This is a genomic window from Serratia sp. JSRIV006 (assembly GCF_019968685.1).
GTDB lineage: Bacteria > Pseudomonadota > Gammaproteobacteria > Enterobacterales > Enterobacteriaceae > Chania > Chania fonticola_B.
This window is the reverse complement of record NZ_CP074137.1, coordinates 4,364,027-4,421,697: the sequence shown is the minus strand read 5'-3', so window position 1 is coordinate 4,421,697 and position 57,671 is coordinate 4,364,027. Positions and strand designations below refer to the sequence as shown.

The 57,671-nt window shown below is 54.6% G+C and carries 50 protein-coding genes, 2 tRNA genes and 3 rRNA genes (2 of these 55 running past the window's edge); 28 read left to right on the top strand and 27 right to left on the bottom strand.

Annotated features, from left to right (window positions below):
* The 5 genes from cadB to KGP16_RS20510 form a co-directional block, all read left to right on the top strand.
* Positions 1-329 carry the end of a cadaverine/lysine antiporter gene (gene cadB, locus KGP16_RS20530; protein WP_223500263.1) on the top strand. The gene continues 1,018 nt to the left of window position 1, outside the view, so 329 of the gene's 1,347 nt are visible here — the last part of the coding sequence; its start codon lies beyond the left edge, outside the window; it ends in the stop codon at positions 327-329.
* Positions 330-425: 96 nt separating this feature from the next.
* Positions 426-2,564, top strand: a complete 2,139-nt coding sequence (cadA, locus tag KGP16_RS20525; protein WP_024485570.1) for a lysine decarboxylase CadA — start codon at positions 426-428, stop codon at positions 2,562-2,564.
* Between the two features lie 59 nt (positions 2,565-2,623).
* Entirely contained in the window at positions 2,624-4,084 is a 1,461-nt protein-coding gene (gene dtpD / locus KGP16_RS20520) for a dipeptide permease DtpD (protein ID WP_021806098.1), read from the top strand.
* A gap of 56 nt (positions 4,085-4,140) precedes the next feature.
* Positions 4,141-5,466 (top strand): tRNA lysidine(34) synthetase TilS, encoded by a 1,326-nt coding sequence (gene tilS / locus KGP16_RS20515; protein WP_094983121.1) that lies wholly within the window; start codon positions 4,141-4,143, stop codon positions 5,464-5,466.
* Positions 5,467-5,476: 10 nt separating this feature from the next.
* A complete protein-coding gene (locus KGP16_RS20510) occupies positions 5,477-5,791 on the top strand; it encodes a cytochrome c (RefSeq protein ID WP_223500262.1) in 315 nt (104 codons plus the stop codon).
* Positions 5,792-5,842: 51 nt separating this feature from the next.
* On the opposite strand, the gene rof is transcribed toward KGP16_RS20510, so the two are convergent.
* Both rof and KGP16_RS20500 read right to left on the bottom strand, forming a co-directional pair.
* The gene (gene rof, locus KGP16_RS20505) at positions 5,843-6,100 is read right to left on the bottom strand and encodes a Rho-binding antiterminator (protein WP_223499701.1); all 258 of its coding nucleotides are present in this window, start codon (positions 6,098-6,100) and stop codon (positions 5,843-5,845) included.
* Positions 6,093-6,293, bottom strand: a complete 201-nt coding sequence (locus KGP16_RS20500) for a YaeP family protein (RefSeq protein ID WP_024529521.1) — start codon at positions 6,291-6,293, stop codon at positions 6,093-6,095. Before KGP16_RS20500 ends, rof begins: the two co-directional genes overlap by 8 nt.
* Positions 6,294-6,507: 214 nt before the next feature.
* Here KGP16_RS20500 and KGP16_RS20495 point away from each other — a divergent pair, with 214 nt between their 5' ends.
* The 3 genes from KGP16_RS20495 to nlpE are packed head-to-tail and all read left to right on the top strand — an operon-like array spanning position 6,508 to position 8,200.
* Positions 6,508-7,056 carry a YaeQ family protein gene (locus KGP16_RS20495; protein WP_021806096.1) on the top strand — a complete coding sequence of 183 codons (549 nt, stop codon included), beginning with the start codon at positions 6,508-6,510 and terminating at the stop codon, positions 7,054-7,056.
* 3 nt (positions 7,057-7,059) lie between these two features.
* The gene (gene arfB, locus KGP16_RS20490) at positions 7,060-7,473 is read left to right on the top strand and encodes an alternative ribosome rescue aminoacyl-tRNA hydrolase ArfB (RefSeq protein WP_021179935.1); all 414 of its coding nucleotides are present in this window, start codon (positions 7,060-7,062) and stop codon (positions 7,471-7,473) included.
* Between the two features lie 40 nt (positions 7,474-7,513).
* Complete coding sequence (gene nlpE, locus KGP16_RS20485) at positions 7,514-8,200, top strand: envelope stress response activation lipoprotein NlpE (protein ID WP_021806095.1); 687 nt, start codon at positions 7,514-7,516, stop codon at positions 8,198-8,200.
* Between the two features lie 19 nt (positions 8,201-8,219).
* Here the strand turns inward: nlpE and KGP16_RS20480 are convergent, their stop codons facing one another.
* From KGP16_RS20480 to metN, 7 genes are all read right to left on the bottom strand, one after another.
* Positions 8,220-9,077 (bottom strand): YaeF family permuted papain-like enzyme, encoded by an 858-nt coding sequence (locus KGP16_RS20480; RefSeq protein WP_223500260.1) that lies wholly within the window; start codon positions 9,075-9,077, stop codon positions 8,220-8,222.
* A gap of 65 nt (positions 9,078-9,142) precedes the next feature.
* Positions 9,143-10,861 (bottom strand): proline--tRNA ligase, encoded by a 1,719-nt coding sequence (gene proS / locus KGP16_RS20475; protein WP_223500258.1) that lies wholly within the window; start codon positions 10,859-10,861, stop codon positions 9,143-9,145.
* A gap of 121 nt (positions 10,862-10,982) precedes the next feature.
* A complete protein-coding gene (gene tsaA, locus KGP16_RS20470) occupies positions 10,983-11,690 on the bottom strand; it encodes a tRNA (N6-threonylcarbamoyladenosine(37)-N6)-methyltransferase TrmO (RefSeq protein ID WP_021179939.1) in 708 nt (235 codons plus the stop codon).
* Entirely contained in the window at positions 11,687-12,091 is a 405-nt protein-coding gene (rcsF, locus tag KGP16_RS20465; RefSeq protein WP_024485562.1) for an Rcs stress response system protein RcsF, read from the bottom strand. The genes tsaA and rcsF overlap by 4 nt, the downstream gene beginning before the upstream one ends.
* 117 nt (positions 12,092-12,208) lie before the next feature.
* Positions 12,209-13,024: a MetQ/NlpA family lipoprotein gene (locus KGP16_RS20460; RefSeq protein WP_021806093.1), complete on the bottom strand. Its 816-nt coding sequence runs from the start codon at positions 13,022-13,024 to the stop codon at positions 12,209-12,211.
* A 98-nt stretch (positions 13,025-13,122) separates the two neighbouring features.
* Entirely contained in the window at positions 13,123-13,776 is a 654-nt protein-coding gene (locus KGP16_RS20455) for a methionine ABC transporter permease MetI (RefSeq protein WP_021179942.1), read from the bottom strand.
* Positions 13,769-14,800 carry a methionine ABC transporter ATP-binding protein MetN gene (gene metN / locus KGP16_RS20450; RefSeq protein WP_021806092.1) on the bottom strand — a complete coding sequence of 344 codons (1,032 nt, stop codon included), beginning with the start codon at positions 14,798-14,800 and terminating at the stop codon, positions 13,769-13,771. Before metN ends, KGP16_RS20455 begins: the two co-directional genes overlap by 8 nt.
* 186 nt (positions 14,801-14,986) lie before the next feature.
* On the opposite strand from metN, the gene gmhB reads away from it, so the two are divergent.
* From gmhB to rrf, 6 genes are all read left to right on the top strand, one after another.
* The gene (gmhB, locus tag KGP16_RS20445) at positions 14,987-15,550 is read left to right on the top strand and encodes a D-glycero-beta-D-manno-heptose 1,7-bisphosphate 7-phosphatase (protein WP_021179944.1); all 564 of its coding nucleotides are present in this window, start codon (positions 14,987-14,989) and stop codon (positions 15,548-15,550) included.
* 417 nt (positions 15,551-15,967) lie between these two features.
* A 16S ribosomal RNA gene (locus KGP16_RS20440) occupies positions 15,968-17,508 on the top strand.
* Between the two features lie 75 nt (positions 17,509-17,583).
* Positions 17,584-17,660, top strand: a tRNA-Ile gene (locus KGP16_RS20435).
* A gap of 108 nt (positions 17,661-17,768) precedes the next feature.
* A tRNA-Ala gene (locus tag KGP16_RS20430) sits at positions 17,769-17,844 on the top strand.
* A 219-nt stretch (positions 17,845-18,063) separates the two neighbouring features.
* Positions 18,064-20,971, top strand: a 23S ribosomal RNA gene (locus KGP16_RS20425).
* Between the two features lie 104 nt (positions 20,972-21,075).
* Positions 21,076-21,191: ribosomal RNA gene (gene rrf / locus KGP16_RS20420) — 5S ribosomal RNA — on the top strand.
* The 16S, 23S and 5S rRNA genes sit together here with 2 tRNA genes alongside, the layout of an rRNA operon.
* Before the next feature lie 300 nt (positions 21,192-21,491).
* Here the strand turns inward: rrf and KGP16_RS20415 are convergent.
* The 6 genes from KGP16_RS20415 to trxC form a co-directional block, all read right to left on the bottom strand.
* Positions 21,492-22,451 carry an IS110 family transposase gene (locus KGP16_RS20415; RefSeq protein WP_059199085.1) on the bottom strand — a complete coding sequence of 320 codons (960 nt, stop codon included), beginning with the start codon at positions 22,449-22,451 and terminating at the stop codon, positions 21,492-21,494.
* Between the two features lie 257 nt (positions 22,452-22,708).
* Positions 22,709-23,041, bottom strand: a complete 333-nt coding sequence (locus KGP16_RS20410) for a YfiM family lipoprotein (protein WP_094981238.1) — start codon at positions 23,039-23,041, stop codon at positions 22,709-22,711.
* 76 nt (positions 23,042-23,117) lie between these two features.
* Positions 23,118-24,473 (bottom strand): CDP-diacylglycerol--serine O-phosphatidyltransferase, encoded by a 1,356-nt coding sequence (gene pssA / locus KGP16_RS20405; RefSeq protein ID WP_021807594.1) that lies wholly within the window; start codon positions 24,471-24,473, stop codon positions 23,118-23,120.
* Positions 24,474-24,626: 153 nt separating this feature from the next.
* Positions 24,627-27,278, bottom strand: coding sequence for a bifunctional acetate--CoA ligase family protein/GNAT family N-acetyltransferase (locus KGP16_RS20400; protein ID WP_223500257.1), 2,652 nt, complete (start codon positions 27,276-27,278; stop codon positions 24,627-24,629).
* A gap of 55 nt (positions 27,279-27,333) precedes the next feature.
* Positions 27,334-28,038: a tRNA-uridine aminocarboxypropyltransferase gene (locus KGP16_RS20395; RefSeq protein WP_021807596.1), complete on the bottom strand. Its 705-nt coding sequence runs from the start codon at positions 28,036-28,038 to the stop codon at positions 27,334-27,336.
* 116 nt (positions 28,039-28,154) lie between these two features.
* Complete coding sequence (gene trxC, locus KGP16_RS20390; protein WP_094981235.1) at positions 28,155-28,574, bottom strand: thioredoxin TrxC; 420 nt, start codon at positions 28,572-28,574, stop codon at positions 28,155-28,157.
* 196 nt (positions 28,575-28,770) lie between these two features.
* Here trxC and KGP16_RS20385 point away from each other — a divergent pair, with 196 nt between their 5' ends.
* The 5 genes from KGP16_RS20385 (at position 28,771) to KGP16_RS20365 (ending at position 32,975) form a co-directional block, all read left to right on the top strand.
* Positions 28,771-29,862, top strand: a complete 1,092-nt coding sequence (locus KGP16_RS20385) for a tRNA/rRNA methyltransferase (protein ID WP_223500256.1) — start codon at positions 28,771-28,773, stop codon at positions 29,860-29,862.
* 247 nt (positions 29,863-30,109) lie between these two features.
* A complete protein-coding gene (gene vapB, locus KGP16_RS20380) occupies positions 30,110-30,340 on the top strand; it encodes a type II toxin-antitoxin system VapB family antitoxin (RefSeq protein WP_223498272.1) in 231 nt (76 codons plus the stop codon).
* Positions 30,337-30,753, top strand: a complete 417-nt coding sequence (locus KGP16_RS20375; RefSeq protein WP_223498271.1) for a PIN domain-containing protein — start codon at positions 30,337-30,339, stop codon at positions 30,751-30,753. Before vapB ends, KGP16_RS20375 begins: the two co-directional genes overlap by 4 nt.
* A 212-nt stretch (positions 30,754-30,965) precedes the next feature.
* Positions 30,966-32,408: an IS1182 family transposase gene (locus tag KGP16_RS20370; RefSeq protein ID WP_223500066.1), complete on the top strand. Its 1,443-nt coding sequence runs from the start codon at positions 30,966-30,968 to the stop codon at positions 32,406-32,408.
* A 321-nt stretch (positions 32,409-32,729) separates the two neighbouring features.
* The gene (locus tag KGP16_RS20365) at positions 32,730-32,975 is read left to right on the top strand and encodes a hypothetical protein (protein ID WP_223500255.1); all 246 of its coding nucleotides are present in this window, start codon (positions 32,730-32,732) and stop codon (positions 32,973-32,975) included.
* Between the two features lie 279 nt (positions 32,976-33,254).
* On the opposite strand, the gene emrB is transcribed toward KGP16_RS20365, so the two are convergent.
* The 5 genes from emrB to KGP16_RS20340 all read right to left on the bottom strand — a co-directional run bounded on the left by emrB (position 33,255) and on the right by KGP16_RS20340 (position 39,590).
* Positions 33,255-34,751: a multidrug efflux MFS transporter permease subunit EmrB gene (gene emrB / locus KGP16_RS20360; RefSeq protein WP_235050830.1), complete on the bottom strand. Its 1,497-nt coding sequence runs from the start codon at positions 34,749-34,751 to the stop codon at positions 33,255-33,257.
* Positions 34,752-34,807: 56 nt separating this feature from the next.
* Positions 34,808-35,980 carry a multidrug efflux MFS transporter periplasmic adaptor subunit EmrA gene (gene emrA, locus KGP16_RS20355; RefSeq protein ID WP_024484847.1) on the bottom strand — a complete coding sequence of 391 codons (1,173 nt, stop codon included), beginning with the start codon at positions 35,978-35,980 and terminating at the stop codon, positions 34,808-34,810.
* 21 nt (positions 35,981-36,001) lie between these two features.
* Positions 36,002-37,453: an efflux transporter outer membrane subunit gene (locus KGP16_RS20350; RefSeq protein WP_179250839.1), complete on the bottom strand. Its 1,452-nt coding sequence runs from the start codon at positions 37,451-37,453 to the stop codon at positions 36,002-36,004.
* A 22-nt stretch (positions 37,454-37,475) separates the two neighbouring features.
* Positions 37,476-37,997, bottom strand: a complete 522-nt coding sequence (gene mprA / locus KGP16_RS20345; RefSeq protein ID WP_021807601.1) for a transcriptional repressor MprA — start codon at positions 37,995-37,997, stop codon at positions 37,476-37,478.
* Positions 37,998-38,390: 393 nt separating this feature from the next.
* Positions 38,391-39,590: an MFS transporter gene (locus KGP16_RS20340; protein ID WP_174334735.1), complete on the bottom strand. Its 1,200-nt coding sequence runs from the start codon at positions 39,588-39,590 to the stop codon at positions 38,391-38,393.
* Positions 39,591-39,693: 103 nt separating this feature from the next.
* Between KGP16_RS20340 and KGP16_RS20335 the strand changes: the two genes are divergently transcribed.
* The gene (locus KGP16_RS20335; RefSeq protein WP_094981231.1) at positions 39,694-40,572 is read left to right on the top strand and encodes a LysR family transcriptional regulator; all 879 of its coding nucleotides are present in this window, start codon (positions 39,694-39,696) and stop codon (positions 40,570-40,572) included.
* 33 nt (positions 40,573-40,605) lie between these two features.
* Here KGP16_RS20335 and proX read toward each other — a convergent pair whose 3' ends face one another.
* The 5 genes from proX to KGP16_RS20310 all read right to left on the bottom strand — a co-directional run bounded on the left by proX (position 40,606) and on the right by KGP16_RS20310 (position 46,061).
* Positions 40,606-41,607 (bottom strand): glycine betaine/L-proline ABC transporter substrate-binding protein ProX, encoded by a 1,002-nt coding sequence (gene proX, locus KGP16_RS20330; protein WP_021807604.1) that lies wholly within the window; start codon positions 41,605-41,607, stop codon positions 40,606-40,608.
* Between the two features lie 72 nt (positions 41,608-41,679).
* Positions 41,680-42,789, bottom strand: coding sequence for a glycine betaine/L-proline ABC transporter permease ProW (gene proW / locus KGP16_RS20325; RefSeq protein WP_021807605.1), 1,110 nt, complete (start codon positions 42,787-42,789; stop codon positions 41,680-41,682).
* The gene (gene proV / locus KGP16_RS20320; RefSeq protein WP_021807606.1) at positions 42,782-43,984 is read right to left on the bottom strand and encodes a glycine betaine/L-proline ABC transporter ATP-binding protein ProV; all 1,203 of its coding nucleotides are present in this window, start codon (positions 43,982-43,984) and stop codon (positions 42,782-42,784) included. The genes proW and proV overlap by 8 nt, the downstream gene beginning before the upstream one ends.
* Before the next feature lie 343 nt (positions 43,985-44,327).
* Positions 44,328-45,128, bottom strand: coding sequence for a DeoR/GlpR family DNA-binding transcription regulator (locus KGP16_RS20315; protein ID WP_024530699.1), 801 nt, complete (start codon positions 45,126-45,128; stop codon positions 44,328-44,330).
* A 36-nt stretch (positions 45,129-45,164) separates the two neighbouring features.
* Entirely contained in the window at positions 45,165-46,061 is an 897-nt protein-coding gene (locus KGP16_RS20310; RefSeq protein ID WP_223500254.1) for a sugar kinase, read from the bottom strand.
* A 224-nt stretch (positions 46,062-46,285) separates the two neighbouring features.
* Here KGP16_RS20310 and yihU point away from each other — a divergent pair, with 224 nt between their 5' ends.
* The 8 genes from yihU (at position 46,286) to ompL (ending at position 56,456) form a co-directional block, all read left to right on the top strand.
* Positions 46,286-47,176 carry a sulfolactaldehyde 3-reductase gene (gene yihU, locus KGP16_RS20305; protein ID WP_021807610.1) on the top strand — a complete coding sequence of 297 codons (891 nt, stop codon included), beginning with the start codon at positions 46,286-46,288 and terminating at the stop codon, positions 47,174-47,176.
* A 48-nt stretch (positions 47,177-47,224) separates the two neighbouring features.
* Positions 47,225-48,088: a class II fructose-bisphosphate aldolase gene (locus KGP16_RS20300; protein WP_021807611.1), complete on the top strand. Its 864-nt coding sequence runs from the start codon at positions 47,225-47,227 to the stop codon at positions 48,086-48,088.
* A gap of 47 nt (positions 48,089-48,135) precedes the next feature.
* Positions 48,136-49,179, top strand: coding sequence for an aldose epimerase family protein (locus KGP16_RS20295; RefSeq protein WP_021807612.1), 1,044 nt, complete (start codon positions 48,136-48,138; stop codon positions 49,177-49,179).
* Between the two features lie 27 nt (positions 49,180-49,206).
* Positions 49,207-50,550 carry an L-fucose/L-arabinose isomerase family protein gene (locus KGP16_RS20290; protein WP_223500253.1) on the top strand — a complete coding sequence of 448 codons (1,344 nt, stop codon included), beginning with the start codon at positions 49,207-49,209 and terminating at the stop codon, positions 50,548-50,550.
* A 54-nt stretch (positions 50,551-50,604) separates the two neighbouring features.
* Positions 50,605-52,632 carry an alpha-glucosidase gene (locus KGP16_RS20285; RefSeq protein ID WP_094981225.1) on the top strand — a complete coding sequence of 676 codons (2,028 nt, stop codon included), beginning with the start codon at positions 50,605-50,607 and terminating at the stop codon, positions 52,630-52,632.
* Positions 52,633-52,712: 80 nt separating this feature from the next.
* Entirely contained in the window at positions 52,713-54,110 is a 1,398-nt protein-coding gene (locus KGP16_RS20280) for an MFS transporter (RefSeq protein WP_223500252.1), read from the top strand.
* Positions 54,111-54,195: 85 nt separating this feature from the next.
* Positions 54,196-55,632, top strand: coding sequence for an MFS transporter (locus KGP16_RS20275; RefSeq protein WP_021807616.1), 1,437 nt, complete (start codon positions 54,196-54,198; stop codon positions 55,630-55,632).
* A 104-nt stretch (positions 55,633-55,736) separates the two neighbouring features.
* Positions 55,737-56,456 (top strand): porin OmpL, encoded by a 720-nt coding sequence (ompL, locus tag KGP16_RS20270; RefSeq protein ID WP_094981222.1) that lies wholly within the window; start codon positions 55,737-55,739, stop codon positions 56,454-56,456.
* A gap of 128 nt (positions 56,457-56,584) precedes the next feature.
* On the opposite strand, the gene KGP16_RS20265 is transcribed toward ompL, so the two are convergent.
* Positions 56,585-57,271: a response regulator gene (locus KGP16_RS20265; protein ID WP_094981221.1), complete on the bottom strand. Its 687-nt coding sequence runs from the start codon at positions 57,269-57,271 to the stop codon at positions 56,585-56,587.
* Between the two features lie 17 nt (positions 57,272-57,288).
* Positions 57,289-57,671: the 3' portion of a sensor histidine kinase gene (locus KGP16_RS20260; RefSeq protein WP_021807619.1), read on the bottom strand. It continues 1,210 nt past the right edge of the window; 383 of the gene's 1,593 nt are visible here — the last part of the coding sequence; its start codon lies beyond the right edge, outside the window — the gene reads right to left on this strand; the stop codon is at positions 57,289-57,291.

Here is a 57,671-nt window from a genome sequence, read left to right as displayed (position 1 = left end):
TGAACTCCAGCGGTGGCAAGGCTTCCGACCTGTTCGGCGAACTGACCGGTATCGCGGTGCTGCTGACCATGCTGCCTTACTTCTACTCCTGCGTTGACCTGATCCGCTTTGAAGGCGTCAACGTGCGTAACCTGCTGAGCCTGGTGGCGTCGGTACTGGGCTGTGGATTCTGCTTTATCGCCCTGATGGGCGCCAACTCCTTCGAGCTGTCCGGCACCTTTATCGTCAGCCTGATCATCCTGATGTTCTATGCCCGCAAAATGAATACCCGCCAGGTTGCCAAAGCAGCCGCAGCGGTCAACGACAGCACCACGGCCAAAGCGCACTGAGATTGCGTGCTCTGACCCACTGAATTTACCCAGCCCCTTTCTTTCCGACCTGTCAGCCGCGACGGGAAGGGGCCCGCTTTGCCTGGAGAAATGATTATGAACGTTATTGCCATCATGAATCACATGGGTGTCTACTTCAAAGAAGAGCCGATCCGCGAACTGCATCAGGCGCTGGAAAGCCTGGACTTCCGCATCGTCTACCCTAATGACCGTGAAGATTTATTAAAGCTGATCGAAAATAATGCCCGCCTGTGCGGCGTGATTTTCGACTGGGACAAATACAATCTTGAGCTGTGTGAAGAGATCAGCCAGCTCAATGAATACATGCCGCTGTACGCCTTCGCCAACACCTATTCGACGCTCGATGTCAGCCTCAACGATCTGCGCATGCAGGTGCGCTTCTTCGAATACGCGCTGGGCGCGGCAAAAGATATCGCCGCCAAGATCAAACAGAACACCGACGAGTATATCGATGCCATCCTGCCACCGCTGACCAAGGCGCTGTTCAAATACGTGCGTGAAGGCAAATATACCTTCTGTACTCCAGGCCATATGGGCGGCACCGCCTTCCAGAAAAGCCCGGTAGGCAGCCTGTTCTATGACTTCTTTGGCCCGAATACCATGAAGTCTGACATCTCCATTTCGGTTTCCGAACTGGGTTCGCTGTTGGATCACTCCGGCCCGCACAAAGAGGCCGAAGAGTATATTTCCCGCGTGTTCAATGCCGAACGCAGCTACATGGTGACCAACGGCACCTCTACCGCCAACAAGATTGTTGGTATGTATGCCGCTCCGGCAGGCAGCACCGTGCTGATCGACCGTAACTGCCACAAATCATTGACCCATCTGATGATGATGAGTGACATCACGCCGATCTACTTCCGGCCAACCCGTAATGCCTACGGTATTCTCGGCGGCATCCCGCAGAGCGAATTCAGCCGTGCCACCATCGCCAAGCGGGTGAAAGAAACGCCGAACGCCAGCTGGCCAGCGCACGCGGTGATCACCAACTCCACTTACGACGGCCTGCTGTATAACACCGATTTCATCAAAGAAACTCTGGACGTTAAATCGATCCACTTTGATTCTGCCTGGGTGCCTTACACCAACTTCCATCCGATCTACAAAGGCAAATGCGGTATGAGCGGGGGCCGGGTTGAAGGCAAGGTGATCTATGAAACCCAGTCGACCCACAAACTGCTGGCGGCGTTCTCGCAGGCTTCGATGATCCACGTTAAAGGGGACATCAACGAAGAGACCTTTAACGAAGCCTATATGATGCACACCACTACCTCGCCTCATTACGGCATCGTGGCGTCCACCGAAACCGCCGCTGCGATGATGAAGGGCAACGCCGGTAAGCGCATGATTAACGGTTCCATCGAGCGTGCCATCAAGTTCCGCAAGGAAATCAAACGGCTGAAAGTGGAGTCCGAAGGCTGGTTCTTTGACGTCTGGCAGCCTGAGCATATCGATGAGCCAGAATGCTGGCCGCTGCGTTCCGACAGCGCCTGGCACGGCTTCAAAAACATCGATAACGAACACATGTATCTCGACCCGATCAAGGTGACCATCCTCACCCCCGGGATGAGCAAAGAAGGTGAGATGCAGCCGTTCGGTATCCCAGCCAGCCTGGTAGCCAAATACCTGGATGAGCGCGGCATCATCGTGGAGAAAACCGGCCCGTACAACCTGCTGTTCCTGTTCAGCATTGGTATCGATAAAACCAAAGCGTTGAGCCTACTGCGCGCGATGACCGATTTCAAACGCTCGTTCGATTTGAACCTGCGGGTGAAAAACATGCTGCCATCCCTGTATCAGGAAGCGCCTGAGTTCTATGAAAACATGCGCATCCAGGATCTGGCGCAGAACATCCATCGCCTGGTCGAGCATCACAACCTGCCGGACCTGATGTACCGTGCGTTTGAAGTGCTGCCAACCATGGTGATGAACCCTTACCACGCCTTCCAGAAAGAGCTGCACGGCGAAGTGGAGGAAGTCTATCTGGAGGATATGGTCGGCAAGGTCAATGCCAATATGATCCTGCCTTATCCTCCAGGCGTGCCGTTGGTGATGCCGGGGGAAATGCTGACCGAAGAAAGCCGCCCGGTGCTGGAGTTCCTGCAAATGCTGTGTGAAATCGGCGCGCATTATCCGGGCTTTGAGACCGATATTCACGGGGCGTACCGCCAGCCGGATGGCCGCTACACGGTGAAAGTGTTGAAAGCGGAATAATGGCATCACAGGGGAAAGCACAGACGCTTTCCCCTTGCTTATCCTGATGGGAGTACACCATGAAAACACCCTCACAGCCGCGCGCTATCTACTATGTCGTTGCAATCCAAATCTGGGAGTATTTTAGTTTTTACGGCATGCGCGCGTTACTGATCCTCTATCTGACCCACCAGTTAGGCTACTCCGATAGCCACGCCATCACCCTTTTCAGCGCTTATGCCTCTTTGGTTTATGTCACCCCCATTCTGGGCGGCCTGCTGGCCGATCGCCTGTTGGGTAACCGCGTCTCGGTGATTGCCGGGGCGGCCTTGATGACCGTGGGCCATATCGTATTGGGGCTGGGTTCGGTCTCTGCCAACTCTCTTTACCTGGCGCTGGGCATAATCATCTGCGGCTACGGCCTGTTTAAATCCAATATCAGCTGCCTGCTGGGAGAGCTGTATCAGGCGCAGGATCCACGGCGGGAAGGCGGGTTTTCTCTGCTGTATGCGGCGGGGAACGTTGGCTCTATCCTGGCTCCGATCGCCTGTGGGTTGGCCGCTGAACGTTATGGCTGGCACGTCGGCTTTGCGCTGGCGGGAATAGGGATGTTTGCCGGGCTGATGATCTTCCTGTCGGGAAGTAAACATTTTCGGCATACGCGCGGGGTGAATATCCCGCTGATACAGGCCACCACGCTACGCTTGCCGCATTGGTTCTGGCTGGTGGCTGGGGTGCTGTGTGCTCCGCTGTTTTTCGCGCTGTTGTTTATTCACAACTGGGCCGGCTATCTGCTTGGCGTAGTGTGCGCCGCTGCGGTGGTGATCGTCATGCGTATCCTCTGGCGGGTGAGCGGTGAACAACGGCGGGCGTTATGGCAAATCATCATCTTGATGCTGCTGGGGACGCTGTTTTGGGCCTTTGCCCAACAGGGCGGCAGTTCGATCAGCCTGTTTATCGATCACTTTGTTGACCGGCAATGGTTCTCCTGGTCGGTACCTACGGCGCTGTTCCAGTCGGTAAACGCCTTTGCGGTCATGCTGGGCGGCGTACTGCTGGCCTGGCTGATGCATAGCAGCCAGGGAAACGCTCAGACGGTGCGCATTTGGTGCAAGTTTGCCTTTGGCCTGCTGTTGATTGCGGTGGGCTTTATGCTGATGGCGCTAAATGCGCGCTGGGGGGAACTGCATGGCCAGGCCTCGATGGGGATGATGGTGGCCGGGCTGGCGGTGATGGGATTTGCCGAACTGTTTATCGATCCGGTGGCGATGGCCCAAATCACCCGGTTGGATATTCCTGGCGTCACCGGCGTGTTGACCGGTATTTATATGCTGGCGACCGGCTCGGTGGCTAATTATCTCGCGGGCCTGATTGCCAATCAGACCACCGAAAGCCAACTGGGTAATGCGATGATCGAAGCTTATGGCAAGGTTTTCACCCAGATAGGCTGGGGAGCCGCAGGCTGCGCCGCCTTGGTGCTGGCGGCTCTGGGGCTGTGGTGGGGAATGACCCGGCGCAATGATAGCGCGGTTAATGCTTGATTGATGGCGGTGGGCTGGTTAACGTGCAGCTATGTAGATGTCACTAAGCTCAATTGATGAAGACCCACCACCTCCTGACACAGATTGCCGACCATCTAGGGGCTGAGCGCCAACTACTGCTGGCGTTCAGCGGCGGCCTGGATTCCAGCGTGCTGTTGCATCTGCTGATGCTGTTGCGCCAGCAGCAACCGGACATTGCCCTGCGCGCGGTGCATGTCCACCATGGCCTGAGCCGTTTTGCCGATGATTGGGTGGCACATTGCCAGCAGCAATGCGAACGCTGGCAGGTACCGCTGGTGATAAAACATGTTCAGCTAGAGGGGCGGCCTGGAGGTATCGAGGCCGCGGCCCGTTCGGCCCGCTACGCTGCTTTCGCAGAAACGTTGGCCGTAGACGAGGCTTTGCTGACGGCGCAGCATCTTGACGATCAATGTGAAACCTTCTTGCTGGCCTTAAAACGGGGCAGCGGCCCTGCGGGGTTGTCTGCCATGGCGGCACAAACCCGTTTGGGTAACAATCCCTTATTGCGCCCGCTGTTGGGAATATCTCGTCAGCAGTTGGAAACCTACGCACACCAGCATCAACTGCAGTGGATCGAGGATGACAGCAATCAGGATCCCCGCTTCGATCGCAACTTCTTACGTCTGAACGTTCTGCCGATAGTGAATCAACGTTGGCCGCATTTTGCTGCCGCCACCGCCCGCAGCGCTGAATTATGTGCCGAGCAGGAGCAACTGCTTGATGAGCTGCTGGCCGAGCAATTGACCCAACTGCTGGATGGCGAAAACTCGCTCGCTATCGCCGAATTGGCTACCTGTTCTGCGGCCAGGCGCTATGCTTTGCTACGGCGCTGGATTGGGCTGTTTGGCGTCACCATGCCTGCGCGAGATGGCTTGCATCGGCTATGGCAGGAAGTGGCGTTAAGCCGGGAAGATGCCGAACCACAGTTGCAACTCGGGAACTACCAGATCCGCCGTTTTCGCCAGCGCTTGTATCTGCTACCGCTGATGTCTGATCTGAGCGGCGCACAATTGCCCTGGCCTAATGAGGCCCCACTGGCGTTACCAGACGGACTGGGTACTCTGTACGTGGGCGAAGGTGAATGCCAGATACGCGCCCCTTTAGAGCATGAGTCGGTCAGCGTGCGTTTTACCGCCAAGGGCAGGGTGCGGATTGTTGGCCGTGCCGGTTCACGTCCGATCAAAAAACTGTGGCAAGAGTTGGCTATTCCACCGTGGCAGCGTGAACGTATCCCATTGGTCTATTATGATGAGCAGTTAATCGCTGCCGTGGGCGTATTTATTACTGAGGAAGGGCAAGCGTCTGCGGGGCAACCGGCTTGGCGGCTTGGCTGGAAAAAAAATAATAACAATCTGCTGTGAGGAGTGGGCAATGAAATTGGTGAGCGTAATGGTAGTGATGGCAAGCGTGCTGAGTTTTTCCGCCATGGCGGCGGGCGATGCGGCGGCAGGGAAGAATAAATCGGCCAACTGCATGGCTTGCCACGGCGCGGAAGGCAAGGTTTCGGTACCTATGTACCCGAACCTGGCCGGGCAGAATCAAATGTATCTGGAGCACGCTTTGCAGGCTTACAAGAAAGGGGAGCGCTCTGGCGGGCAGGCGGAAGTAATGAAGGCCTATGTCTCGGGGTTGTCGGATGAGGATATTGCCGACCTGGCGGCCTATTACGCCAGCCTGAAGCCTTAAATGACGAGGGCAGCCCTTGGGCTGCCCTGTGGAGATGGCGTTACCGCTATATCAGTCTGACAGGCTGACAACCACGGTACCGATTTCCGGATGACTGAAACTGAGGATGTGATCCAGACGCAAGCTGAGAGCACTACCGGCTTGATCGACAATCAGGTACTCAACGCCCTTGGTAAATTTCAACTCGGTGGCAATGCCTTCGAATTTCTCTCCGTCGCGTAACTCTAGCTTCAGAATGTAGTTATGCTGACAGGCGAGTTCCAGGCTTTCATAGTCATCGCAATTGATGGATTGGTACTCATCATTCATCAACATGGTCGCTCACCAATAAGTTAGCGGCGGCAAATGCCGCCTGTTCCCTAACGGAGGACGGTAGCTCGCTATTCGCGGCAACCTCGTCCAATGCCTTTAACACACATGCTAGTGCATCCGGCACGTAGCCTAGATCTCCACTGCCGATCTGAGCGTAAAAACGTCGTACTAACTCACAGTATTGTTGCACAATGGCCTCCCTTTAGGATCTCTGCATTATTGCCACGCAGGCTGCAATAAGGCACAGACACTCGGGGTTAAATCCTATCTAAAGGACTATAGCACAGGTGTTAGTGAGTTATTAGTTCCTCTTTTTGGGCATTAGTCCACTCCTGACGTTCCCCGTGCTGGCTGCGGGCTGCCCTGATCAAGTACAATGTGGCCTGTTAATAAAGAGGTTACCCATGGCGCTGAAAGCAACAATTTACAAAGCCACGCTCAATATCGCTGATATGGACCGTCACTTTTACTTTGATACCACACTCACCCTGGCCCAGCATCCTTCAGAAACCGAACAGCGCATGATGCTGCGCCTGCTGGCCTGGATCTGCCATGCCGATGAACGCCTGGTGTTTACCAAAGGCCTGAGTGCGGAAGACGAGCCGGAAATCTGGCGGCGCAACGACCATAACGGGCTGGAGATGTGGATAGAGCTGGGGCTGCCGGACGAGAAACGCATCAAGAAAGCCTGCAATCAGTCACCTCGGGTGGTGCTTTACGCCTATGGCGATCGCGCCGGGCATGTCTGGTGGCAGTCTATGCAGAGCAAAGTTGCCAACCACAAGAACTTGAGCATTCGCTTTCTCGATGATGAACAACTGTCCCGCTTGACCGCGTTAGCCAGCCGCAATATGACGCTACAGGCCACGCTGCAGGAAGGCACTATCTGGCTGTCAGACCTTCAGAATAGTCTGGAAATTCAATTTGCCGAATGGCAGCAGGCGCAGGTATAACCGGTGCTGGAACTGTCAAGAAACGTAGCCATACCTGACAACGAAATAGAATTAACGGCGATCCGCGCGCAGGGGGCGGGTGGCCAGCATGTGAATAAAACCTCAACGGCGATCCATTTGCGCTTTGACATCCGGGCGTCCAGCCTGCCAGAGTACTATAAAGAACGGCTGCTGGCGCTTAATCATCATTTAGTGACCGGTGATGGGGTGGTAATTATCAAAGCGCAGGAATATCGCAGCCAGGAAATGAATCGTGAAGCGGCACTGGCCCGGCTGGTGGCACTGATCCAACAGGCGATGGTGGTCGAAAAGACGCGCAGGGCCACCAAACCAAGTAAAGGCGCCAAATTACGCCGTCTCGAAGGCAAAGTGCGTAAAGGCGCGACCAAGGCGCTGCGCGGCAAGGTTTTACCTTAGGCGGCGTCTTGGCATCAACGGATGACAACAGGAGAATAACTTGAAGCAAATAACCATTGCCCTGTTTTTAGCGGCAGGAGCCCTTTCATTGCTGGGATGTAATAATCAATACCAGCCAAAAGAACAGCCGCTTCAGCCGATGCAGCAGAGCTATCAGGGCTTATTGCCCTGTGCCGATTGCAGCGGACTGGACACCACACTGTTCCTCGATCAAGACGGCACCTTTATCTTGCAGGAAACCTATCGCGGTTCAAGAGATGGCGATAGCACCTTTGCCAGCTACGGTAAATGGGCGCGCACGGCAGATAAATTGGTGCTGACCGAGAGCAATGGTGAAAAACGTTATTTCCATCCGGAAGGCAAGCAATTGAGAATGCTGGACCGCAGTGGAGCACCGATTGTCTCTCAGCTTAATTATGTGCTGTCGCCGGTGACCAAAGCCTTGCCGAAAACGCCGATGCCGTTGACCGGGTTGTATACCTATATGGCCGACGCGGCGGTATTCCAGGATTGTGCCACTGGCAAAACCTTCCCGGTAGCGAATAATATCGCGCTGGAGCAGGGCTATCTGAAGGCTCAGCGGGCACCGGGCGAACCGGTATTCCTGATGTTGAACGGGCATTTCAGCGTGCAGCCTTCCATGGAGGAAGGGCAGATGCAAAAAGCGCTGATCCCGGAGCCGGGTGGCAAAATCACTTTCGACAACAGCAAGAGCTGTGCTAATTAATCAACGAATTATGGCCTCATCATTTGATGATGGGGTCGTTATTGTTGTCCGTTGCAGATATCAGTGTGGGTTGGTTTTTAGCTAACGCCCGCGAACGTAAATAGATCCCCGGTTTGATATGGCCCACGTAAACCAGCGCTTTGCTAGGTGCCAGCGTGGCAATATCCCCTTCGCGCATATGCAGTAAATCGCCTGGGCTGACCCAGCCTGGGGCGGCTAACGTCAACGGATGTCCGGCGTTTTCAAACGCGGCAATCACAAACTCCGAACAGAAATAGGACGACTCTGCGCCGGTCGGCGTCTTGAGCTGGGCGGCGGCCAAGCCTTGTACACATTGCTGGCGGAAATCGGCAGAGAAGGGGTTCAGCGAACACAGCTGCTTGGTCATCATAAAGGGCACCATCTCGGCAATGCCCAGATAGTTATACCGGCTGCCGGCCTTTTGGCTGGCGAATTGACGGATCTGGCTAGCCTGCTCCGGTGTCAGATCGGGGATGCGCAAAGCAAACATCTTGTCGCTATGGGTCAGCGCATCTTTCAGGCTGATAATCTGCACGCCTTCCCCTACCGCTTCGGCAACCTGGCCCTCACCAATATACACGGCAACATGGCTGACTGACGAAGTACTCAAGATACGGATCCCGAGTGATTTCAAACCAATCGTTGAGGAGAACAGCAGGTCACCCTCTTGCAGGTCGGTCTGATTGATTTCGCGCAGCGTTTTTCCTGGGGCGGAGCTTAACGATTGGAACTGAACGTTGACGGGATTGATGGAGTGTTTTTCACGGTCGGATAAGCCTACGTTCATCGTGCAACCGGTCAAAAACACCGAAAGCAAAGCATACAGGCAGGTAGCCGAGGGGCTGCGTAATGGCATAAGTTAATCCTTTAACAACAATATCCATTAATAAAGCCCCCCATCTGGGGGGCTTGGTCTATCAATTAACGTTGGATCTGGCCCAGCAGGAAATCAACGATTTCGCCGGTTTTAATCATCTGCTTCTCGCCAACACGGCGATTTTTATACTCAATCTCTTCGCTGTCGAGGTTACGATCGCCAATCACGATGGAGTGAGGCACGCCGATCAGTTCCATATCGGCAAACATCACGCCTGGGCGCTCTTTACGATCGTCGAGGATCACGTCGATGCCATGTGAACGCAGGGTATCGTACAGTTCCTCAGCCAGAGCCTGCACGCGGAATGATTTGTGCATGTTCATTGGCAGAATAGCTACCTGGAACGGGGCAATCGCGTCTGGCCAGATAATGCCACGGTCATCGTGATTCTGTTCGATCGCAGCAGCCACCACGCGCGTCACGCCGATGCCGTAGCAACCCATGGTCAGCACCTGATTACGGCCATCTTCACCCTGAACGGTGGCTTTCATCGCTTCTGAATACTTGGTACCCAGTTGGAAGATGTGGCCCACTTCGATACCGCGCTTGATCAGCAGCGTACCTTTCCCATCTGGGCTGGCATCGCCTTCCACCACGTTACGGATATCGGCGCTCTGTGGCAGCGGCAGATCACGCTCCCAGTTGATGCCAAAGTAGTGTTTGCCATCGATGTTGGCACCGGCGCCAAAGTCACTCATGGCCGCTACGCTGCGATCGACAACCACTGGGATCGGCAAATTGACTGGACCAAGGGATCCTGGGCCTGCGCCGACGATTGCACGGATTTCTTCTTCGGTGGCGAAAGTCAGTGGAACCGCGACCTGTGGCAGTTTCTCGGCCTTGATTTCATTCAGCTCGTGATCGCCGCGCACCAGCAGGGCAACCAGCTTGTGGCCACTCTCTTCACTGGCGTGCACCATCAAGGTTTTCACCGTTTTCTCTACTGGCAGTTGGAATTGCTCTACCAGCTCGGCGATGGTTTTGGCATTCGGCGTATCGATGATGCGCAGTTCTTCGGTTGCCGCAGCACGTGGCTGAGCAGGGGCAACCGCTTCGGCCAGCTCGATGTTGGCAGCATAGTCGGAACCGGTTGAGAACACGATGTCGTCTTCACCGCTGTCTGCCAGCACCTGGAACTCATGTGAAGCGCTGCCACCGATAGAACCGGTATCGGCCAGCACCGGACGGAAATCCAGACCCATGCGGTTGAAGATCTTGCTGTAGGCCTCGTACATCGCGTCGTAGGTGACCTGCAAGGATTCCTGGGTGGTGTGGAAGGAATAGGCGTCCTTCATCAGGAATTCACGCGAACGCATTACGCCAAAACGTGGGCGAACCTCGTCACGGAACTTGGTCTGGATCTGGAAGAAGTTCAGCGGCAGCTGCTTGTAGGAGCTGATTTCGTTGCGGATCAGATCGGTGATCACTTCTTCATGGGTTGGACCAAGCACAAAGGGACGCTCGCCGCGATCGACAAAGCGCAGCAATTCCGGGCCATACTGCTCCCAGCGGCCGCTTTCCAGCCAGAGGTCTGCGGGCTGAACTACCGGCATGGAAACTTCGATCGCGTTAGCATTGTTCATTTCTTCGCGAACGATGTTTTCAACCTTCTTCAGAACGCGCAGGCCGGTCGGCAACCAGGTGTAAAGACCTGAGGCCAGCTTGCGGATCATCCCGGCGCGTAGCATCAGCTGGTGGCTGATCACTTCGGCGTCGGCAGGTGTCTCCTTCAGTGTGGAGAGCAGATATTGGCTTGTACGCATGGTGTTTTGGTTCCGTTAGAACTGCAAATTGCATCGGGCTGCCAGGGTTGGCCGCCAAAATTTTCAAAAGTGGCTTAGTTTACCAGCGCAAGCCGGTTGTCAAAAGAGAGCGGGCGGAATTTTAACGGGCGTCGAGCGACAACACTTCGCTTTGACTATCAACGATCCGCCAGCGCACGTTGAACTCCAACAACCATACCGCATATTCGCGCCCGCTGGCTTCTTCTTTTCGATAGGCGGGGCGAGGATCTTGCGCCAGAACCTGAGTGATAAAACGGCGCAGGTTGGGGTAGCGCCGCACATGTTGCTGCAGCTGTTGTTCCGCTTCGGGCGAGAAATACACCGGCATATCACCGGCCGGAGCCGCCTGAGCAAACCCGGCCCGCGCTTGCGGATGGCTTTCGGCAAACGGCAAATAAGGTTTGATATCGACCACCGGCGTACCGTCAACCAAATCCAGGCTGCCCAGCTCCAGTACCACCTCGCCCCCTTGAGTCCGTATGCCTTTCAGTTCGATCAAGGACATACCCAACGGGTTTGGGCGAAAGGTCGAACGGGTGGCGAACACGCCCATACGCGCATTGCCGCCCAGACGAGGAGGCCGCACGGTAGGACGCCAGCCTCCTTCCATGGTTTGATGAAACACAAACATCACCCACAGATGGCTGAACTCGCTGAGGCCACGTACCGCTTCGGGCTGATTGTAAGGCGGCAACAGCACCAGTTCACCGCCGCCGTCTTCAACTAGCCCAGGCTGACGGGGAACCGCGAATTTCTCTTTATACGGAGAACGGATGGTGCCGATCTGCTCAAAAACAAATTCGGTCATTTGGCTGAGACGTTAAGCGCAGAGCCTTGGCAGATGGCCTGCTGGTAACAACCGGCGACGCCGCTGACAATCTGACAGTCATGCAGTAGCACCGCATTGGCCTTCATGTAGGAGGCTCGGGTCTGCATGCGCTTACGTGCGGTATTCAGATTTGGCGGAGAGTCCTGAACCGTGGTCTGACAAGATTCGCCAGAAACCTCACCTAAATCGCGGAAAGGTTTACCGACCAGTTCTTCTGCACTCTTGTACAGTTTTACCGGGGCCGGGCGGGCTGCTGGGGTGGCTTTTACCGGAGCGGGAGCGGCCGTAGTTGTTGTGCTGTTTGTTGTGGATGGAGCCGTGTGCTGCGTTGAGCATCCAGTCAGCGCGAGCGCTAACAAACAGAGAGGTAAAACACGCATTGAGAGTCCCTGCCATTTTATAATCAAAGTGGCGCTATTGAAGCAATCTCTGGCACAAATAACAAGACGGGCCGTAGCCCGTCTTGCAATTATCGGAATAAAATGGCTAAGGAATGATTACCAGCCTTTTACTGCGCCACCGTTAAAGATCTTGTTGGCTGCTTCGTTAACTTCGTCAGACTGGTAAGCCTGAACGAATTTCTTCACGTTTTCCGCGTCTTTGTTATCTTCACGGGCAACCATGATGTTGACGTAAGGTGAGTCTTTATCTTCAACAAACAGACCGTCTTTGGCCGGCGTCAAACCAATCTGGCTGGCGTAAGTGGTGTTGATGATGGCCAGAGCGATTTGCTGATCGTCCAGTGAACGTGGCAGCTGTGGTGCTTCCAGTTCAACCAGCTTCAGGTTTTTCGGGTTCTCGGTCACATCCAGCACGGTTGGCAGCAGGCCAACACCGTCTTTCAGCTTGATCAGACCCTGTTTTTGCAGCAGCAACAGTGAACGGCCCAGGTTGGTGGGATCGTTAGGCAGTGCTACCTGTGAACCATCTTGCAGCTCATCAATGGATTTGATCTTTTTGGAGTAACCGGCGATCGGGTACACGAAGGTGTTACCCACCGTAACCAGCTTATAACCACGATCCTTGATCTGCTGATCCAGGTAAGGCTTGTGCTGGAAGGCGTTGACATCGATATCGCCTTTGCTCAGGGCTTCGTTTGGCAACACGTAGTCGTTGAAGGTGACCAGCTCAACGTCCAGGCCATACTTATCTTTTGCTACTTTTTGTGCCACTTCAGCTACTTGCTGTTCAGCACCAACAATAACACCCACTTTGATATGGTTTGGATCTTTTTCATCCTGGCCACAACCGGCCAGAGCCAGAGTACCGATCAGTGCGCCGATTGTTGCGATGGATTTAAACTTTAACGACATATCCCTTCCTCAATTAGACTCGCATATGAAATACGCCTTACTCTTTATCCTGCCAGATGCAGCAAAGCTATCGAGTAGATGTCAGCGCGTGGTTAAAACTATTTGTGGGTAACGGCCTTCACGATACGGTCGCCACCAAACTGGATCAGATACACCAGCACCACCAGTAATATTAATACCGTATTCATCACGGTAGCGTTATAACCAATATAACCATACTGATAACCAATTTGACCTAAGCCACCGGCACCAACGGCACCGCCCATTGCAGAATAGCCCACCAGGGTGATCAGCGTGATGGTAGCGGCATTCACCAAACCTGGCAGCGCTTCAGGCAGCAGCACTTTGGTGATGATTTGCATTGGGGTCGCACCCATGGCACGAGCAGCTTCAACCAGACCTGACGGAATTTCCAACAGGGCGTTTTCTACCATACGGGCAATAAAGGGAGCGGCGCCCACGGTCAGTGGAACGATAGCTGCCTGCAAACCGATAGAGGTGCCAACGATCATGCGAGTGAACGGGATCATCCAGACCAGCAGGATAATGAACGGGATGGAACGGAAAATGTTCACCAACCCGGACAACACCTTATAGACGGTATTGTTGGCAATGATTTGTCCAGGGCGGGTCACATATAACAGTACGCCAACCGGTAAGCCAAGAACAAAGCCAAAGAAGCCGGAGACAAAGGTCATCGTAACGGTTTCCCACACGCCACGTGCCATTAACCACATCATTGCCTCAGACATAACCCAGAACCTCTACTTTTACCTGATTTTCTTGTAGGAACTTAATCGTTGCCTGTGCATCTTCATCGGAGCCGTGCAGTTCAGCCAGCATCACGCCGAACTTCACGCCGCCAGCGTAATCCATCTGTGCGCTGATAATATTGTTGTTCACGTTAAAGCGACGAGCCGCTTCTGACAGTAACGGGGCATCGACCGAGCGGCCGGTAAACTCCAGGCGTAACAGCGGTTGACGGCCTCCGGTACGCTCAGGTACCAGACGTGCGGCATAATCATCCGGAATATCCAGATGCAGCGTAGCCTGGATAAACTGCTGTGCCAGCGGCGTCTTGGGATGGGAGAACACTTCGCTAACGCTATCTTTCTCAATCAATTGACCTTGGCTGATAACCGCGACCTGATCGCAGATACGTTTCACTACGTCCATTTCATGGGTGATCAGCAGGATGGTCAGCCCCAGACGGCGGTTGATATCTTTCAGCAGTTCAAGAATGGAGCGGGTGGTGGCAGGGTCCAGCGCACTGGTCGCTTCGTCGCACAGCAGCACTTTAGGATTGCTAGCCAGCGCACGGGCGATGGCCACACGCTGCTTTTGGCCGCCTGACAGATTGGCAGGGTAGGCATCGTGCTTATCTGACAGACCAACCAGCTCCAGCAGTTCGACCACGCGTTTTTTGATTTCCGCGCGTGGGGTGTTGTCCAGCTCCAACGGCAGGGCAACGTTACCGAAGACCGTACGTGAAGAAAGCAGGTTAAAGTGTTGGAAGATCATGCCAATCTGGCGGCGTGCGCGCGTCAGCTCACCTTCAGACAGGGAGGTCAGATCCTGGCCATCAACCAGAACGGTACCTGACGTTGGGCGCTCAAGCATGTTGGCGCAGCGGATCAGCGTACTCTTACCGGCGCCTGAGGCACCGATGACGCCATAAATCTGTCCGGCAGGAACGTGAAGAGTCACGTCAGAAAGTGCGCTAATGGAACGCGACCCCTGCTGGAACACTTTGGTGATGTTGGAAAGTTTAATCATATTCTTCTTATTTTTAGCTTGGTTGCCGTGGCCTAATAAAGAGAGACCTTGATCAGTGCCAAGGTCTGGATCAGATGTTAAGGCGTCTAGACGTCCAAGTCAACGTTAACGCTATTCTTCATCATTCTCAGTCTCGGCGAAAACATGCGATACTGTGGCGGTTTTCAGGCTTTCAGGAGCATACCGGTGACACAACGCGTTCCAGCAATTTTCTTAGATCGTGACGGCACGATTAATATCGATCATGGCTACGTCCATGAAATAGATGATTTCCAGTTTATCGATGGCGTGATTGACGCCTGCCGTGAACTGAAAAGCATGGGCTTCGCACTGGTGCTGGTCACCAACCAGTCTGGCATTGCCCGTGGTAAATTCAGCGAAGACCAGTTTATGCGTCTGACAGAATGGATGGACTGGTCGATGGCTGACCGCGACGTCGATCTGGACGGCATCTATTTCTGCCCACATCATCCTGAAGCAGTAATAGAAGAGTATCGCCAGGTTTGTGATTGCCGCAAACCGCAGCCGGGCATGTTGTTGCAGGCGCAGAAAGAACTGAACATCGATTTGGCCGCTTCTTATATGGTTGGCGACAAAATCGAAGACATGCAGGCGGCCGCAGCTGCAGGGGTAGGCACTAAAGTGTTGGTGCGCACCGGCAAGCCAGTGACTGAAGAAGGTGAGAAAGCGGCGGATTGGGTACTAAACAGCCTGCAAGAGCTGCCGGCAGCGATTAAAAAGCGGGTTTAAGCAGCGTTATGCATGAATAGTGAGCGGTCGGAAGAAAAGTGCATATTATCCCTTGTCATTCTGAACCAGCTCCCTATAATGCGCCTCCATCGACACGGAACATGTGAACAACTTCACAGAGTCTCCGGGGGTCGCAGAGAAAAAACCTGAAATTAAGGTTGACTCTGAAAGAGGAAAGCGTAATATACGCCACCTCGAGTTAGCAAGCGAAAGCGCGTAACTCACTGCTCTTTAACAATTTATCAGACAATCTGTGTGGGCACTCACAAGACGATATCCAGCTACTTCGGTAGCAAAAAAATATCAAGTCTTGAAGAGTGACCAAGCAGTCATTCATGCGAATGAATGATTACGAAAGTTAATTTTCGAGCATCGCTGCACCGTTCTTTAATGAACAGTGTCAGCAAATCAAGCTTTTAATTGAAGAGTTTGATCATGGCTCAGATTGAACGCTGGCGGCAGGCCTAACACATGCAAGTCGAGCGGTAGCACAAGGAGCTTGCTCCTGGGTGACGAGCGGCGGACGGGTGAGTAATGTCTGGGAAACTGCCCGATGGAGGGGGATAACTACTGGAAACGGTAGCTAATACCGCATAACGTCTTCGGACCAAAGTGGGGGACCTTCGGGCCTCACACCATCGGATGTGCCCAGATGGGATTAGCTAGTAGGTGAGGTAATGGCTCACCTAGGCGACGATCCCTAGCTGGTCTGAGAGGATGACCAGCCACACTGGAACTGAGACACGGTCCAGACTCCTACGGGAGGCAGCAGTGGGGAATATTGCACAATGGGCGCAAGCCTGATGCAGCCATGCCGCGTGTGTGAAGAAGGCCTTCGGGTTGTAAAGCACTTTCAGCGAGGAGGAAGGGTTCAGTGTTAATAGCACTGTTCATTGACGTTACTCGCAGAAGAAGCACCGGCTAACTCCGTGCCAGCAGCCGCGGTAATACGGAGGGTGCAAGCGTTAATCGGAATTACTGGGCGTAAAGCGCACGCAGGCGGTTTGTTAAGTCAGATGTGAAATCCCCGAGCTTAACTTGGGAACTGCATTTGAAACTGGCAAGCTAGAGTCTTGTAGAGGGGGGTAGAATTCCAGGTGTAGCGGTGAAATGCGTAGAGATCTGGAGGAATACCGGTGGCGAAGGCGGCCCCCTGGACAAAGACTGACGCTCAGGTGCGAAAGCGTGGGGAGCAAACAGGATTAGATACCCTGGTAGTCCACGCTGTAAACGATGTCGACTTGGAGGTTGTGCCCTTGAGGCGTGGCTTCCGGAGCTAACGCGTTAAGTCGACCGCCTGGGGAGTACGGCCGCAAGGTTAAAACTCAAATGAATTGACGGGGGCCCGCACAAGCGGTGGAGCATGTGGTTTAATTCGATGCAACGCGAAGAACCTTACCTACTCTTGACATCCACAGAACTTTCCAGAGATGGATTGGTGCCTTCGGGAACTGTGAGACAGGTGCTGCATGGCTGTCGTCAGCTCGTGTTGTGAAATGTTGGGTTAAGTCCCGCAACGAGCGCAACCCTTATCCTTTGTTGCCAGCGCGTCATGGCGGGAACTCAAAGGAGACTGCCGGTGATAAACCGGAGGAAGGTGGGGATGACGTCAAGTCATCATGGCCCTTACGAGTAGGGCTACACACGTGCTACAATGGCATATACAAAGAGAAGCGAACTCGCGAGAGCAAGCGGACCTCATAAAGTATGTCGTAGTCCGGATCGGAGTCTGCAACTCGACTCCGTGAAGTCGGAATCGCTAGTAATCGTAGATCAGAATGCTACGGTGAATACGTTCCCGGGCCTTGTACACACCGCCCGTCACACCATGGGAGTGGGTTGCAAAAGAAGTAGGTAGCTTAACCTTCGGGAGGGCGCTTACCACTTTGTGATTCATGACTGGGGTGAAGTCGTAACAAGGTAACCGTAGGGGAACCTGCGGTTGGATCACCTCCTTACCTAAAGATATGCAGTTGAGTGCAGTGTCCACACAGATTGTCTGATGAAAAAGTAACGAGCAGAAATACCTTTATAGGCTTGTAGCTCAGGTGGTTAGAGCGCACCCCTGATAAGGGTGAGGTCGGTGGTTCAAGTCCACTCAGGCCTACCAAATTCGCACTTGTGCTGCGTTGCACGCGATACGTTTACACCGTAAACGTCCAGTGAGCATGCCTTGCCTGAGCGAGTGGTAAATAAAGGTTTCTGCAAGTGACTGTATGGGGCTATAGCTCAGCTGGGAGAGCGCCTGCCTTGCACGCAGGAGGTCAGCGGTTCGATCCCGCTTAGCTCCACCATATCCATATGGTCCTTGATAATACTTCAGAGTGTACTGGCAACAGTATGCTGCGAAGTATTTTGCTCTTTAACAATCTGGAACAAGCTGAAAATTGAAACATGACAGCTGAAACTTATCCCTCCGTAGAAGTATTGGGGTAAGGATTAACCTGTCATAGAGTCTCTCAAATAAACAGCACGACAGTGTCTCTGTTTACAGAAACACCTTCGGGTTGTGAGGTTAAGTGACTAAGCGTACACGGTGGATGCCTAGGCAGTCAGAGGCGATGAAGGGCGTGCTAATCTGCGAAAAGTGTCGGTAAGGTGATATGAACCGTTATAACCGGCAATACCCGAATGGGGAAACCCAGTGTGTTTCGACACACTATCGTATGGTGAATACATAGCCATACGAGGCGAACCGGGGGAACTGAAACATCTAAGTACCCCGAGGAAAAGAAATCAACCGAGATTCCCCTAGTAGCGGCGAGCGAACGGGGAACAGCCCAGAACCTGAATCAGTTCTTGTGTTAGTGGAAGCGTCTGGAAAGTCGCGCAGCAAAGGGTGATAGCCCCGTACACTAAAATGCATTAACTGTGAGTTCGATGAGTAGGGCGGGACACGTGACATCCTGTCTGAATATGGGGGGACCATCCTCCAAGGCTAAATACTCCTGACTGACCGATAGTGAACCAGTACCGTGAGGGAAAGGCGAAAAGAACCCCGGCGAGGGGAGTGAAATAGAACCTGAAACCGTGTACGTACAAGCAGTGGGAGCACCTTCGTGGTGTGACTGCGTACCTTTTGTATAATGGGTCAGCGACTTATATTTTGTAGCAAGGTTAACCGTATAGGGGAGCCGTAGGGAAACCGAGTCTTAACTGGGCGAATAGTTGCAAGGTATAGACCCGAAACCCGGTGATCTAGCCATGGGCAGGTTGAAGGTTGGGTAACACTAACTGGAGGACCGAACCGACTAATGTTGAAAAATTAGCGGATGACTTGTGGCTGGGGGTGAAAGGCCAATCAAACCGGGAGATAGCTGGTTCTCCCCGAAAGCTATTTAGGTAGCGCCTCGTGAACTCATCTTCGGGGGTAGAGCACTGTTTCGGCTAGGGGGCCATCCCGGCTTACCAAACCGATGCAAACTCCGAATACCGAAGAATGTTATCACGGGAGACACACGGCGGGTGCTAACGTCCGTCGTGAAGAGGGAAACAACCCAGACCGCCAGCTAAGGTCCCAAAGTCATGGTTAAGTGGGAAACGATGTGGGAAGGCATAGACAGCCAGGATGTTGGCTTAGAAGCAGCCATCATTTAAAGAAAGCGTAATAGCTCACTGGTCGAGTCGGCCTGCGCGGAAGATGTAACGGGGCTAAACCATGCACCGAAGCTGCGGCAGCGACGCTCAGGCGTTGTTGGGTAGGGGAGCGTTCTGTAAGCCGTTGAAGGTGAACTGTGAGGTTTGCTGGAGGTATCAGAAGTGCGAATGCTGACATAAGTAACGATAAAGCGGGTGAAAAACCCGCTCGCCGGAAGACCAAGGGTTCCTGTCCAACGTTAATCGGGGCAGGGTGAGTCGACCCCTAAGGCGAGGCCGAAAGGCGTAGTCGATGGGAAACAGGTTAATATTCCTGTACTCGGTGTTACTGCGAAGGGGGGACGGAGAAGGCTAGGCTAGCCGGGCGACGGTTGTCCCGGTTTAAGCGTGTAGGGGGGTGTTCCTGGTAAATCCGGAACGCTACCAACCCTGAGGCGTGATGACGATGCACTACGGTGCAGAAGTAGTTGATGCCCTGCTTCCAGGAAAAGCCTCTAAGCATCAGGTAACATCAAATCGTACCCCAAACCGACACAGGTGGTCAGGTAGAGAATACCAAGGCGCTTGAGAGAACTCGGGTGAAGGAACTAGGCAAAATGGTGCCGTAACTTCGGGAGAAGGCACGCTGGCGCGTAGGTGAAGAGACTTGCTCTCGGAGCTGAAGCCAGTCGCAGATACCAGCTGGCTGCAACTGTTTAATAAAAACACAGCACTGTGCAAACACGAAAGTGGACGTATACGGTGTGACGCCTGCCCGGTGCTGGAAGGTTAATTGATGGGGTCAGCCGCAAGGCGAAGCTCTTGATCGAAGCCCCAGTAAACGGCGGCCGTAACTATAACGGTCCTAAGGTAGCGAAATTCCTTGTCGGGTAAGTTCCGACCTGCACGAATGGCGTAATGATGGCCAGGCTGTCTCCACCCGAGACTCAGTGAAATTGAACTCGCTGTGAAGATGCAGTGTACCCGCGGCAAGACGGAAAGACCCCGTGAACCTTTACTATAGCTTGACACTGAACATTGAGCCTTGATGTGTAGGATAGGTGGGAGGCTTTGAAGTGTGGACGCCAGTCTGCATGGAGCCAACCTTGAAATACCACCCTTTAATGTTTGATGTTCTAACTCGGCCCCGTAATCCGGGGTGAGGACAGTGTCTGGTGGGTAGTTTGACTGGGGCGGTCTCCTCCCAAAGAGTAACGGAGGAGCACGAAGGTTAGCTAATCACGGTCGGACATCGTGAGGTTAGTGCAAAGGCATAAGCTAGCTTGACTGCGAGAGTGACGGCTCGAGCAGGTACGAAAGTAGGTCTTAGTGATCCGGTGGTTCTGAATGGAAGGGCCATCGCTCAACGGATAAAAGGTACTCCGGGGATAACAGGCTGATACCGCCCAAGAGTTCATATCGACGGCGGTGTTTGGCACCTCGATGTCGGCTCATCACATCCTGGGGCTGAAGTAGGTCCCAAGGGTATGGCTGTTCGCCATTTAAAGTGGTACGCGAGCTGGGTTTAGAACGTCGTGAGACAGTTCGGTCCCTATCTGCCGTGGGCGTTGGAAGATTGAGAGGGGTTGCTCCTAGTACGAGAGGACCGGAGTGAACGCACCACTGGTGTTCGGGTTGTCATGCCAATGGCACTGCCCGGTAGCTAAGTGCGGAAAAGATAAGCGCTGAAAGCATCTAAGCGCGAAACTTGCCTCGAGATGAGTCTTCCCTGGGCCTTTAAGGCCCCTGAAGGAACGTTTAAGACTAAGACGTTGATAGGCTGGGTGTGTAAGTGCAGCGATGCATTGAGCTAACCAGTACTAATGATCCGTGAGGCTTAACCTTACAACACCGAAGGTGTTTTAGAGTAGACGACAATTTTCAGCGAAGTTCCGAGATTGGTTTCGATGGCGACACGAGAGTGAAGCGGTTGGAATGAAACGAATTTGCCTGGCGGCAATAGCGCGGTGGTCCCACCTGACCCCATGCCGAACTCAGAAGTGAAACGCCGTAGCGCCGATGGTAGTGTGGGGTCTCCCCATGCGAGAGTAGGACACTGCCAGGCATCAAATAAGCCAAGAGGCCATCCGCAAGGATGGCCTTTTTGCTATGGGTCGGAAACAGAAATGCCCCTCACCCCCACCCTCTCCCAGAGTACCAGCCGAGAACAACTGAACACCCGTGCGGAGGGAGAGGGAGCCGTCCGGCGTCGTGGATGAGTGAGTGCGGCTACGGCAAGTCGGAACCTTTGATGAACCCATGCCGTTTCGACAGTGATGAGTAATCAGAAAGATAAGAAGTTCAGAGGAATACCAGCGGACTCGATCGGTTCCCTCTCCCTTTGGGAGAGATACCGTCTTGTCGGCTATCCGGCAAGCGGTATTTCCGCATTAAATGTCTTTCCTGATTTCACCACACCATAGGCCAGTTGCAGCAACTTTCGCATCGCCGCACACACTCTTTCTTTGCCCGACTTCCCACGCAACTTCAGCCTTTCTGTTAAGTCTTTAACCACAACATTGTATTGGCCTGCCACTACCGCGGGCATGTATAACGCACTTCGCAGCTCACCGTGCCCCACTTTCGATAACCGGCTTTTCCCTTTAAACATCCCCGACTCACATCGCTGCGGATTCAGTCCTGCGTACGCTACCAGGGCCTTGCTGCTGGTGAACCGACGCAGGTTTCCTGCGAAGGCCAGCAGGCTGGAGCTCAGCATCTCTCCCACTCCAGGGATACTTTTTAGCAACTCGCTGTCCCGTTTCAGGTCAGGGTTATCATCGATGTGCTGACTGATTTTCTTTTTCGTTTCTCGTATCAGTTCATCCAACGTGGCGATGTGCTCATTGAGTGAAGGGACGATGACTGCTTCGGCCACCTCCAGGCGATTTTCTTCCATCTGACGCATCTCTTCCAGGTTCTTAAGATGCCTGACCAACGCGGTCAACTGGCGCTCGCTCAACGGGGCTGGGAACCACGGGGCAGGCTGATGCAGTGCGCAGTAGCGGGCTATCATCGCTGCATCGCTTTTGTCCGTTTTGTTCCGGGCCAGTTCTGTATTGCCGAAGGAATGGATACACGCCGGGTTCATCAGACTGACGTGGTAGTTGTTGTCTGCCAGATAAGTGGCCAGTTCCGTGCTGTAGCTCCCGGTGGCTTCCATACAGACATGACAGTCGCCAAAGCGGCTCAACCAGGCTGCGAACTCGCGGCATCCAGAAGGGGTATTGGCAAACTTTTTGGTTTTATACTTCTGATTGTCCAGCAGTACGGCGACATCAAATTTGTGTTTAGCGATATCAACGCCGACAGGGGTTCTACGCATTATGGCACTCCATAACCATGTCTGAAATTTATCGCCGGACCATCCTTATATGTAGGTGCTCATAGGCACAGGATACCGTTCGGTCTACAAGGCGACAGGGAAATAGACAGCCGGGGCACAATCTCTCCCACGGGCTCATAGGCACTAGGGTTAGGGGGAGCTCACCGGCTATCTCCCGATGATCAGTCGGGGATCTTCTCCGCTAAGGCGGAGAAGATCAAGACATAAGGGTTAGGGTGAGGGGTCATTACCAAGCTTCAACGCGCCAGATGATAAATACTGTACCCTGTCGCAGCCCCTGCCACATCCCAGGCAAAATCCTTCCAGCTCCAGCCCGTACCGCCTTCGCGGCTGTCATACAGCTCTTTTGCCGCGCCCAACCCAACCGAAAATAGCAGGCCAAAACTGCGGCTACGTGCCTCATTCCAATTCTGATGATCGCCATAAGCTGCGCCAGCGGCGGCAAATGCAGCGGAAGCCACAAAGTGCTGAGCCTTGTCTTTACCGGTCCAACTATCATTGGCCATGTGGGTACAGCCACTGGAGAACAACAGTACCGGAAGGAGGATAAACGGGCGGAGTGGGCACATAGTGAAAACATCCTGTCTCAATATGGACAAAAAAGCCCGGCATTGCCGGGCTGTGGTGCAGTTAATTATAGCGAGTTTACAATATACGGCTAATCAAGCGATCGATACGGATCCGACGCAGACGACGGATCAGTTTACGCACCTTGACCGGATATTCCTGAATGCTTTGCAATTCGAGATAGTGGCCAACCACTGTGGTATGGGTACGGATCGTTTCCAACTCTTTATGCCGTTGTTCCTGCATTTCGTGCTTGGGATCGTGGAACAGAATGGCGTTCTCCAGATCCAGCCGCCAGGCGCGCGGGTTGAGGTTGTTACCGGTGATCAACTGCCACTCGTCATCGACCCACATCCCTTTGAGGTGATAGCTGTTATCGCCGTCTTTCCACAGGCGCACAATCAGCTGGCCGGTATCAACATAGCGTTGCAGGCGGCTCAGGAAGCGGCGCAGGTTGATTTCATAGAGATAAGGCAGCGCACCGATAATCTTGAACGGCTGATCTTCAGGAATGTAGAAGTCATTGGCCGTCTTGTCACCCACGATGATCTCCACCTGTTTTCCTTGGCGCAGCAGATAAATGATATTGCGCACCAGCAAGGCTGGCAGGTTGAAGTAAGGCGTGCACAGCGTCAGTTTCTGATCGGTGCTGGACATCAGGTGGTGGATCGTTTTGTTCAGAATGCTCTGTTTACCCAGGCCGACTAACGGGGTGACGGCCAGCTCATCATTACTGGCGTTCCCCTGAAATTGATAGGCGGCACGGCGTAGGGCAAAGCGGAACAGGCGGATTTCGTTTTTGATCTCGAGGCTTTTGGGCCTGTCAGCACGATCAAGACGCTGCACGGCACCGGCGGTTAACAGATGCTGTTTGATGTAATCGCACAGGGTCACCGCCAACAGATTATTGGTGATCAGCTGATAGCGATCGTAACGATACTTATCATGCTGGTGCAGATAGACATCATTAATACTGGCACCGCTGTAGATCACTGTATCGTCAACGACAAAGCCCTTCAAATGCAGTACGCCCAGCGCTTCGCGAGTATTGACCGGAACGCCGTAAATCGGCACCGAAACCTGCGGGTGCTGTGCAGCCATAGCGCAGTACCAGTCGGCATTGGTATTGGCCGCTGCCGCACCGATACGCCCACGTTGAGCACGATGCCAGTCTACCAACACGCAGATCTCCAGCTCAGGGCGCTGCTGCTTGGCTTGATAGAGCGCATTGAGGATATCGCGGCCCGCATCGTCATGCTCCAGATAGAGCGCTACCAGATAAATGCGGGTTGTTGCGTTAGCGATCGATTCCAGCAGCGTTGCACGGAAATCAGCCGGCGTAAAAAGGGTACGGACATCAGCAACCGTCTGGGGGAGTTTGGGCAGTTGTGCAAGGTGTTGTTGATGTTTGCTACGTTTAAATTTTGACAACATCACAGTGCGCTTCTTCTCTCATATTTGGATGGCCGGAACGCCACTTCCATGAATAAAATGCTTCGAACAATCGGGCGATAATACCACTAGTTGCCCCGATTGTGCGTATGTTTTGGCGTTAAGTAGTGGATTCGTATTACATTGCGACAGCGGTCACGGCGTCGCCCCATCCTGTAGCGGCAGGGTTAAATTGACAATCCCTTCGTCAATTTGCACATCGACCTTGAACCCCAGCTTTTGTGCCAGTGTGACCATTCCGCGGTTATTCGGCATGGTAATGCCTGTCAGGCGGGTCAGGCCTTGCGCTCGCGCATAGCCAATCATTTTCATCAAGAGCTGTCGGCCCAGACCCAGGCCTTTCAGATCGGAACGTACCAGTACGGCGAATTCGGCGTCGGTGTTGTCCGGATCTGACAGGGCGCGCGTCACGCCGATGATCTCTTCGCCATGGCGTACCGCTACGAAAGCCATTTCTCGATCGTAGTCGATTTGGGTCATGTTAGCCAAATCGTCGTGGCTAAACTCGTTGATCTCACTAAAGTAGCGGTAATAGAGATCTTCTTTGGTGACGCGGTCGATAAAGTGCTTCAGCGCCGGTTCATCCTCCGGCAGGATCGGGCGGAACAGGCATTGAGAACCGTCTTTTAATTCAATGGTTTCTTCCAGCTCATGGGGGTAAGGGCGGATCGCCAGGCGTGCCTGTGGATCGCCACTGAAAGGCGTTAACTGCATGGAAACGTCCAGCAGGGTAAATTCGCTGCCGGAGGCTAATACCGGATGAATATCGAGGCGTGAGATCTCTGGGCAGTCAAGGATCAGGTTGGAAACCTGCACCAACAGGCGGCTTAAGCCGGGGATATCAAGCGGCCGCAGCGCACTGCGCCCACGGATTTTGCCTCCTTTCACCGCCTGCAACACCAGATAACGCGCCAGCGCCATATTCAGCGGCGGCAGGGCAACGGCGACCTGGTTTTCCTTGCGCCATTCGATGCCGCCTTCGCCGAGCATTATCAGCGGGCCGAAGGTGGCATCCTGTTCAACGGCAATCCGCAGCTCTTGTGCCCCGGCACGGTTGGCCATGCTTTGCACTAACAGACCGTGGATGCGCGCCTGCGGGTAAGTACGCTTCACCCGATCGAGGATCGCTTCCGCCGCACGCTGCACCTCGGTGGCGGTACGTAAATAAAGCATGACCCCCTGAACTTCGGATTTATGCGAGATATCCGGAGAGCGCAGCTTGAGCGCTACCGGGTAGCCAATCTGTTCGGCAATGTGCACCGCTTCGGCGCTGTCACTGGCAATCCAGGTTGGCAGGGTGCTGAGGCCGTAAGCCTGCAAAATCGGTTGGACTTCATGGGTATCCAACTGGCTCGCCCCTTCGGCCAATGCCTGATGGATTAACTGGTGCGCGGCAGCGGTATTGGCCGTAAGCCCAATCGGTAGCGCCGGAGTTTCCTTGAGCTGCTTCTGGTTACGGCGGTATTCCACCATATGCATAAACGCGGTGACCGCGCCTTCTGGCGTACGATAGGTTGGGATCCCGGCCTCGGTAAACAGGCGGCGGGCCTCCTGAGAGGAGTATTCGCCACACCAGTTGGTTAACAGCGTAATACGTTTCCCACGTGGGTGCTGGCGGATGGCCTCGATCAGCCGTTCGGCGGTCTCAGTGCCCGGAGAGGCGGCGCTAGGGGCATGGATCAGCAGCAGGGCGTCATAGTCGTGGCTGTCGAGCAGCGGTTGCAGAGCGGCCAGATAGCGCTTGGGGGTTGCATCATCACGCAGATCGATAGGATTTCCTGGCCGGATAAACTCCGGCAGGGCAGCGCTCAGCTTCTCCTGAGTCTCATCTGTCAACGTTGCCAGCTTACCGTTGCGGGAGAGTAATTGGTCCAGCGCCATGGCTGCGGGGGCCGCGCCGTTGCTGATAATCATTAGCCGCTCACCGCGCAGCGGGTGCATATGGCTTAAGGTTTCCACGGCGGAAAACAGCTCGTGAGTATCCTGCACGCGCAGCAAACCGGCGCGTTGGATGGCTGCATCGTAGGCGGCGTCCAATCCCTGCTGGCTGTTGAGCAGTAGCTGCGCCTGTTGGCTACGGCCACTTTTGATCACCAGGATCGGCTTATTGCGTGAGGCACTGCGGGAGGCGGAAAGGAAACGCCGCGCGTCGTTGATGTTTTCCAGATACAGCAGAATGGCGCTGGTTTTGCTGTCACGGGCCAGGAAGTCGAGCAGATCGTCGACGTCGATATCCAGGCTATCCCCTAACGCGATGAAGTAGGAGAAGCCAACCTCCCGTTGTTGCGCCCAGTCCAGAATGGTGTTCGCCACGGCGGCAGACTGGGAGATAAACGCCAGCTTGCCTTTCTGAATGGGGACCGGCGAAAAGCTGGCGTTGATACCTTGCCAAGGCGCCAGCAAGCCCAGGCTGTTTGGCCCCAGCAGGCGCATTGAGTAACGTTGTGCGGTGGCCTTCAGCTCGGCGAATTGTTCCACGGGGGAGGAAAGTACGATGGCGGTTTTGCAGCCGCGCTCACCCAGGGCTTCGATCAGTGCCAGGTTACGCTGGGCATTGGTACACAGCACGGCCAGATCGGGGGTTAGCGGCAGGCTGGCTACGTCGGGATAGGCCATCACGCCGCAGACAGCCTTGTAGCGAGGCGTGACCGGCAGTATCGGGCCGGTAAAACCGCCAGCCAGCAGATTGCGCATCATCAGGTAGCCAGCCCGGCCGGGCTGTTGCGAAGCGCCGAGCACGGCAATTGATTTGGGACGTAATAGCGCTTCTAACCCTCTCTGGCTCATTTGCGGCTCCTGCTCCTGATCGGTTTGCCTGAAAGAGGCAAATTATCGTCTGATTCTAGGCGCTTTGTGGCAGATTTGCTGTGACCGGTGCCTCTGGGCGGTGAGGTTTCCCGGCCAGATACTGTTCACGGAAGTAATTGAAATGTTGGCTCAGCCCGGTCGCGGCCTGTTCATCGCCTGCCTGTTGGAGCAGGGCGGCAGCGACTTCTGCCGTACAGTGCTGTTCGGGGCGGCTGGCAACACGTAGCAAATAGTCCGATGAGGCCAACACGTTCAGTGAAAAGACCGGGAACTGATTCAGATAGGGGCTTTTACGGAACATCTTGCGCGCTTCCGACCAGGTACCGTCGAGCATGATAAATAAAGGCGGCTTGCCACCGGTGGGCACGCTGCTAACCACCGGGCGATCCGCATCGGCATAAGAGGCCGGGAATACCACGTAGGGTTGACGAGTAGGATCGTTGATGGCTGCCAGCAGGCCCGGATCGACTTCGGTACGCGACCAGGTAAACGCCAGGGTATCAGGCAGGATATCGGCGATCAGGCGTCCGGTGTTGCTGGGTTTCAACGGTTCTGCGCCGAACATGATCAGGCAAAAGCGGCTGTTGGCCTGCTGCGGTTTGATGGTGGCACACAGGCAGTTTTGCTGCGGTAGCAAACAACCCTGACAGCGCACGGCGCGGCTACCTCTGGCCAGAAATGGGCGGGTGGCGCGGTCTAAACGGTCTTGGCGCAGACGAAGTACGGCGTTGTCAGTCATAACGATCCTGAAAAACCGCCATTGTAGCGCAGAAAAAAGCCCGGCGGGAGAGGCGCACGGGCTATCTAGGCGATGTTATGCCGACAACAACTGGCGGCATAGTAAGCGCTTTTGCGTTAAACTAGCTCGTTAAGCCAGTTATCGAACGGCGCTTTCGGCAACGCGCCGTTGAGCATATCGACCATCTTGCCTTCACGGAACACCATGATGGTAGGGATGCTGCGAATGCGGAAGCGGGCGCTCAACTCGGGTTCGGCTTCGGTGTTGACCTTCACGAAACGCACCTTGCCAGCACGCTCCTGTGCCACGTCTTCAAAGATCGGCGCGAAGCTGCGGCACGGGCCACACCACGGGGCCCAGAAATCGACCACGATCGGCAAGTCGTCTTGCAGGAGCTGGTCCAACGTGGCGGCGGTGGCGTTAATCACTTCACCGTCGAACAATTCATGGCCGCAGCGGCCACATTTAGCGCCGTCCGCCAGACGTTCTTCCGGCACGCGGTTGGTGGCATTACAAGCTGCACAAACTGTATTCATGGTTACCTCTGGGGCTGACGCAGCATGTTAGCCGCGTATATGTATCCTTAATGTTGCTTATTATCGGTAAAAGCGTGGCATTCGACCAAGTGATTTGTTCGATGAATTTGATAGATGCTAGCTTTTAGCGCAAGTTGGTGGCTTAGCGCACCAACATCAGGTAATCTTCGCGCCCTGCGCGTTGGTGGAGAAGACAATGAACGATTCATTTAGTGGCAAGAACGGTAAGGTTAAAGTGATGTTCGTCCGTAGTGACGAGGATAGCGGCGACAACCGTAACAAGAATAAACGACCTGACGGCAAAGGCCGCCCGGCTGACAATGCACGCTCTGGCCGTGCCGGTCAGGATAAGGCGCGCGGTGGTGACCGTCGGGGTGCCGATCCCCGTCGCAGCAGCAGTGAAAGCGATCGTCCTCGCCGTCCGGCGCGTACCGAAGACAGCGGTGGTTATGAATCACCGTGGAAAACCGTGTCTCGTGCTCCGCAAGAAGAACCGGCGTTCGATCATGGAGGCATCAGTGGCAAAAGCTTTATCGATCCTGAGCAGCTGCGCCGCCAACGTGCGGAAGAAACCCGTGTTTACGGTGAAAACGCCTGTAAAGCCCTGTTCGCCAGCCGTCCAGATGCCATCGTCCGTGCCTGGTTTGTGCAATCCGTCACCCCACGTTTCCGTGAGGCACTGCGTTGGATGGCGGCTAACCGCAAGGCTTACCATGTGGTGGATGAAGAGGAACTGGCCAAAGCGTCCGGTACCGAACATCACGGCGGCGTGTGCTTCCTGATTAAAAAGCGTCAAGGTCTGGATGCGCAGGCTTACCTGCAGAATGCACCGGCCAAAGATTGCGTGCTGGCACTGGAAGAAGTGGGCAACCCACACAACCTGGGTGCGATCGTTCGTTCTTGTGCACACTTTGGCGTGAACGGCGTATTGCTTCAGGATCCTGCGGTGCTGGAATCTGGTGCAGCGGTGCGTACGGCTGAAGGCGGGGCGGAACACATCAAGGCAATCAATGCCGATGACTTCCTATCCGTGCTGGATACGTTCCGCAAAGCGGGTTACACCATCGTCACCACCTCCAGCCATAAAGGCACGCCGTTGGCGCAGGCTAAACTGCCAACCAAGATGGTGCTGGTGTTGGGCCAGGAACGTGATGGCCTGAGCGACAGCGCTTGGCAACAGGGTGATATGAGCGTGTCTATCGGCGGGACTGGCAAAGTAGAAAGCCTGAACGTCTCGGTAGCGACCGGTATTCTGTTGGCAGATTGGTGGCGTCAGAACCAGGCGTAATGCTTTACGCGACAAAAGCCGATTAATGACAAAGCCCTGGCCGCAAAGCCAGGGCTTTGATCTATCAAAGTCAGTACAAAAATCGACTGGCTACTATGCTCAAAAAGATCCCTCCCCCTCATTCGTATTCATCTATACATATGCTAAGCATATCCTTATACTGTACAACATACGTACAGAAACCTGCCGTACTAGCGGCTTCTGTGTATAGGGTTTGCATGTATAAATAACTTCGGGAAGGATCACTATGAGAATTGTATCGGTATTTAAAAACGGCAATAACCGTGCTATCCGTTTGCCCCGAGATATGGACTTTGAAGGTGTCAGTGAACTGGAAATTACCCGTGAAGGCGATAGTATCATTCTGCGCCCGGTTCGCCCCAGCTGGGGCTCATTCCTGCAGGAAGAAAAGGCCGACGCGGACTTTATGACAGAGCGCGAGGAGATTGTCAGCGACGAGGGACGTTTTGAACTATGAACAAAACCTACATGCTGGATACCAATATTTGCTCCTTTATCATGCGTGAGCAACCAGAGGCCGTGATCAGACGCCTGGAGCAGGCAGTGATGCGCAATCACCGTATCGTGGTGTCGGCTATTACCTACGCCGAGATGTGTTTCGGGACTATTGGTAAAAAGGCCTCACCGCGCCACGCCCGGTTGGTTGAAGCGTTCTGTAGCCGTCTTGATGCGGTGCTGGCTTGGGATCGGGCTGCGGTTGATGCGACAACAAACATTAAGGCTACGCTTGCTGCGGCTGGCACACCTATTGGCCCCAATGATACCGCCATCGCTGGGCATGCCATTGCGGCCGGTGCGATTCTGGTAACCAATAACACGCGGGAGTTTGAGCGGGTAACAGATCTGATACTGGAGGATTGGGCAAAATAACAATGTGAGGAGATAGGTGTAAAATAAGTGCACTGAAAATATCTATACCTAATGTAACAGTCAGCTTTGTGCCCAGGCTGTGTGAAAACTGCTGATCACTTTTTGGTCTAAGCAGTGGTTTTATATGATCAACCATTCTTGATAAACCCATGCGCTAACCTACTTTATTTAATAAAATTAAAAACATACGATTAAATGTTGCGGGTGCAGATATGACTCACCACATTAAAGGTCAAGGCAGACATCAGGTGACGTTGCTCCCTGAAGTGCTGGATGATTTTGTCACAGAAGACAACCCTGTCAGGGTTATTGATGTCTTTGTTGATGAATTACAGCTTGATACACTTGGCTTCGAACGCGTTAATGCAAAACAAACCGGGCGGCCAGGATATCACCCCGCAACCATGTTGAAGCTGTACATTTATGGATACCTGAACCGCATTCAGTCATCCCGCAGGTTAGAAAAAGAAGCCCATCGTAACGTTGAATTGATGTGGTTGCTTGAGCGATTAACACCTGATTTTAAAACCATTGCAGACTTCAGAAAAAACAATAGCGAAGGCATCAAAAATGCTTGCCGGGCTTTCATTGATCTGTGTCGGCAGATGCAGATGTTCACCGATGTGGTGGTTGCCATTGACGGTAGTAAGTTCAAGGCGGTAAACAGCAAATCGAACAACTTCACGCCCCAGAAAACAAAAGGCCACATCGAAAGGGTTGAGCAAAGTATCGCTCTTTACTTGAATAAGCTCGATGAAGCTGACAAGGCGGCGGGGCCCGAAAAAAATGCAGGCTTAACCGCTGCAAAATTGGCATGGTTGCAAAAGCGCTTGAAAGAACTCAAGCAAATCCAGCAGGCCGTTGTGCAGCACCCTGATAAGCAGCTGTCACTGACAGATCCTGATTCCCGGCTAATGAAGATAAACAATGTTAACCGCCAGGTTAGTTATAACGTTCAGACTGCCGTTGATGCTAAATATCACCTGATTGTTGCGCATGAAGTAACGAATACACCAGACCGTGGGCAGCTAACAGCGGTGACAAAATTAGCGCAAAACGCTGTAGGCAAAGCGGATATTACCGTACTGGCTGATAAAGGTTACTACAGCCGGGGTGATATTAAAGCAACGCAGGACTTAGGTGCCATAGCCTTAGTACCAAAAGGCGATACCTCTGGCGCTGACCGCAAAGGTCTTTTCAATCGTTCATTGTTCAAATATGACCAGGAAAAAGATATTTATATTTGTCCGATGGGTAGCGAGCTTCAGAACAGATTTACGGTGGTTGAGGATGGTTTAGAGCAGCAAATGTACTTTAACAATATTGCTTGTCGCGATTGCAGTCAGCGGTTAAGGTGCACCACATCAAAACGCGATCCGAGACGTATAAGGCGCTGGGTTCATGAAGCAGAAATGGAAGACATGCAAGCCAGGCTTAACGCATCGCCACAAACAGCTGTCGTGCGAAAGCAGACGGTAGAGCATCCGTTCGGGACAATTAAAATGTGGATGGGAGCGACTCACTTCCTGACGCAACGGTTTAAAAACGTCAGCACAGAAATCAGTCTGCATGTGCTGGCTTATAACCTGAAAAGGATGATGTCCATCTGGGGTACCGAAGGATTGGCCATTAAGCTGCGAGAACAATGCAACTAGCGGGAATGGCCGCTTTAGCCCCTAATAACAAGCCATTAGCACTCCATATCAAGCTACAAAAGCCTCGTTCTGCCTCTACATACAAATCACAGCGAATACAGTCAATATCAGGAATATCTTGCATCCCTGACTGAGGATAGTACTCAGAAACTGTAAAAACCGAGTTTTTACACAGCCTGTGCCAGAAGTGGACATTAATAATTTTATGCTGTATTTATTTTCGGGGAGCAAGTCAATGGAAGAAACAATGTCCGCTTCAGCGTACTAAGGAAATTTTTATGAATATGATATCATATTGGAAAAAAAACCATTGAAATATATGTGGATGATGGTTTGGTTTTAATCATTGGACACTATGATCACAAAAATAAAAATAATGGCGGTGAAAAAGCATTGGGGGTTCATTGGGGCGACTACCCACAATCAAGAGGGATATTGAGTCCTTGCGTTATACCCGCTGCCACTCGCAGTGCAATTCTATCTGGCCTACTGCATCAAGCTGTAACTAATGGGAACTTGCAGCAGGTCAGCTCAATTACAAAGGCCATTGAGTTCTTTAGAGACTAAGAGTCTCTCTTACTGATCTGCTACTTTCTAACATAAGTATGCTGTAATGCCCGCTCTTAGCCGACAGTCAGATTTAATCATGTCCGACTACTGCCGTCAGGCCAAGTTGTGGTTAATACTACGACGTTAGCCTGGGTTCTGACAGTGCGCCCATGAGCTCTATAAAGTTGGCCAAAATCATCCAGTTTTATGGGGCGGTTCAAAGATGAACCGCCCCATATCACAGCAGATCCGAAAGGGTCTTCGCCACGCCCATAGGTTATTATGGGAGTAGTTCGATCAGTGGGCTCCGCCCCCGCCGCCCCCGGAACTGAACGGTGGTTTGGCGAACCAGACCAGCGCCAGCAAGATCAGGAACACCCCCGCCGAAAGCCAGAATATCTCGTTGGCCGAGATGATCAGCCCCTGCGCGGTGATCTCGTTGGCGATATACGCCGAAGCCTGCTGCTTGCTCATGCCGAGCTGCTCCAGCTTGCTGTACATCTCCTGCGACTGCGGGTTAAACGGATTCACAAACTCGCTCAGTTGCGAGTGATGCATCGCCTCCCGGCTGGTCCACAGCGTAGTGGTGATCGAGGTGCCGATAGAGCCCGCCAAGGTACGGGTAAAGTTCGACAGGCTCGATGCTGCCGCTATGCGATCCGGCGGCAACCCAGACAGGGTAATGGTCGTCAGCGGCATAAAGAAGCAGGCAATCGCAAAGCCCTGGAAGAACTGCGGCCAGGCGGAAGCGCCAAAATCCATCCCCGGCTCAAACGTGTAGGCGCGCCAGTAGAAGCACACGGCATACATGATGAAGCTGAAGGTGACCAAACGTCGCATATCCAGCCGATGACCGAAGCGGCCGATAATCGGTGACAAGATCACCGGCAGCAGCCCGATCGGCGCAGACGCCAAGCCGGCCCAGGTGGCGGTGTAGCCATATACCTCCTGTAGCAACTGTGGCAACAGCACGATCGCCCCGAAATACAGCATGTAGGCCAGGCTGATACACAGACAGCCGATGGTAAAGTTGCGCGATTTGAACAGCGACAAATCCACCACCGGGTGATCGTCCGTGAGCTCCCATACCACCAGGAACACCAACGCCACCACGGCCACGACGGTCAGGACAATGATCTCGGTCGAGTTGAACCAGTCCAGCTCCTTGCCCTGATCGAGCATGATCTGCAGCGCACCGATGCCAACCACCAGCAGTACCAGCCCGACGGTATCGATCGGTTTGATCTCGGTTTTGGTTTCCCTGCCTTTCAACGTCGACATCGCGACCAGGATCACAAACAGCCCAATCGGAATGTTGATGAAGAAGATCCAGCCCCAGTGATAGTTATCGCTGATATAGCCGCCCAGGATCGGCCCGAAAATCGGCGCGACGATCACGGTCATTGACCATAGCGCCAGGGCCATCGAACGCTTGGCGGGGGGATAGTTATTCAGCAACAAGCTCTGCGACAACGGGATCAGCGGCCCGGCGACGATGCCCTGGATCACGCGGAAGAAGATCAGCATGCCCAGACTGTTAGAGATACCGCACAGCCAGGAGGCCAGGGCGAACAGCGCCGTGGACCACAGGAACAGGCGAACTTCACCCACGCGTTTCGCCAACCAGCCGGTGATCGGAATGGAGATGGCGTTGGCCACCCCAAACGAGGTGATCACCCAGGTGCCCTGCGAGTTGGAAGACCCGAGGTTACCCGAGATGGTCGGTATCGCCACGTTGGCAATGGTGGAGTCCAGCACCTGCATAAAGGTCGCCATGGCGAGCGCGACCGTCATCCAGGCGAGCTGGGCACCTTCAAGCGGTTTCTGTGCCAAGGTAGCCTCCCGCTCGCTTAACCGGCGTTTGCATGGATCACATCGGCGATCATCTGATTCACCGGCGCCAGATCCAGCGTCAGCGCGTTGGTTTCAAACAGCGGTTTTTGGCGTACCGTATCGGAGAGCACCAGGCCGTCCAGATTGGTGGTGTCGACTTTGACCAGCGTAGAAAGACCGATACGCAGAGGATGCTCAGCAACCTGTTGCGCATCCAGTTCGATACGCACGGGTAAACGCTGTACCACTTTGATCCAGTTGCCGGTCGCGTTCTGTGCAGGCAACAGTGAGAACGCGCTGCCGGTACCCATATCGATACCCACGACCTTGCCTTTGAACACCACGTCGCTGCCGTACAGGTCACTTACCACGGTAGCCTCTTGGCCGATACGCATATTGGCGATCTGCGTTTCTTTAAAGTTGGCGTCCACCCAGACATGGTCCGGTGCCACTATGGCCATCAGAGGCGTCCCAGGGGAGATCTGTGCCCCCACCTGAACGCTACGGCGTGAAACGAAGCCGGTGATTGGGCTGACGATGCGGGTACGCTGCAGCGCCATCCAGGCGTCGCGCATCTGTGCGGCGGCTTGCAGCACGGCGGGCTGTTTATCCAGCGGGGTATTCAGCACCATCGCCTGATTGGCATTATATTGCTGCACTGCGACTTCCAGTGCCGCTTTGGCATTGTCTACCGCGTCACGCGCATGTTGCAGCTCTTCGCGGCCAATGGCATCGGCGTTGCCCAGCACGATACGACGCTTGAGATCGTTTTCTACCTTGCTCAGCTCGGATTTGCGCAGCGCAATGTTAGCCTGATACTGCTTACCGTTGATCACCAACTGATGCGTTTGGCGCACGCTGTTGGCCAGCGCGGTTTTGGCCCGTTCAAACGCCTGTTCGGCGTCGGTAGGATCCAGCGTTAACAGCACATCGCCTTTGCGGACAAAGTCGGTGTTATCAAAGGTCACGCTGTTCACGCTACCGGAGACCTGTGCCATGATCTGCACCTGATTACCGGCCACGTAGGCATCGTCGGTTTCTTGGTGATGACGCAGCACCAGGAACCAATAAACTAAATAGGCCACACCAATAATCACAAAAATAAACGTCAACAGCAGCAGCCAGAATTTACGCTGCCGTTTTTTGCCAGCCGGTTGCTGCGGGGTTTGAGTTTCCGCACTTGCACTCATGGTATTCTCCACGCTCTAAAATTATGCTTTAGGTTCCGCTGCCGCCGGGGCCTGGTAGCCACCCCCCAACGCGCGTACCAATGCTATCTTCGCCTGCATCAAGTTGCTGCTGGCATTCAGTTGTGCCTGTTGCTGCTGTAATAGCTGCGTCTGGCTGGTCAACAGTTCATCACGCCCAATAATCCCTGCCTGGTATTTGGCGTTGGCGACCCGGTACACATCCTGCATGGATTGGGAGGCAGAGGTTGCCTGCAGCAGCTGCTTGCTACTGCTCTGTTGAATGGTGATGGCGTCGGCCGTTTCCTGTAACGCATTGACGAGCGTTTGGTTATAGGAACCCACCGCCTGATCGTAGAGTGCAGACTCTTCACCCAGCTTGCTGCGTAGCGCACCGGCATGGAAGATTGGCAGGGAAATGGCCGGAACCACGCCCCACGCCTGGCTGGCGGCCTCAAACAGATTCGGGCTGGTGCCGCCGACGTTGGTGGTGGTCAAGCCAGCAAAGGCCGAGATCGACAGGCTAGGGTAAAACTCTTTGCGTGCCGCACTGACCCGTTGGTTATAGGACTCTACCAGTTGGCGCTGTGCCACGATGTCCGGGCGTTTACCCAGTAACTCTGCGGTGAGTTCGCCTTTGGGGGCTAACTGTTCTTCGCTTGGCATGGCCACCGGATGCAGAGACTGCATCGCATTCGGGCCAAGACCGGCCAGGGCGGCCAACTGGTGTTTGAGTTGTTCAATCTGTGACTGCAGCTGGATGATCTGCTGCTTGGCACTGTCTGCTTGTGCCTGGGTCTGTTGCGGGATTTCCACGCCGTAGATCCCGGCTTTATATTGCTTTTGGCGCAGGTCTGCCAGGCGTTGATTGTTATCCACCTCTTGTTGCAGCACATTCTCCAGCGCGTAATTCGCCTGTAACTGGTAATAGGCTGAAGCTACCGAACTGGTCAGCGTCAGAGCGGCCTGTGCCTGCTCGGCACGGGCTGCGTCGATCTGCGCTTTTGCCGCATTGACCTGATTGCGATATTTGCCCCACCAGTCAAACTCATAGGCCAGATTCAGGCCCAAGGAGTTAGAGGACTCATACACCGGGTTGGGCGGATAGCCAAAGCCCAGGTTGGTGTTTTGCGCCACACGCTGACGGTTGATGCTGGCATTCAGATCCAGGTTGGGGCCGTTGGCGGCACTGGCTTCACCTGCCACGCTTTGGGCTTCACGCACGCGAGCGCCCGCCTGTTGCAGCGAAGGTGAGTTTTGCAGCGTCTGGGTCATCAGGCTATCAAGCTGGGGATCGTTAAGCGTGCGCCACCATTGCGGGCTGATGGCAAGCGAGCTGACTTTCGGCTGGGCAAGCTGCAGCTGTTGCGGATCCATCATCTTGGATTGCGGGGCAATATTATCGGTAGATGCGCACCCCGCCAGCAACAGAACGGCGAACAGCGGGGTGAATCTCCAGTTTAACGGGGATCGCATAAAATGATTACCTGAACAGGAATTATTGGGATAACTGTTCTGAAACTTCCATCTGATCCAAACGGGTCAACAATTTGCGCGTCAGCGTTTCAAGCTGCTGCTGCTCCTCGTCGTTCAGCGTAGACCACAGAAAGTGCAGACATTTATGCTGCGGTGGCAGCAATTGTTCGAGAAACGCTTCCCCAGCCTGGGTCATATGCAGATGCAGGCAGCGGCGATCGTGATCGCTTTCCCGGCGCTCAATCCAACCGCGTTTCTCTAGTTCATCGGCAATGCGGGTGGCATTGGTGCGTGACGAACCCAGGGCCGAGCTTAGCTCAGAAGGCTGAATACTGTGGTTTTCCTGCGCATCCAGCGTAATGAGAGCCATAAACAAGGTTTCGTTGATTCCCTGTGCTTTCAGCATTTTATTGCGATTTTCCAACAGCTTGCCTTGCATATGCATGCACAGGCGGGTCAGCAGGATTTCCTGGTATGGGAAGTCTTTCTGACGTTTGGCGCGGAAATTCAGCATTTGCTCTATGGGGGTAAACGAGCTTTCCATAATTTAGTGCCTCATTAATTTCGTTCGGTATAGTAACGATAGTGATTAATAATGTAAATCTTCAGCCAAGGGAATAATTTAGCAATTCGTGTCATTTGTAAGTTGTTTGTAAATGCTTAACGCCACAGACTCTAAGGTCTTGTGATTGAAGGCACAAATTCTGCCGTTCCGCAGGCTGAGATAGGTAAGGTTTGTTTAAGTCACTGGGCGGGGCACTACGGCATCCTGCGGAGGGGATAGAAAGAAAACTTACCTGAGTAAGGTCGTTCATGGTGGTCCGGGGCGCAGGGTGCATAGGTCGCCAATAATTTACCGCGACAATATTACCAGAGTGTAAGTAATTTTCACACCCTGCGGCCTAATAAATTTCCTGGGTTATTATTTTCTTGCTAACTAGATAGTGGCCGGACCCTGCGGGTCATAGCGCTTGCCACGCCACCAGGTCAGCAGATTCAGCACGCACAATACGCCACCAATCGCCGCTACGCCGTTCCAACCAGCATGTTGATAAGCGGCGGCGGAAAGTACTGAACCCACGGCACCCCCGATAAAATAGCTGGTCATGTAACCGGCGGTCAGGCGATTACGCGCCTCCGGCATGATGCGATAAATCACGCTTTGGTTGGTGACATGCACCCCCTGTACCGCCAGATCCAGCACCAGAATGCCGATAATCAGCGCCCAGAGAGAGTACGGGGCCAACGCAATCGGGATCCAGGACAGCAGCAACAGCACCAATCCGACGCTGGTGGTTAGCCCTGCTTTGCCCTTATCGGCCAGATGACCGGCACGTGAGGCTGCCAAGGCGCCAGCAGCACCCACTAGACCAAATAGCCCAATTACGCCTTCGGAATAGTTGAACGGTGGGGAAGCCAGCAGGAAAGCCATTGAGGTCCATAGCACGCTGAAGTTGGCGAACGACAAAGCGCCAATGATCGCGCGGGTACGCAGCAACGGGGTGAAGCAGAACAGGGAAAAGATGGATTTCAGCAACTGCGGGTAGTTCAGGCCGGAATGCAGCTTATAGCGTGGCAAGGCGCGCCACAGCAGCAGGGCCATCAGGATCATCAACACGCTGGCCACCCAGTAGATGGTACGCCAGCCGCCGAGGGCCGCTAAAGCACCGGCGACGGTACGTGCCAGCAGAATGCCGAGCAGCAGGCCGCTCATGATCACACCGACGGTTTTACCGCGTTTTGCCGGGTGCGCCAAGGTGGCGGCGAGTGGCACTAAAAGCTGGGCCACGACGGAGAACAAGCCTGTAAGGGCCGTTCCGAGGATCATCATCGATAGGGTGCTGGAGGATGCGGTGATCAGCATGCCCCCGGCGGCTAACAGCGTCATAAAGACGATCAGCCCGCGGCGCTCAAACATATCGCCCAACGGCACCAGAAACAGCAGGCCAACCGCATAGCCTAGCTGGGCAGCGGTGACGATAAATCCGGCCTGGTTAACCGAGAGATTAAAGTTTTGTGCGATGGTTTCCAGCAGCGGCTGGGCGTAGTAGTTGCTGGCAACCGCCAGGCCGGTGGCCATCGCGATTAACAGCGTCAGTGCAGGGCTAAGCCCCGGGTGTTCGGTTGGTTGGTTCATAGGTCTTCAATAATGGAAATCTGTGATCGAAGTATCAGGCAGAATAGAATGTTAAACCAATGTATAATTTTCATCTTATCCATCTCATTTCACGATAGATAGCATGAATCTAAAACAGATCCGTTATGCCCTGGCGGTGGCCGAGGAGCAGAGCTTTACCCGTGCTGCACAGCGCTGCCATACGGTGCAGTCTGCCCTGAGTCATCAGGTCGCCAAGCTGGAAGAAGAACTCGGTTGTACGCTGTTTGAGCGCACTTCGCGTCGCGTTGAGCTGACCACTGCTGGCCGGGCTTTCATTCAACCGGCGCAGCGGTTGTTGGCCGCCAAGCAGACGTTGGTAGAGGAAGTGGTGGCGGCCGCTGGTACGGTATCCGGTACGCTGACGATTGGCACTATTTCAACCATCAACGCGATTGACCTCACCGAAAGGCTGGGGGAATTCCACCGTCATCATCCGGCGGTGAATATCCGGCTGTACGTTGGCATTAGCGAGGTGTTGCTGGAAGATATTCGCCAGCAGAAGACCGATGTGGCATTTGTTGGCATCTGGCCGGGCGATAAAGACATGCTGCCAGAGTCGCATCGCCAGTTGACCGATGAGCCGCTGGTGGCGTTGGTGGCCGCAGAACATGCTCTGGCGGGGTATCAACGTATCAATCTGCAAACGCTATCAGAAGTGCCGCTGGTGGATTTCTATAGCGGAACCGGGGCACGGCGGCAGACCGACCGGGCCTTCCAGGCGGCAGGGATCAAACGCCATGTGAGCTTTGAGATCGACCATATCGAATGGTTGGAGAATCTGGTACGGCGAGGTTTGGCGGCGGGAATAGTGCCAATTTCCACCGCCCAGCGTTTGAGTTCGCTGGTGGCTATTCCGATCGTCGATGGTCCACGTCGTCAGGTGTATTGCGTGTGGAACTCACCTCTGTCGAAGACGGCCGAACGATTTTTACAGTTTACCGAGATGATGTTGCCGGAATGAGGGCGCAGCGTCTATGCCGCGCCCATGGGGCTATTATGACTTGGCGGCTTCAGCGGCGGTTTTCACCCAGCCGTCAAACGTGGCTTGGTGAGCCTTGATCCAGCCATTGACATGGTTTTGGATATCAGCCTCGGAGGACTGGCCTGCATGCATCCGCAGGTTCTGCGCGTTGACGTCGGCAATCGGCAGTTTCATGATGGCAAACAGCTTGGCGGCGGCAGGGTTGGCCTGCGCCCACTGCTTATTGGCGGCAATATGCATGTTGTTGACCGGGAAGCCATAGTTGGCCCCGTTCGGCAGCTTGGTATCGACATCTTTCAGCTCGCCCGGCAGGGAAGAGAACGGCACCTGTAGCCAGACAACGTCACGCCCTGGCACCATCACATCGCTGACCCAGTACGGCGTCCAGGTGTAATACAGCACCGGCTTGCCTTCTTTGAAGCGGGTGATGGTATCGGAGATCATGGCGGCGTAGTTGCCCTGATTATGCTCAACGGTTTTGCCCAAGCCATAGGCGTCGATATGGTGATTAATCACCGTTTCACAGCCCCAGCCCGGGGTACAGCCGGTCAAGTCGGCCTTGCCGTCACCGTTGGTATCAAACAGCTTGGCAATTTTCGGATCTTTTAGTTGCTCAACGTTGGTAATGTGATACTTCTCGGCGGTTTTTTTGTCGATCAGGTAGCCCTGAGCGGCACCGCTGACGTAAGCCCCTTCACGATAGAATTTTTTATCGCCCCCGGCGGCCTGATACTGATCGGCGTGTAACTGATCCCAGTTCACCGCCAGAAAAGTGGCGTCCCCAGCGGCGATGGAAGTGTAGGCCACGTTGTAGTCCACCTCACGTGGCTCTTTGACGTCATAACCGAGTTTTTCCAATGCCTTGCTGACCAGCAGCGTTTGGAAGGTCTCCTCGGAGATGGTGCTCTGTATCGGTTGTACCGAAATACCTTTTCCTGGCAAATCAGCAGCGGAAGCAACCTGTGAACCAAGCAGTGTGGTAAGGGCAATCGCCCAGATCCCTGTAGTGCGCATAGTTTTTCCTCTGTTATTGATGTTGTTTGGAGATAGCCCGCCAGGGCAGTAAGCCGCTGGCGGGTAGAACGATCAGGCTTTTTTGATAAACGGGCGAGCGATCAACCCGATTGGGCCGTGGGTATACCAGCGGCCTAGCCCTTTACTGCGGCGATCGCGCCCCAGTGACTGGGTGAGGCGATCGAGAATAATGGCCAGAATAACGATACCGACGCCACCTACGGCGGCCAGCCCCATATCCAGGCGGCCAATACCACGCAGCACCATCTGGCCCAGACCGCCTACGGCGATCATCGAGGCGATAACCACCATCGACAGCGCCAGCATCAGCGTCTGGTTAACCCCGGCCATAATGGTTGGCATGGCCAGTGGCAACTGCACTTTAAACAGCAGCTGGCGCGGGCTGGAGCCGAAGGATTCGGCGGCTTCGATCAGATCTTCCGGCACCTGTTTGATGCCCAGGATCGTCAGACGTACGATGGGCGGCAGGGCGAAGATGATCGTGACGACCACCCCCGGCACGTTACCGATACCGAACAGCATGACGATCGGCACCAGATAGACGAAGGCTGGTGTGGTCTGCATGGCATCAAGCAGTGGCCGGATCACCTTGGCGGCATGTTTGCTGCGGGCCAGCCATATGCCCAACGGCAGGCCGATCAGGATGCAGAAGAACAGGGCAGTGAGCACCAGCGCCAGCGTGACCATTGCCTGTGACCAGGCCCCGATAGCGCCGATGGCGACCAATGAAAGCAGCGTGGCGGCCCCCATGCCGAGGCTGGATATCTGCCAGGCGATCAGCGAGAACAGCAAAATGGCGACTGGAGCAGGCATACCCAGCAAAAACTGCTGGAAACCGCTGAGGATGAAATCTACCGGCACGCGAATGCCCTGGAACAGCGGACGGAAGTGCAACACCAGCCAATCAATGGCGTGGGTGACCCAGCTGTCAAACGGCACCCAAGCCTTGTGGAACGGATCCAGCAAGCTAAAGTGCTCGGGCTCCACTGGGGCGCTGTTAAGCCAGTCAGCGCCCGATGCGGCCTGATTAGCGGCATCGTGGGGTACGCTGTCTGCCGGTGCGCCGGTTGACCAGGGATCGCTGCTGGTAGCAGCCTGAGTTGCCGGGGCGTCGTTAGGGGATGTGGCAGCTGTTGCCCATGGATCCTGATAATCACTCATTCGTAGGGCCCTCTTTATCTAAAGCCTGCAGCAGCATGCCTTTGGAAATGATACCGATATAGTTGTTGTCTTCCCCGACCACCGGCACGGCGCAAGGAGCCTGTGCGACCAGTGAGATCAGTTCGCTCAGCGGCATATCCGCCGGAACGGGCAGTGGGGCATCCAGCAAGGCGTCGTCCAGCGTTTGATTGGCCGCCAGCGCCTGCTTGAGAGAGTCTATCGATACCACGCCGATAAATTTCTGGCCGCGTTCAAGCACGTAGCCATAGTCACGGTCTTCATCACGCAGGATCTGCAACGCAGAGCGCGGACCAAAACCGGGGGTCTTACGGATCAGGGTCACCGGGCGACGTTTGGCGATATCTTTGGCACTGAAAACGTGGCTGATATCGACGCCGCGGAAGAAGGTGCGCACATAATCGTTGGCCGGATTATTTAATATTTCATCCGGGGTCCCCACCTGGATCACTTCGCCGCCTTGCATAATGGCAATGCGATCGCCAATACGCATCGCTTCATCCAGATCGTGGGAAATAAAGACGATGGTGCGCTGATGTTTCGCCTGTAATTTGACGAGCTCATCCTGCATCTCGGCACGAATTAATGGGTCCAGCGCAGAGAAGGCTTCATCCATTAACAATATATCCGGATCGTTAGCCATGGCGCGGGCTAAGCCGACACGCTGGCGCATACCACCGGACAGTTCATCGGGATAGGCATTGGCATAATTTTCCAGCCCAACCTGACGCAAAGCGTCCAGCGCTTTTTCCTGGCGTTCCTGTAAAGGAATACCCGCTAATTCCATGCCGAAGGCGGTATTATTTAATACGTTCATATGCGGCATTAAAGCGAATGACTGGAACACCATGCTGATCTTATTACGCCGCACGGTGCGTAGCGCAGCATCGGATATTTTGGATATATCCTCGCCGTCAATCAGCACCTCACCGCGGGTGGGTTCTATCAGACGATTGAGAAGGCGTACCAGGGTGGATTTACCGGAACCGGAAAGCCCCATGATGACAAATATCTCGCCTTCTTCAATGGCCAGAGAGGCGTTCTTGACGCCCAGTGATAACCCCGTTTTTTCCAGCAGCTGGTCTTTCGTCAAACCTTTGTCTATCAGCTTAAATGCGCGTTCCGGGTGCTCACCAAATATCTTATATAAATTTTTAACTTCTAGTTTAATTGCCATGCAATTCGCTGTTTCCTTTGGTTTATTATCAAACGCTAAAATTGTCCTAATAGAAAATAAGAGTGCCCTATACCCTAACACACTGACATTCTGAGACAACCCTCAATGTTCATATCGCAGGATTTTTCTGGTGATACCCGGTTTGATGATTGGGTATAATTACCCGGTTTTTACGCGGTTATTTAACCGTAATGAGCAATGGGTAATGGCAGGATATATTGGTGACTATGGCAACTATTGGCAGGGAATATTGGCAGTGTCAAACGGGTAATTAATGCACGCATGGTAAAGTTCTGCGTGCATTGAGGAACGGCAGGAAAATCAGCAGATTTACCACCGTGGATCAGAGCGTGGGTTCTTCGCTGCTGGTGGGAATAACGACCAGTTCCACTTGCTGCTGCTGTAACACCGATCCCATTGCTGAGGGGGGAGGTAGGTCGGTAAATAACGCGGTCGCCTGTCGGGTATTGCCGATTTCTACTGCCGCCGAAGCATGGAACTTGGTGTGGTCCGCAGCCAGCAGAATATGACGTGAGTGTGCCATCATCGCTTTCACCACGCTGGACTCATTCACGTCAAATTCCAACAGATCGCCGTTGGCTTCGATTGCCCCTACGCTGGTGATCAGATAGTCGGCGCGAAAGCCTTCCACAAAGCTTACGGCGCTGGGGCCGATGATACCGCCGTTATTGGGGCGCAGCGTACCGCCCGGCACCATCACTTCGAACTCGGTGTTTTTATACAGGATATGTGCCACCCGCAGGCTGTTGGTAATGATGCGTAGGTGGCTGTGGTTCATCAGCGCCCGGGCAACATGCTCAACGGTGGTGCCGATGGTGATAAAAATGGTGGAACGATCGGGAATATAATCGGCAATGGCCTCCGCAATGGCTATCTTCTCTTGCGTGTAAGAGAGTTCCCGTTGCTCAAAGGCCGTGTTGACCACACTAGAGGCACGGCCTGCCCCGCCATGATGGCGGCTAATCAGCCCCTGCTCGCTCAGTTTGCGGATATCGCGCCTGACCGTCTGCGTAGACACTTCCAGCAATTGCGCCAGCTCGTCGATGTTCATATAGCCGCGCTTGGCGATCAACTGGATCAGCTGATCGTGGCGTGGGTTGCCGGTAAGTTCAGTCAGACTCATGCTCCACTCCCTTAATATTGTCATGGGCCAACCATATTATACAAAACTGGCCAGGAAAGAGTCAGTTTGATCACAATTGGGGATGCCCGCGCGCCCGCCAGGACGGGTACACTTCAATGCGGCAACTGCATTGGCGTAACGCACCGCCTGAGCTATATCGGGTTGTGAACCCAGGGCTACCGCCAGCGCACCGTGGAAAACGTCTCCAGCTCCCGTGGTATCCACCACCTCAACCGGAAAGCCTGGCTGATGTTTCAGTTGAGCGTTTTCCAACCAGAAACAGCCATGTTTACCCTGAGTGACATAAACTTGTCCGTTTTTGTCATTTTTTGCTGCACGCAATCCCTGCTCGATATCCGTTTTTCCTGCCATCCGCAGCAAACCAGGCTCGGAGAAGGCAGCATGGTCGGCCAAAGCAACCAGCGGGCGGATATCCTGCGGTGTGACATCGGCGTCCAACAGGGTAGTGACACCTGCGCGCCGGGCCAAGGTGAAGGCAGTCAGCGCGCCCTGATGCCAACGCACGTCCGCCAACACCACATCGTAATGGCTAAAGTCGATGTTATGCAGCCATTCGGCATCCTCGGGTAAGTCTGGGCTGGGATGGTTGATGATCATGCGTTCTCCCTGGGCATCCACCAGCACAGCCGATTGTGATGAGCGCGCCTGTGGGCAACGGCGCGCATGCCTGACATTCACGCCATAGCTGCCTAACTCGGCCAACAGGGTTTTCCCGGTAGCATCGTCTCCGACCCGGCCAATGAAATCTACCTCTGCACCCAATCTGGCTGCGGCTACCGCAGCCGTTGCCGCTGGGCCTCCGCCAATTTCGCGGTAGTCGGTGGCAACATATTTCCCCCCGCCTTCAGGCAGTTTCTCTACGTAATACAGGCGGTCTTGCACTGCAATGCCTACGCATGCGATTCGAGTCATGGTCTGGATCCCTGGATGTTGAACTGTGTAAGCGAACGGTTTTCAGCAAAAAGTGGCTACCGATCACGCTGCCACCATTTTAATTCACTCAAATGTTAAAAGAGTGACGGCTGTCAATTTTTTGACCATAAATTACAAATACGATCAAAAACAGACAAAAACGGTCTGATTTGTGGCCGGTGAGATGACACAGACATGACACTAGTAACCAACAGGAGAGAACCATGGCACAGATCGCATTTATCGGGCTAGGGCAAATGGGCGCGCCGATGGCCAGCAACCTGATCAAGCAGGGGCACCGGCTGAACGTTTTTGATATCAGCCCGGCGGCGGTCAGCACCTTGGTTGCTCAGGGGGCCAAGGCGGCAACCAGCCCGGCGCAGGCGGTACAGGACGCGGAGTTCGTCATCACCATGTTGCCTAACGGCGAACTGGTACATGAGGTGCTATTTGGTGCCGAGGGGGTGTGCTGCACCTTATCGCCTGCGGCATTGGTGATGGATATGTCCACCATCCACCCAATGCAAACGGATCGGCTGATTGCCCAGATGCAGGCTCGGGGTTTTAGCCTGATGGATGCCCCGGTCGGGCGGACTTCAGACCATGCTCAGGCTGGCACGTTGCTGATCCTGGCCGGTGGGACTGCCGAGCAGGTGGAGCGTGCGACGCCAGTGCTGATGGCGATGGGCTCGGAGCTGATCAACGCCGGTGGGCCGGGCATGGGGATCCGCGTGAAGCTGATCAACAACTACATGAGCATCGCGCTCAACGCGCTGTCTGCCGAAGCTGCGGTGCTGTGCGAGGCGCTGGGGCTGTCGTTTGACGTTGCGCTGCAAGTGATGAGCGGCACACCGGCAGGCAAGGGGCATTTCACCACCACTTGGCCAAACAAGGTGCTGAAGGGCGATCTCAGCCCGGCGTTCATGATCGATCTGGCGCACAAGGATCTGGGCATTGCGTTGGATGTGGCCAATCAGTTGCACGTTGCCATGCCGATGGGCGCAGCCTCACGCGAGGTTTACAGCCAGGCGCGGGCCAGCGGGCGTGGGCGTCAGGATTGGAGTGCCATTTTGGAACAGGTTCGGGCTGCTTCGGGCAGAGCGGATCACGCGTAACACTTAACGTAATTGCGGTTGCTATGCAGCGCGCAGAGGGGAGAAGAAATGCCTTATTTATCTGGTAACACCATGATCCAACATGCATGGGAAAACGGCTATGCCATCGGCGCGTTCAGCGCACACAACGCCGAAACCATTCGCGCCATTTTGCTGGCAGCCGAACAGGAGCAGGCCCCGATCATGATCCAGGTGGGGCAGAAAGTGATTAGCGTGATGGGGCTGGAGCCCATGAAGGCGATGATCGATGCGTTTATGCACGATATCACGGTGCCGGTGTGCATCCACCTGGATCACAGCCGCAGCTTCGAACAGACCATGCAGGCGGTGCAGGCCGGGTTCCAGTCGGTGATGTTTGACGGCTCTCACCTGTCATTTGACGAAAACGTGCGGATCACCCGTGCCGTGGCGGATGTGGCCCACGCGCTGAACATTGGGGTCGAAGGTGAGATCGGCAAGATCGGCGGCACCGAGGATGATATTTCGGTCGACGAAAAAGACGCCCTGATCACCAGCAGTGACGAAGCGCTGCAGTTTGCTCAATCGACCACGGTGGATTATCTGGCAGTGTCCATCGGCACCGCTCACGGCCTGTACAAACAGGAGCCCAAGCTGGCGTTCGAACGCCTGCAAGAGATCCGCGAGATCGTCAAAAAACCGATTGTGCTGCACGGTGGCTCTGGCGTACCAGACGATCAGATCCGCAAGGCGGTTTCACTGGGCGTTGCCAAGGTGAACGTGGACACCGAACTGCGGCAGGCCTTCACCCAGGGCATGGCTGAAGTGCTCGACAAGGATCCGCACGAGTTTGTCTTGGCGGTGTCGCTCGGGCATGGCCGTGATGTGATGCAGGCCAAGGTCGCCGAAAAAATCAGGCTGTTTGGCAGCCAGGGTAAAGCCGCTCAGTTTTAAGCATCCGTTGCGCGGCAAACTGCCGCGCTCACCATAGGGCACAGATTATGACAACCATTCAACGCCAGCATTTTGGCGAACATCAAGGGCAGGCCGTTTCCCTTTTCACGCTGACCAATGCCAACGGGATGCGGCTGTGTGTGACCGATTACGGCTGCATCATTACTCAGCTTTGGGTGCCGGATCGCCATGGGCAAGCGGAAGATGTCGTGATGGGGTTCGACAATTTGGCGGCTTATCAGGCCGGGCATCCGTTCTTCGGCGCGATTGCCGGGCGCTGTGCCAACCGTATTGCTGGTGGCCGTTTCAGCATCGACGGTCAGGAATCTATTCTGGCCACCAACGAGCTTCCTACCGGACAACACCTGCACGGCGGACGTCGGGGTTTTGACAAATATGTCTGGCAGGCACAGGAAGACGGCGACGGCATTATTTTCAGCCGTACCTCTATCGATGGTGAGGAAGGCTATCCGGGCAATCTGCAGGTTAGCCACCGCATCGGCCTGACGGAAGATAACGTGATGACGCTGAGCTTTGAGGCACAGACCGATAAGCCGACGCTGGTCAACCTGGTCAATCACAGCCACTACAACCTGCGCGGGCATCAGCACCTGATCCACGATCAGCAGCTCAAGATCGACGCCGACTTCATGACGCCGGTAGATGAAACCACCATGCTGCCCACCGGTGAAATCCGCCGTGTTGCCGGGACGGCATTTGATTTCCGCAACGCCCGTCGTCTTGGGGACGCCATGCTGCACCGCCCGGCGCAGGATTTTGATATGAACTACGTGCTTAAACCTGGCGATGGTGCTTTGCATCCCGCCGCCAGCCTGATTTGTCCGCAGACCGGGCGAGTGATGGAAGTACACACCTCGCTGCCGGGCGTGCAGTTTTATAACGCCTTCAAGCTTTCCAACAAGATCTGGAATGGCAAGGCTGGCCATCGCTATCAGGCGTTTTCCGGCATCTGCCTTGAAACCCAGGCGTTCCCAGACAGCATTCACCACGCCCATTTTGGCAACGTGGTGCTGCGCCCAGGGGAAAACTATTACAGCCAGACTGAACACCGCTTCAGCACCGTGGCATAGATTTATTCGATTACTGGAAGCAATGTGATGAAAAATAAAGCAAAAGTGGGCGTGTTGGCGCTTGGCCGCGCGACCTTCGATGTGCCCTACGCGCAAGAGATGCTGGCGCAAGCCTGGCAGGCGCTGAGCGGGATGGATATCGAGCTGGTGGGGGAACCGGTATTACAGTTTGATGCCGAATCGGCTCTGCAAATACTGCCCGCACTCAAACAGGCCGATCTCGATCTGCTACTGATCCTGCAAGTGACCTTTACCGATGCCTCCCTCACCACCGAAGTGGTGCGTGATTTCCCGGTGCCCACGGCGATGTGGTCATTCCCGGAAGCCCGTACCGGTGGCCGTTTGCGTCTGAACTCTTTCTGCGGGGTGAATCTGGCTTGCCATGCCCTGAGCCGTGAAGCCATCAACGTGCAAACGCTGCACGGCCTGCCGGACGACAGCCGGGTGATTAACGAATTACAGCAGTTGGCGCAGGCCGCGGCGATCGTTAAGCGCTTCAAACAGGCCAAGGTGATGGTGATTGGTGAACACCCGCTGGGTTTTGACGCCTGCAACTACAACCAACAACAACTGACGCAGCACTTTGGCGTTGAGGTGACTCGCCAGCCGGTGCTGGAATTTATTGAAGAGGTGAAGGCGCTGCCGGACAGCGTGGCCGATGCGCCTTATGCGCGCCGTGCCAAGGATTTCCCTAACCTGGCAGAGATGGATCAAACGGCCACCCGCAAAACGCTCAAGGTTTACTCTGCCCTGCGTGAAAAAGCGCAGCGTGCAGGTTACACCGGCATTGCCGTGCGCTGTTGGCCGGATTTCTTTACCGATTACGGCTGCGCTGCCTGCGGGGCGTTGGCGTTGATGAACGAAGATAAAGTGCCGTGTGGCTGTGAAGCCGACATGTTTGGCGTGCTCTCTTCGCTGATGGCGCAGTGGGCCTCTGGCAATGCGGCGTTCAATACCGACCTGGTGGATATCGATCCGCAGGATAACAGCGTGGTGTTCTGGCACTGCGGGCAGGCACCGATCGAAATGGCCGATCGCGATGGCCCGGTGCAGGCCACCATCCACTCCAACCGCAAGCTTCCTCTGCTGTCTGAGTTTGCTCTCAAACCGGGGCGCATCACGCTATGTCGCATCACTCAGGGTGAGGGCAAGCTGCGCCTGATGCTGGCCGGTGGCGAAATGATCAAGGCTCCGCTGGCGTTTTCCGGCACAGCCGGGACGGCGCGCCTGGATGTGGATGCAGACACTTACCGCCAGCGCCTGATTGCGGCGGGTATGGAGCACCACACCTCGCTGGTTTACGGCGAGCACCGCCCGCTGCTGCGCAAAGTGGCCGGTCTGCTTGGTTTGGACGTGATTGAACTGACCTGAGCGGGCGACCAACGCTTGGAAAAATACGGTATTTAACCTTTTGGAGAATGGATCATGGTTTCTCAGCAAGGCTTGGAACTCACGCAACACGCAGGTGGATTTACGTTGACCTTTCAGCAGCGTGTGCTGATACAACACACGGCTGCGGCTCCGTGCCTGTGGATTGGGCGCGGCAAGGCGGATATCGAGATGTTCCGCGGCAACTTCAGCATCAAAGACCAGCTCAGTGAAAAACTGGCGCTGACCGAAACCCAGATCGTCCCGCAGGGCAAAGGCTGGCTGATCCGCTTTAGCCGGGGCGATGTGGCCCAGTGCACGCTGGCAATCACTACCGATGCGCAAGGGCGGTTGGAAATGCAGCTGCGCAACAGCGACGAGCAGAACAACCGAATGTGGTTGCGCCTGGCTGCCCAGCAGCAAGATCACGTTTATGGCTGCGGCGAACAGTTTTCCTATTTCGACCTGCGCGGCAAACCTTTCCCGTTATGGACCAGCGAGCAGGGGGTTGGGCGTAACAAGCAGACCTACGTTACCTGGCAGGCAGACTGCCAGGAAAACGCCGGTGGTGATTACTACTGGACCTTCTTCCCGCAGCCGACGTTTGTCAGTAGCCAGAAATATTACTGCCACGTAGAAAACAGCTGCTACATGAACTTCGATTTTTCTGCCCCAGAGTTCCATGAACTGGCGATCTGGCAGGATCAGGCGGTGTTGCGCTTTGACTGCGCCGACAGCTACATCAGCCTGTTGGAAAAGCTGACCGCGTTGCTTGGCCGCCAGCCGGAACTGCCGGACTGGGTGTATGACGGCGTCATCCTGGGCATTCAGGGCGGCACCGAGGTCTGCCAACAGAAGCTGGACGTGATGCGCGAGCACGGTGTCAAGGTTAGCGGGATCTGGGCGCAGGACTGGGAAGGACGGCGGATCACCTCTTTTGGCAAACGCCTGATGTGGAACTGGCGCTGGGACAGCGAGCTGTACCCGGAACTGGATAAGCGCATCCCGCAGTGGAAGAAGGAGGGGGTACATTTTCTGGGGTACATCAACCCTTACGTGGCCATCGAGAAAGAGCTGTATGCCGAGGCGGCAGAAAAAGGCTATCTGACCAAGGATTACGACGGCAAAGACTATCAGGTCGAGTTTGGCGAGTTCTATGCTGGCGTAGTCGATCTCACCAAGCCTGAAGCTTATGACTGGTACAAGAACGTCATTAAAAAGAACCTGATTGAGTTTGGCCTCGACGGCTGGATGGCGGACTTCGGCGAATATCTGCCGACCGATACCGTTTTGCATAACGGCATCGATGCGGAAATCATGCATAACGCCTGGCCAGCACTGTGGGCCAAGTGCAACTACGACGCGCTGGAAGAATGCGGCAAGCTGGGCGAGATCCTGTTCTTTATGCGCGCGGGCTACACCGGCAGCCAGAAGTATTCGGTGATGATGTGGGCGGGCGATCAGAACGTGGACTGGAGCCTGGACGACGGCCTGGCTTCGGTGATCCCGGCGGCACTGTCGCTGGCGATGACCGGCCACGGTCTGCACCACAGCGATATCGGCGGTTACACCACGCTGTTTGAGATGAAACGCAGTAAAGAACTGCTGATGCGCTGGTGCGAGTTCTGCGCTTTCACGCCGATGATGCGTACCCATGAAGGTAACCGCCCAGATGACAACTGGCAGTTCGATCATGATGTGGAAACCATCCGCCAGTTTGCCCGCATGAGCCAGGTCTTCACCTCCCTCAAGCCGTACATCAAGCAGGCGGTGGCGCTCAATGCGCAGTCCGGCTTACCGGTGATGCGCCCGCTGTTTCTGCACTACGAAGACGATGCCCACACCTACAGCCTGAAATACCAATACCTGTTTGGCCGCGATCTGCTGGTGGCCCCGGTGCATGAAGAAGGGCGCACCGACTGGACGCTCTACCTGCCGCAGGATAGCTGGATCAACCTGTGGACCGGTGAGCGGCATAGCGGAGGGGCAGAGGTGACGATAGCAGCACCAATGGGCCAACCGCCGGTGTTCTATCGGGCGGATAGCGAATGGGCGGAGCTGTTTGCCTCGCTACGCACGCTGTAATCACCAACTGTCAGCCGCCCGTTGCCCAACCGGCAAGGGCGGCTATCTCTGGGAATAGGTGTTTTCCAAGGAGAATCACCATGAGTGAAACTAACCAGGATCCGGTGAAGCTGATATTGCCCCTGCGCGAGAAATTCGCCTATGGCATGGGCGATGTCGGTTCCAACCTGCTGTTGTGTGTCGGCACGCTGTATCTGCTGAAATTCTATACCGACGTGTTGGGGATCCCCGCCGCGTGGGGCGGGCTGATCTTTCTCATCTCGCGTTTTTTTACCGCCTTTACCGACATGGGGACCGGGCTGATGCTCGATTCCCGGCGCAATATTGGCCCCAAAGGCAAGTTCCGGCCATTTATTCTTTATGCCTCAATGCCGGTGGCGTTGCTGGTGGTGGCCAATTTTATCGGCGTGGGCGCTTCGTTGGATGTCACCATTAAAACGGTGATCGCCACGCTGATCTTTATGGCGTTCGGGCTGTTCTTCAGCATGATGAACTGCTCCTACGGCGCGATGGTGCCTGCGATGACCAAAAACCCGCAGGAACGTGCGCAACTGGCTGCCTGGCGGCAGGGCGGGGCGACGGTGGGTTTGTTGTTGTGTACCGTAGCGTTTGTGCCGATCCTGTCGCTGTTTGACGGGCGCCCACAGGTGGGTTATCTAGTGGGGGCGGCTATCTTCGCTTTCGTCGGCATGCTGTGCATGTGGTGGTGCTATTCCGGCGTCAAAGAGCGTTATGTCGAGATCCCGAAACCGGGTGCACCCAAGCCGGGTCTGTTGCAGTCCTTCAAGGCGATCGCCGGTAACAAACCGCTGTTCGTGCTGTGCGTGGCCAACCTGTGCACGCTGGCGGGCTTTAACATCAAGCTGGCGATCCAGATCTACTACACCCAATACGTCCTCAACGATATCACCCTGCTGTCCTATATGGGTTTCTTCAGCATGGGCTGCATCATGCTTGGGGTACTGCTGGTTCCGACGGTGGTGAAACGCTTTGGCAAGAAAAACGTCTATCTGGGTGGCCTGTCGCTGTGGATCCTGGGCGATGCCATGAACTATATGTGGGGCAATACCTCCACGCTGTTTGTGTTGTTCTCCTGCCTGGCGTTCTTCGGTACGGCCTTCGTCAACAGCCTCAACTGGGCGCTGGTGTCGGACACCGTGGAATACGGTGAGTGGAAAACCGGCGTGCGTTCGGAAGGCACGGTTTATACCGGCTTTACCTTCTTTCGCAAGGTTTCCCAAGGGCTGGCAGGCTTCTTCCCTGGCGTGATGCTGGCCTATATCGGCTATGTTCCCAACGTGGCGCAGGGGCCTGGCACGCTGGAAGGCTTGCGGCAGCTGATCTTCCTCTATCCCTGTGGCCTGGCCGTGCTGACCGCATTGACCATGGGGCTGTTCTATCACCTGACGGAGAAGAACTACCTCAAGATCGTCGGTGAGCTGGAAGAGCGCAAGCGGGTACCAAGCCCGGCGCTATAAGCAGCCAGGTGTTAATCGGGGCGAATGTATTCGCCCTTGTAACAAGAAAGACGCAGGGTGTAAGACAATAATAAGGATCTGCCAGATGGCCAACTCTCTATCCTACCAAGATCCCGTTACGCTACGGTTGCCGCTGCGCGAAAAGTTCGCCTACGGCATGGGGGACTTCGGTTCCAACCTGATGCTGTGTATCGGTACCCTGTATTTGCTGAAGTTCTATACCGATATTCTGGGATTACCCGCCATCTACGGCGGCGTGATCTTTTTGATCGCCAAATTCTTCACCGCCTTCACCGATATGCTGACCGGCGTGCTGCTGGATTCCCGGCGTAATATCGGTGCCAAGGGCAAGTTCAGGCCGTTTATCTTCTATGCTTCGCTGCCAGTAGCCTTGCTGGCCGTGGCCAACTTCCTCAATAGCGGGTTCAGCCTGAATACCAAAACCGTCCTGGCCACCGTACTGTTTATGCTGTTCGGCCTGTTCTACAGCCTGATGAACTGCTCCTATGGGGCGATGGTGCCAGCCATCACCAAAAACCCGCAGGAGCGTGCGCACCTTGCCGCTTGGCGGCAGGGAGGTGCAACGTTGGGGCTGCTGTTATGCACCGTGGGCTTTGTCCCGATCCAGATGTTGTTCACTTCACGCCCGGAGATAGGCTATCTGGTTGCCGCAGTGGTGTTTGCGACCTGTGGTGTGTTTTGCATGTGGTGGTGCCATGCCGGGGTCAAAGAGCGCTATGTTGATGTGGTACCGGCGCATCATAAACCTGGCATCTTCAAATCCTTCCGCGCCATTTTCCAGAACCCGCCGTTGCTGGTGCTGTGCATCGCCAACCTGTGTACGCTGGCAGCGTTTAATATCAAGTTGGCGATCCAGGTCTATTACACCCAATACGTATTGCACGATATCCATTTGCTGTCCTATATGGGCTTTTTCAGCATGGGCTGCATTTTGATTGGCGTGCTGATGGTGCCAGCGGCAGTGAAGCGTTTTGGTAAAAAGCGGGTCTACCTGGGTGGCCTGTTGCTGTGGTGCCTGGGAGATCTGTGTAACTACGCCTGGGGCGACAGCTCGCTCTCTTTCGTAGCGTTCTCCTGCATGGCCTTCTTCGGCACGGCCTTCGTCAACAGCCTGAACTGGGCGCTGGTGCCCGATACCGTTGATTACGGCGAATGGAAAACCGGCATCCGCGCGGAAGGCTCGGTGTATACCGGCTATACCTTTTCACGCAAGATCTCCGCCGCGCTAGCCGGATTGTTACCGGGCATTATGTTGACGCAGATCGGCTACATACCGAATGTTGAGCAGTCTGCCTCGGTGCTGAAAGGCCTGCGCGAGTTAATCTTTATTTATCCCTGCGTATTGGCGATGGTTGCCGCCGTCATGATGGGGTTTTTCTATAAGTTGAATGAGCAGCTATTTATGCAAATCATCACCGAGATTAATCACAAAAAAGGAAACCGCGACCAACAGGCCGAGCCTCATCCGGCAATCAATACGGCAATAATCAAAGAAGTCTAAGCCACAGCATTACCAATAATAACGCACAGCTGTCATGCCTAACGGCATGACGGCGGGATTTCTGCATGCTTTTATCAGGAACAATGTCACAAGGAAATTTAACCATGTCTACTTTCTGGGGTTCTAGCAGCAATAAAACCAAGACGATACTGCTGGTGGCGGCGTTGTTTGCCTCAGCCAGCGCTCAGGCCGGACGCGCCTATCTGGAAACTCGTGAGGCTTATAATACCGCCTCGGAATTAAACGAAATCATCCTGCGCGGCGGCTATAATTTTGATGGTGGAGCCGGTGTGATGGCCACCAACGCCTATAACATTGGCAAGTTTGATCAGCTTAAGCACAGCTATAACGAGCTGGAGGGTTGGTATCCTCTGTTCCGGCCAACGGATAAATGGACGGTGTCTCCTGGTGGCCTGGTCAACTCGAGTAGTGCGGGTTCTGGCGGTGCTATCTATCTGGACAACAACTATAAATTCCTGCCGTTTTTCAACCTGACCGTGCGTTATCGCTATAACCATAATAACTACGATTCCATCGATTTTAACGGCAACCCAGCACGTAATGATACCCATGAAATTGCCAACTACTGGAACTTTAAGCTCAGCGATGAGTTAAATTATACCTTCGAGCCACATTACTTTATCCGGGTTAACGATTTCCACAGTAAGAATGGCAAGAGTCACCATTGGGAGATCACCAATAAGTTCAGCTATAAAATCGATACCCATTGGATGCCCTATCTGGAGCTGCAATGGTTGGACCGCTGGAACGATTATAATAAGGAGCAGTATCGTATCCGCGTAGGGTTGCGGTATACCTTTTAAGCCACACCAATAAAAAACCCGGCCAAGTCTTGGCCGGGTAAAAAGAGCTGAATGTAACATTGATGCCGATATCGAAGGGGATATCTGTGAATCAGCATAACCCCGCAATATGACAGGCAGATGTCAGCCTAAGTCTTGCGGTATAGACGACGAGGATGACCGATATTGCCGTAGAGCATTTCAACGTGCACAAACTGGGTTGCTACGCAGTATTCCAGATAGCGGCGTGCGGTGGTTTTGCTAATGCCGGCGTGTGCCACCACGTCTTCCACCGCGTGGGCTACCTCTGGCTGCTCGATGAACAACGCCTGCACCAACTCCAGGGTGATGGTTTCAATCCCTTTGGCGCTGGGTTCGTTGGAAAACTGCTTGGACTGCAGGTTATATAGCGCATCAACGCTGCTCTGGTCGATGACCTTGAAGGTGCGTTGGGTCTGCACAAACTGCATAAAGCGTTCCAGCGAATTGCGCAGCCGCTTATAGGATACCGGTTTGATGATGTAGTCGAAGGCCCCGTTGCGGATCGCCTGGCTACAGGTATTCATATCGCTGGCGGCGGTGATAAAAATCACCGAGCAGCCGGGCTTTTTCACCGCGGCTTCTTCCATTAGCGCAATCCCCTGGCCGTCCGGCAGAAAGTTGTCCAGCAGGATCAACCGGGGCTGGTGAGCATTCACTTTTGCTCTGGCTTCCGCCAGAGTCGCGGCATAGGCCACCACCCGCAGGTTGAAATGTTTCTCAAGAAATTCGGCGTGTAGCGTGGCCAGTTGCGGCTCGTCTTCCACGATCAGAACGTCCAGTGTCTCAGGTTGCATAGGTCGGATCCGGGTGCTTAAGCTTTGGGGATAAACAGCGAGAAAATGGCGCCGTGCGGATCGTTGTCCGACACTTCGATGCTGCCATGTGCCTGAGCGACGTGGCTGGCCACCAGGTGCAGGCCGATACCGTGGTCGCCCTTATCTTTGGTTGTCACGCCTTGTTCAAACAGCGTATCACGAACCTGCGGTGCAATCCCGGTGCCGCGATCGGCCACTTCGATCACCAGCTCGTTGCTGCTGTCATTGATATAGAGTTCTACCGCTTCGTGCGGCGCTGCGCAACGCAGCGTAGCATCGAACGCATTATCCAACAGGTTGCCAATAATCGACATCAGCTCGGTTTCATTCAGCGCGGCGGGGATTTGGCGCAGCTGGCAGGCGGGGTCGAAGCGGAGTT

Bases quoted from the DNA above. Each gene is read 5' to 3' on its own strand.
- emrB (WP_235050830.1), bottom strand. From the start codon at position 34,751: ATGACGGTCGCGCTCGCCATGGCGACCTTTATGCAGGTGCTGGACTCC.
- KGP16_RS20455 (WP_021179942.1), bottom strand. From the start codon at position 13,776: ATGTCTGAGGCAATGATGTGGTTAATGGCACGTGGCGTGTGGGAAACC.
- KGP16_RS20300 (WP_021807611.1), top strand. From the start codon at position 47,225: ATGCCTTATTTATCTGGTAACACCATGATCCAACATGCATGGGAAAAC.
- proV (WP_021807606.1), bottom strand. From the start codon at position 43,984: ATGGCAATTAAACTAGAAGTTAAAAATTTATATAAGATATTTGGTGAG.
- emrA (WP_024484847.1), bottom strand. From the start codon at position 35,980: ATGAGTGCAAGTGCGGAAACTCAAACCCCGCAGCAACCGGCTGGCAAA.
- proW (WP_021807605.1), bottom strand. From the start codon at position 42,789: ATGAGTGATTATCAGGATCCATGGGCAACAGCTGCCACATCCCCTAAC.
- tsaA (WP_021179939.1), bottom strand. From the start codon at position 11,690: ATGACCGAATTTGTTTTTGAGCAGATCGGCACCATCCGTTCTCCGTAT.
- rof (WP_223499701.1), bottom strand. From the start codon at position 6,100: ATGAATGATGAGTACCAATCCATCAATTGCGATGACTATGAAAGCCTG.
- KGP16_RS20370 (WP_223500066.1), top strand. From the start codon at position 30,966: ATGACTCACCACATTAAAGGTCAAGGCAGACATCAGGTGACGTTGCTC.
- KGP16_RS20335 (WP_094981231.1), top strand. From the start codon at position 39,694: ATGAATCTAAAACAGATCCGTTATGCCCTGGCGGTGGCCGAGGAGCAG.
- trxC (WP_094981235.1), bottom strand. From the start codon at position 28,574: ATGAATACAGTTTGTGCAGCTTGTAATGCCACCAACCGCGTGCCGGAA.
- KGP16_RS20395 (WP_021807596.1), bottom strand. From the start codon at position 28,038: ATGACTGACAACGCCGTACTTCGTCTGCGCCAAGACCGTTTAGACCGC.
- KGP16_RS20480 (WP_223500260.1), bottom strand. From the start codon at position 9,077: ATGCCATTACGCAGCCCCTCGGCTACCTGCCTGTATGCTTTGCTTTCG.
- cadA (WP_024485570.1), top strand. From the start codon at position 426: ATGAACGTTATTGCCATCATGAATCACATGGGTGTCTACTTCAAAGAA.
- mprA (WP_021807601.1), bottom strand. From the start codon at position 37,997: ATGGAAAGCTCGTTTACCCCCATAGAGCAAATGCTGAATTTCCGCGCC.
- KGP16_RS20315 (WP_024530699.1), bottom strand. From the start codon at position 45,128: ATGAGTCTGACTGAACTTACCGGCAACCCACGCCACGATCAGCTGATC.
- KGP16_RS20310 (WP_223500254.1), bottom strand. From the start codon at position 46,061: ATGACTCGAATCGCATGCGTAGGCATTGCAGTGCAAGACCGCCTGTAT.
- pssA (WP_021807594.1), bottom strand. From the start codon at position 24,473: ATGTTGTCAAAATTTAAACGTAGCAAACATCAACAACACCTTGCACAA.
- KGP16_RS20290 (WP_223500253.1), top strand. From the start codon at position 49,207: ATGAAAAATAAAGCAAAAGTGGGCGTGTTGGCGCTTGGCCGCGCGACC.
- KGP16_RS20495 (WP_021806096.1), top strand. From the start codon at position 6,508: ATGGCGCTGAAAGCAACAATTTACAAAGCCACGCTCAATATCGCTGAT.
- rcsF (WP_024485562.1), bottom strand. From the start codon at position 12,091: ATGCGTGTTTTACCTCTCTGTTTGTTAGCGCTCGCGCTGACTGGATGC.
- vapB (WP_223498272.1), top strand. From the start codon at position 30,110: ATGAGAATTGTATCGGTATTTAAAAACGGCAATAACCGTGCTATCCGT.
- KGP16_RS20415 (WP_059199085.1), bottom strand. From the start codon at position 22,451: ATGCGTAGAACCCCTGTCGGCGTTGATATCGCTAAACACAAATTTGAT.
- KGP16_RS20410 (WP_094981238.1), bottom strand. From the start codon at position 23,041: ATGTGCCCACTCCGCCCGTTTATCCTCCTTCCGGTACTGTTGTTCTCC.
- proS (WP_223500258.1), bottom strand. From the start codon at position 10,861: ATGCGTACAAGCCAATATCTGCTCTCCACACTGAAGGAGACACCTGCC.
- KGP16_RS20340 (WP_174334735.1), bottom strand. From the start codon at position 39,590: ATGAACCAACCAACCGAACACCCGGGGCTTAGCCCTGCACTGACGCTG.
- KGP16_RS20400 (WP_223500257.1), bottom strand. From the start codon at position 27,278: ATGAGCCAGAGAGGGTTAGAAGCGCTATTACGTCCCAAATCAATTGCC.
- KGP16_RS20375 (WP_223498271.1), top strand. From the start codon at position 30,337: ATGAACAAAACCTACATGCTGGATACCAATATTTGCTCCTTTATCATG.
- yihU (WP_021807610.1), top strand. From the start codon at position 46,286: ATGGCACAGATCGCATTTATCGGGCTAGGGCAAATGGGCGCGCCGATG.
- KGP16_RS20275 (WP_021807616.1), top strand. From the start codon at position 54,196: ATGGCCAACTCTCTATCCTACCAAGATCCCGTTACGCTACGGTTGCCG.
- KGP16_RS20460 (WP_021806093.1), bottom strand. From the start codon at position 13,024: ATGTCGTTAAAGTTTAAATCCATCGCAACAATCGGCGCACTGATCGGT.
- dtpD (WP_021806098.1), top strand. From the start codon at position 2,624: ATGAAAACACCCTCACAGCCGCGCGCTATCTACTATGTCGTTGCAATC.
- ompL (WP_094981222.1), top strand. From the start codon at position 55,737: ATGTCTACTTTCTGGGGTTCTAGCAGCAATAAAACCAAGACGATACTG.
- KGP16_RS20350 (WP_179250839.1), bottom strand. From the start codon at position 37,453: ATGCGATCCCCGTTAAACTGGAGATTCACCCCGCTGTTCGCCGTTCTG.
- KGP16_RS20265 (WP_094981221.1), bottom strand. From the start codon at position 57,271: ATGCAACCTGAGACACTGGACGTTCTGATCGTGGAAGACGAGCCGCAA.
- KGP16_RS20285 (WP_094981225.1), top strand. From the start codon at position 50,605: ATGGTTTCTCAGCAAGGCTTGGAACTCACGCAACACGCAGGTGGATTT.
- metN (WP_021806092.1), bottom strand. From the start codon at position 14,800: ATGATTAAACTTTCCAACATCACCAAAGTGTTCCAGCAGGGGTCGCGT.
- KGP16_RS20385 (WP_223500256.1), top strand. From the start codon at position 28,771: ATGAACGATTCATTTAGTGGCAAGAACGGTAAGGTTAAAGTGATGTTC.
- KGP16_RS20510 (WP_223500262.1), top strand. From the start codon at position 5,477: ATGAAATTGGTGAGCGTAATGGTAGTGATGGCAAGCGTGCTGAGTTTT.
- tilS (WP_094983121.1), top strand. From the start codon at position 4,141: ATGAAGACCCACCACCTCCTGACACAGATTGCCGACCATCTAGGGGCT.
- KGP16_RS20280 (WP_223500252.1), top strand. From the start codon at position 52,713: ATGAGTGAAACTAACCAGGATCCGGTGAAGCTGATATTGCCCCTGCGC.
- proX (WP_021807604.1), bottom strand. From the start codon at position 41,607: ATGCGCACTACAGGGATCTGGGCGATTGCCCTTACCACACTGCTTGGT.
- KGP16_RS20295 (WP_021807612.1), top strand. From the start codon at position 48,136: ATGACAACCATTCAACGCCAGCATTTTGGCGAACATCAAGGGCAGGCC.